This is a genomic window from Streptomyces sp. AF1A, assembly GCF_047340315.1.
In the GTDB taxonomy this organism is placed as follows: Bacteria; Actinomycetota; Actinomycetes; order Streptomycetales; family Streptomycetaceae; genus Streptomyces.
The window spans coordinates 1-41,273 of record NZ_JBLEBI010000045.1 but is presented as its reverse complement, the minus strand read 5'-3'; the positions used below and the strand labels follow the sequence as shown (position 1 = coordinate 41,273).

Annotated in this window: 35 protein-coding genes, 1 tRNA gene and 1 pseudogene; 13 read left to right on the top strand and 24 right to left on the bottom strand. The window is 69.6% G+C overall.

Annotation, left to right across the window (positions count from 1 at the left end):
• A partial coding sequence (locus ACLU3S_RS15800) for a transglycosylase domain-containing protein (protein WP_413952474.1) occupies window positions 1-2,369 on the top strand: 2,369 nt, incomplete at its 5' end.
• 81 nt (window positions 2,370-2,450) lie between these two features.
• Here ACLU3S_RS15800 and ACLU3S_RS15795 read toward each other — a convergent pair.
• Window positions 2,451-2,753 carry a GroES family chaperonin gene (locus ACLU3S_RS15795; RefSeq protein ID WP_413952478.1) on the bottom strand — a complete coding sequence of 101 codons (303 nt, stop codon included), beginning with the start codon at window positions 2,751-2,753 and terminating at the stop codon, window positions 2,451-2,453.
• Between the two features lie 111 nt (window positions 2,754-2,864).
• Window positions 2,865-3,194 (bottom strand): DUF3618 domain-containing protein, encoded by a 330-nt coding sequence (locus tag ACLU3S_RS15790; protein WP_413952473.1) that lies wholly within the window; start codon window positions 3,192-3,194, stop codon window positions 2,865-2,867.
• Window positions 3,195-3,294: 100 nt separating this feature from the next.
• Here ACLU3S_RS15790 and bcp point away from each other — a divergent pair, with 100 nt between their 5' ends.
• Both bcp and ACLU3S_RS15780 read left to right on the top strand, forming a co-directional pair.
• On the top strand, window positions 3,295-3,762 hold the full coding sequence (gene bcp / locus ACLU3S_RS15785) for a thioredoxin-dependent thiol peroxidase (protein ID WP_413952472.1): 468 nt from the start codon (window positions 3,295-3,297) through the stop codon (window positions 3,760-3,762).
• 244 nt (window positions 3,763-4,006) lie between these two features.
• Window positions 4,007-4,081 (top strand) — tRNA-Leu (locus tag ACLU3S_RS15780).
• A gap of 56 nt (window positions 4,082-4,137) precedes the next feature.
• Here the strand turns inward: ACLU3S_RS15780 and rdgB are convergent.
• Entirely contained in the window at window positions 4,138-4,740 is a 603-nt protein-coding gene (rdgB, locus tag ACLU3S_RS15775) for an RdgB/HAM1 family non-canonical purine NTP pyrophosphatase (RefSeq protein WP_413952471.1), read from the bottom strand.
• Between the two features lie 25 nt (window positions 4,741-4,765).
• On the bottom strand, window positions 4,766-6,130 hold the full coding sequence (locus ACLU3S_RS15770) for an SGNH/GDSL hydrolase family protein (protein WP_413952470.1): 1,365 nt from the start codon (window positions 6,128-6,130) through the stop codon (window positions 4,766-4,768).
• A gap of 196 nt (window positions 6,131-6,326) precedes the next feature.
• Here ACLU3S_RS15770 and ACLU3S_RS15765 point away from each other — a divergent pair, with 196 nt between their 5' ends.
• Together ACLU3S_RS15765 and ACLU3S_RS15760 are read left to right on the top strand one after the other, a co-directional pair.
• Window positions 6,327-7,640 (top strand): DUF445 domain-containing protein, encoded by a 1,314-nt coding sequence (locus tag ACLU3S_RS15765; RefSeq protein WP_413952469.1) that lies wholly within the window; start codon window positions 6,327-6,329, stop codon window positions 7,638-7,640.
• Window positions 7,641-7,722: 82 nt separating this feature from the next.
• Window positions 7,723-9,336: an MFS transporter gene (locus tag ACLU3S_RS15760; RefSeq protein ID WP_413952468.1), complete on the top strand. Its 1,614-nt coding sequence runs from the start codon at window positions 7,723-7,725 to the stop codon at window positions 9,334-9,336.
• Window positions 9,337-9,345: 9 nt separating this feature from the next.
• Here the strand turns inward: ACLU3S_RS15760 and ACLU3S_RS15755 are convergent, their stop codons facing one another.
• Window positions 9,346-9,927, bottom strand: coding sequence for a protease (locus ACLU3S_RS15755; protein ID WP_413952467.1), 582 nt, complete (start codon window positions 9,925-9,927; stop codon window positions 9,346-9,348).
• A gap of 144 nt (window positions 9,928-10,071) precedes the next feature.
• On the opposite strand from ACLU3S_RS15755, the gene ACLU3S_RS15750 reads away from it, so the two are divergent.
• Window positions 10,072-11,043: a GlxA family transcriptional regulator gene (locus ACLU3S_RS15750; protein WP_413952466.1), complete on the top strand. Its 972-nt coding sequence runs from the start codon at window positions 10,072-10,074 to the stop codon at window positions 11,041-11,043.
• 134 nt (window positions 11,044-11,177) lie between these two features.
• On the opposite strand, the gene ACLU3S_RS15745 is transcribed toward ACLU3S_RS15750, so the two are convergent.
• Entirely contained in the window at window positions 11,178-11,480 is a 303-nt protein-coding gene (locus ACLU3S_RS15745; protein WP_413952465.1) for a hypothetical protein, read from the bottom strand.
• Window positions 11,481-11,637: 157 nt separating this feature from the next.
• Between ACLU3S_RS15745 and ACLU3S_RS15740 the strand changes: the two genes are divergently transcribed.
• Both ACLU3S_RS15740 and ACLU3S_RS15735 read left to right on the top strand, forming a co-directional pair.
• Window positions 11,638-12,063 carry an Hsp20/alpha crystallin family protein gene (locus ACLU3S_RS15740; protein ID WP_413952477.1) on the top strand — a complete coding sequence of 142 codons (426 nt, stop codon included), beginning with the start codon at window positions 11,638-11,640 and terminating at the stop codon, window positions 12,061-12,063.
• Window positions 12,064-12,286: 223 nt separating this feature from the next.
• The gene (locus tag ACLU3S_RS15735; protein WP_413952464.1) at window positions 12,287-12,772 is read left to right on the top strand and encodes a DUF2267 domain-containing protein; all 486 of its coding nucleotides are present in this window, start codon (window positions 12,287-12,289) and stop codon (window positions 12,770-12,772) included.
• Between the two features lie 67 nt (window positions 12,773-12,839).
• Here the strand turns inward: ACLU3S_RS15735 and ACLU3S_RS15730 are convergent, their stop codons facing one another.
• From ACLU3S_RS15730 to ACLU3S_RS15690, 9 genes are all read right to left on the bottom strand, one after another.
• Entirely contained in the window at window positions 12,840-13,382 is a 543-nt protein-coding gene (locus ACLU3S_RS15730) for an MOSC domain-containing protein (RefSeq protein ID WP_413952463.1), read from the bottom strand.
• A 238-nt stretch (window positions 13,383-13,620) separates the two neighbouring features.
• Window positions 13,621-14,817, bottom strand: coding sequence for an ATP-grasp peptide maturase system methyltransferase (gene tgmC / locus ACLU3S_RS15725; protein WP_413952462.1), 1,197 nt, complete (start codon window positions 14,815-14,817; stop codon window positions 13,621-13,623).
• The gene (gene tgmB, locus ACLU3S_RS15720) at window positions 14,798-15,796 is read right to left on the bottom strand and encodes an ATP-grasp ribosomal peptide maturase (RefSeq protein WP_413952461.1); all 999 of its coding nucleotides are present in this window, start codon (window positions 15,794-15,796) and stop codon (window positions 14,798-14,800) included. The genes tgmC and tgmB overlap by 20 nt, the downstream gene beginning before the upstream one ends.
• A gap of 3 nt (window positions 15,797-15,799) precedes the next feature.
• Window positions 15,800-16,033, bottom strand: coding sequence for a putative ATP-grasp-modified RiPP (locus ACLU3S_RS15715; RefSeq protein WP_413952460.1), 234 nt, complete (start codon window positions 16,031-16,033; stop codon window positions 15,800-15,802).
• A 206-nt stretch (window positions 16,034-16,239) separates the two neighbouring features.
• Window positions 16,240-17,085, bottom strand: a complete 846-nt coding sequence (locus ACLU3S_RS15710; RefSeq protein WP_413952459.1) for a helix-turn-helix domain-containing protein — start codon at window positions 17,083-17,085, stop codon at window positions 16,240-16,242.
• 20 nt (window positions 17,086-17,105) lie between these two features.
• The gene (locus tag ACLU3S_RS15705) at window positions 17,106-17,549 is read right to left on the bottom strand and encodes a DUF6879 family protein (RefSeq protein ID WP_413952476.1); all 444 of its coding nucleotides are present in this window, start codon (window positions 17,547-17,549) and stop codon (window positions 17,106-17,108) included.
• A 43-nt stretch (window positions 17,550-17,592) separates the two neighbouring features.
• Window positions 17,593-17,820, bottom strand: coding sequence for a hypothetical protein (locus ACLU3S_RS15700; RefSeq protein ID WP_413952458.1), 228 nt, complete (start codon window positions 17,818-17,820; stop codon window positions 17,593-17,595).
• A 153-nt stretch (window positions 17,821-17,973) separates the two neighbouring features.
• Entirely contained in the window at window positions 17,974-18,168 is a 195-nt protein-coding gene (locus ACLU3S_RS15695; protein WP_413952457.1) for a hypothetical protein, read from the bottom strand.
• Between the two features lie 10 nt (window positions 18,169-18,178).
• Window positions 18,179-19,027, bottom strand: coding sequence for a helix-turn-helix domain-containing protein (locus ACLU3S_RS15690; protein WP_413952456.1), 849 nt, complete (start codon window positions 19,025-19,027; stop codon window positions 18,179-18,181).
• A 112-nt stretch (window positions 19,028-19,139) separates the two neighbouring features.
• Between ACLU3S_RS15690 and ACLU3S_RS15685 the strand changes: the two genes are divergently transcribed.
• Entirely contained in the window at window positions 19,140-19,931 is a 792-nt protein-coding gene (locus tag ACLU3S_RS15685) for an ATP-binding protein (protein ID WP_413952455.1), read from the top strand.
• 93 nt (window positions 19,932-20,024) lie between these two features.
• Here ACLU3S_RS15685 and drmB read toward each other — a convergent pair whose 3' ends face one another.
• The 5 genes from drmB to ACLU3S_RS15660 all read right to left on the bottom strand — a co-directional run bounded on the left by drmB (window position 20,025) and on the right by ACLU3S_RS15660 (window position 32,183).
• Complete coding sequence (gene drmB / locus ACLU3S_RS15680; protein ID WP_413952454.1) at window positions 20,025-21,890, bottom strand: DrmB family protein; 1,866 nt, start codon at window positions 21,888-21,890, stop codon at window positions 20,025-20,027.
• Window positions 21,887-25,126, bottom strand: a complete 3,240-nt coding sequence (locus ACLU3S_RS15675; RefSeq protein WP_413952453.1) for a helicase-related protein — start codon at window positions 25,124-25,126, stop codon at window positions 21,887-21,889. Before ACLU3S_RS15675 ends, drmB begins: the two co-directional genes overlap by 4 nt.
• Entirely contained in the window at window positions 25,123-27,027 is a 1,905-nt protein-coding gene (locus ACLU3S_RS15670; RefSeq protein WP_413952452.1) for a UvrD-helicase domain-containing protein, read from the bottom strand. The genes ACLU3S_RS15675 and ACLU3S_RS15670 overlap by 4 nt, the downstream gene beginning before the upstream one ends.
• Window positions 27,024-31,790 carry a DEAD/DEAH box helicase gene (locus ACLU3S_RS15665; RefSeq protein ID WP_413952451.1) on the bottom strand — a complete coding sequence of 1,589 codons (4,767 nt, stop codon included), beginning with the start codon at window positions 31,788-31,790 and terminating at the stop codon, window positions 27,024-27,026. The genes ACLU3S_RS15670 and ACLU3S_RS15665 overlap by 4 nt, the downstream gene beginning before the upstream one ends.
• A gap of 204 nt (window positions 31,791-31,994) precedes the next feature.
• Window positions 31,995-32,183, bottom strand: coding sequence for a hypothetical protein (locus ACLU3S_RS15660; RefSeq protein WP_413952450.1), 189 nt, complete (start codon window positions 32,181-32,183; stop codon window positions 31,995-31,997).
• A gap of 527 nt (window positions 32,184-32,710) precedes the next feature.
• On the opposite strand from ACLU3S_RS15660, the gene ACLU3S_RS15655 reads away from it, so the two are divergent.
• The 3 genes from ACLU3S_RS15655 to ACLU3S_RS15645 are packed head-to-tail and all read left to right on the top strand — an operon-like array spanning window position 32,711 to window position 36,735.
• Window positions 32,711-34,861: a helix-turn-helix domain-containing protein gene (locus ACLU3S_RS15655; RefSeq protein ID WP_413952449.1), complete on the top strand. Its 2,151-nt coding sequence runs from the start codon at window positions 32,711-32,713 to the stop codon at window positions 34,859-34,861.
• 3 nt (window positions 34,862-34,864) lie between these two features.
• Window positions 34,865-35,860, top strand: a complete 996-nt coding sequence (locus ACLU3S_RS15650) for a hypothetical protein (protein ID WP_413952448.1) — start codon at window positions 34,865-34,867, stop codon at window positions 35,858-35,860.
• Entirely contained in the window at window positions 35,857-36,735 is an 879-nt protein-coding gene (locus tag ACLU3S_RS15645; RefSeq protein WP_413952447.1) for a DUF6339 family protein, read from the top strand. The genes ACLU3S_RS15650 and ACLU3S_RS15645 overlap by 4 nt, the downstream gene beginning before the upstream one ends.
• A gap of 15 nt (window positions 36,736-36,750) precedes the next feature.
• Here ACLU3S_RS15645 and ACLU3S_RS15640 read toward each other — a convergent pair whose 3' ends face one another.
• The 4 genes from ACLU3S_RS15640 to ACLU3S_RS15625 form a co-directional block, all read right to left on the bottom strand.
• Window positions 36,751-38,106: a DNA cytosine methyltransferase gene (locus ACLU3S_RS15640; protein WP_413952446.1), complete on the bottom strand. Its 1,356-nt coding sequence runs from the start codon at window positions 38,104-38,106 to the stop codon at window positions 36,751-36,753.
• A gap of 11 nt (window positions 38,107-38,117) precedes the next feature.
• On the bottom strand, window positions 38,118-39,113 hold the full coding sequence (locus ACLU3S_RS15635; RefSeq protein ID WP_413952445.1) for a DNA cytosine methyltransferase: 996 nt from the start codon (window positions 39,111-39,113) through the stop codon (window positions 38,118-38,120).
• Window positions 39,110-39,511, bottom strand: coding sequence for a very short patch repair endonuclease (locus tag ACLU3S_RS15630; RefSeq protein WP_413952475.1), 402 nt, complete (start codon window positions 39,509-39,511; stop codon window positions 39,110-39,112). The genes ACLU3S_RS15635 and ACLU3S_RS15630 overlap by 4 nt, the downstream gene beginning before the upstream one ends.
• Before the next feature lie 177 nt (window positions 39,512-39,688).
• Window positions 39,689-40,708 carry a hypothetical protein gene (locus ACLU3S_RS15625; protein ID WP_413952444.1) on the bottom strand — a complete coding sequence of 340 codons (1,020 nt, stop codon included), beginning with the start codon at window positions 40,706-40,708 and terminating at the stop codon, window positions 39,689-39,691.
• 354 nt (window positions 40,709-41,062) lie between these two features.
• Here ACLU3S_RS15625 and ACLU3S_RS15620 point away from each other — a divergent pair.
• Window positions 41,063-41,273 (top strand): annotated as a pseudogene (locus ACLU3S_RS15620) (class E sortase); the annotation flags it as partial.

Genomic DNA, 41,273 nt, shown 5'->3' with positions numbered 1-41,273 from the left:
ACGGCACCGCGTCCGCCGCCGCCCCCGCCGGACCGCCCCCGGGCGGCACCGCCAAGAAGCCGAAGCGGGCCAAGCGCACCGGATGGCGGCGCGCCATCCCCACCTGGCGCATGCTGCTCGGCACCTTCGTGATGGGCGTGCTCCTGGTCATCGGCCTGTTCTTCCTCGGCTACTCCCTGGTCAAGATCCCGCCCGCCAACGCCCTCGCCACCAAGCAGAGCAACGTCTACCTCTACGCCGACGGCTCCCAGCTGGCCCACGACGGGCAGATCAACCGCGAGAACGTCAACCTCGCCCAGGTCTCCAAGGCCGCCCAGCACGCCGTCCTGGCCGCCGAGGACCGCGACTTCTACACCGAGTCCGCCGTCGACCCCGCCGCCATGCTCCGCGCCGCCTGGAACACCGCGACCGGCAAGGGCAAGCAGTCCGGCTCCACGATCACCCAGCAGTACGTGAAGAACTACTACCTGGCGCAGGAGCAGACGGTCACGCGCAAGGCCAAGGAGTTCTTCATCTCCATCAAGCTCGACCGCAACAAGTCCAAGGACGACATCCTCGAGGGCTACCTCAACACCAGCTACTTCGGCCGCAACGCCTACGGCATCCAGGCCGCCGCCCAGGCCTACTACGGCCGCGACGCCAAGGACCTCGACCCCGCCCGCGCCGCCTACCTCGCCGCGCTCGTCAACGCGCCCAGCGAGTACGACGTCGTCGCCCACCCCGAGAACAAGGCCGCCGCCGTCGCCCGCTGGAACTACGTGCTGGACGGCATGGTCAAGAAGGGCTGGCTCAGCGAGTCCCGGCGCGCCGGCATGAAGTTCCCCATGCCGAAGGAACAGACCGTCTCCGTCGGCCTGTCCGGCCAGCGCGGCTACCTCGTGGAGGCGGTCAAGCACTACCTGACCACCCACAACATCCTCACCGACGACCAGCTCGCCGCCGGCGGCTACCGCATCACCACCACCATCCAGAAGCACAAGCAGGACGCCTTCGTCCGGGCGGTGGACGACCAGCTGATCTCCAAGCTGGACAAGAAGCACAACAAGGTCGACACCTACGTCCGCGCCGGCGGCGCCTCCGTCGACCCCAGGACCGGCAAGGTCGTCGCCATGTACGGCGGCATCGACTACGTGAAGCAGTACACCAACGGCGCCACCCGCGGTGACTTCCAGGTCGGCTCCACCTTCAAGCCCTTCGTGTTCACCTCCGCGGTGCAGAACGGCTCCACCACCCAGGACGGCCGCACCATCACCCCGAACACCCAGTACGACGGCACCAACCAGCGCCCCGTCCAGGGCTGGAGCGGCGGCCCCTACGCCCCCCAGAACGAGGACCAGAAGTCGTACGGCCAGATCACCGTCAGCAAGGCGACCGACCTGTCCGTGAACGCCGTCTACGCGCAGATGGCCGTCGACGTCGGCCCCGCCAAGGTCAAGCAGACCGCGATCGACCTCGGCATCCCCGCCGACACCCCCGACCTCCAGCCGTACCCGTCGATCGCCCTCGGCACCGCCACCGCCAGCGTCCTCGACATGGCGGAGGCGTACGCGACGCTCGCCAACCACGGCAGGCACGGCACGTACACCCTGGTCGACAAGATCACCAAGGACAACACCGACGAGGTCAAGCTGCCCGACCAGCCCGTCAAGCAGGCCGTCACCCGCGAGGCCGCCGACACCACCACCTCCATGCTGCAGAGCGTCGTCGACAACGGCACCGCCACCGCGGCCCAGGCCGCGGGCCGCCCGGCGGCCGGCAAGACCGGCACCGCCGAGAACGACACCGCCGCCTGGTTCGCCGGCTACACCCCGAACCTGGCCACCGTCGTCTCCGTGATGGGCCAGGACCCGGTGACCGCCAAGCACATGCCGCTGTACGGCGCCCTCGGCCTGGCCCGCATCAACGGCGGCGGCGCGCCCACCCAGATCTGGGCCCAGTACACGCACGACGCGCTGCAGGGCACCTCCGCCCCCGACTTCGACCTGGAGCTGCAGCAGGGCGCCGACCAGCCCCAGCCGCCCAGCTCCGACGAGCCGAGCCAGCCCGCCACCATCGGCGGCCAGGACGACGGCGGCACCACGGGCACGCCCACCGGCGGCACCCCGACCGGCACCCCCACCGACGGCGGCGCCACCGGCACCCCCACCGACGGCGGCGTGACCACCGGAGGCGACACGACCGGAGGCGACACCACCGGAGGGGGCGCCCCCGGCGGCGGCACCACAGGCGGCACCACCGGAGGGGGCACCCCCGGCGGCGGCACGGACGGCGGCGGAGTCATCGGAGGCGGCACCCCCGGCGGCGGCACGGACGGCGGCACCACCACGGGCACGGCCGCCGGGCCGGGAGGCGGCGACCCCGCCGCCTGACGCCCCACCCGGCATCGAACCCGGCACAGGAACGACAGAAGGGCTGGTGACCACGGTCACCAGCCCTTCTCGGCCGCCGGATCAGAGGTACAGGCCGGTGGAGTCCTGCGATCCCTCGAACCGGTCCGCTGCCACGGCGTGCAGGTCGCGCTCGCGCATGAGGGCGTACGCCACGCCCCGCACCTCCACCTCGGCCCGGTCCTCCGGGTCGAACAGCACACGGTCCCCGGGCTCCACGGTCCGCACGTTCTGACCGACCGCGACGACCTCGGCCCAGGCCAGCCGCCGGCCGACCGCCGCCGTGGCGGGAATCAGAATGCCGCCCCCCGACCGCCGCTCACCCTCACCGGTCTCCTGCTTGACCAGAACCCGGTCGTGCAGCATCCGGATGGGCAGCTTGTCGTGCTGGGGGGTGCTCTGCTCGTTTCTGTTGGCGCTCACGCGTTGAACCTACCTGCCTCGCCGACGTCTGTACGCGCCCGGGTGACGGGCGTCTCAGCCTCTGCGTCGCCGGGTACCCAGGGCCAGCAGCCCCACCAGCCCGACCGCGACGAGCGCCACCGGCACGACCCGCTCCACCCGCAGCCCGCCGTCCTCGTCCACGAACTGCGCCCGGACGTCCGTGACCACCCGGTTGACCTGCACGTACGCCCGGCCCACGGTGTGGTCGAGGTTGGCGACGACCTTGGCCTTCGCATCACCGACGATCGTCTTCGGGTGCACCCGCATCCCGATCTCGTCGAGCGTCTCGGCCAGCACTTCGCGACGGCGCCTGATGTCCGCCTCGATCTGCGCCGGGGTTCTGGTGTCCGCCGTGTCCGCCACCGTACGGCCTCCGAAGTCTGCCGATGTCTGCTGATGCTCCGAACAGTCTGTCAGTTCACGCCCGCACCGCACCGCAAGGCCCCCCGGTTACGCTGGTCCGATGAGCGAGCGACTCCAGCCGGGGGACGTGGCCCCCGCCTTCACCCTCCCCGACGCCGACGGCAACGAGGTCTCCCTCTCGGACCACGAGGGCCGCAAGGTCATCGTCTACTTCTACCCCGCGGCCCTCACCCCGGGCTGCACCAAGCAGGCCTGCGACTTCACCGACAACCTCGACGTCCTGGCCTCCGCCGGCTACGACGTCATCGGCATCTCTCCCGACCCCCCGGAGAAGCTCGCCAGGTTCCGCGAGAAGGAGTCCCTCAAGGTCACCCTCCTCGCCGACCCCGACAAGAAGATCACCGAGGCCTACGGCGCCTACGGCGAGAAGAAGAACTACGGCAAGACCTACCTGGGCGTCATCCGCTCCACGATCGTCGTCGACGAACACGGCAAGGTCGAACGAGCCTTCTACAACGTCCGCGCCACGGGCCACGTGGCCAAGATCATCAAGGACCTGGGGATCTGAGAGCCCGCACCCAACGTCGGCGGCCCGCCCCGGAACGACCCGGGGGCGGGCCGCTTCTCCGTTCCCGAACGTGACGGTCCGACCACCGGTTCGTTACTCCGCACGCGCACAGCAGCCGCAAGATCAAGGCGTACGGGATCGACACCTCGCACTTCACTGCCCGAACTGTCACGCGATCACCAGCACCTGGTGCCGAGGAGGGCGGCGAGCAGCTCGCCGCGACCAGTAAAGTAGGCGAGGCTGAGGGCCCGTACCCCAGCTGGCAAGAGGGCGCCGGTTTAGATCCGGTGTGTCGTGGGTTCGAGTCCCACCGGGCCCACAGGGAAAAGAGGCCCCGCACCTTGCTTTCAAAGGTGCGGGGCCTCTCCGTAAGGCTCAGCCCAACAACTCCCGCACCACCGGCACCAACGCCCGGAACGCCTTCCCGCGGTGGCTGATCGCGTTCTTCTCGGCCGGGGTCAGTTCGGCGCAGGTGCGCGTCTCGCCCTCCGGCTGGAGGATCGGGTCGTAGCCGAAGCCGTTCGTGCCGGCCGGGGCGTGCCGCAGCACACCGGTCAGCCGGCCCTCGACCACCCGCCGGCGTCCGTCCGGCAGGGCGAGGGCCGCCGCGCAGGCGAAGTGGGCGGTGCGGTGTTCCTCGGCGATGTCGGAGAGCTGGGCGAGGAGGAGGTCGAGGTTGGCCTGGTCGTCGCCGTGGCGGCCGGACCAGCGGGCGGAGAAGATGCCGGGGGCGCCGCCGAGGACGTCGACGCAGAGGCCGGAGTCGTCGGCGACGGCGGGCAGGCCGGTGGCCTGGGCGAGGGCCTGCGCCTTGAGCAGGGCGTTCTCGGCGAAGGTGACGCCGGTCTCCTTGACGTCGGGGATCTCGGGGAAGGCGTCGGCGCCGACGAGTTCGTGGGGGAGGCCGGCTTCGGCCAGGATGGCCCTCAGCTCGGTGATCTTTCCGGCGTTGCGGGTGGCGAGGATCAGGCGGGTCATGCCGCCAGTATTCCTCGCGCCGCGCTCACAGCTGGGCCTGGCCCGCGCCCTCGAGGGTGTGCAGGTCGAAGACCTCGGCCATCTTGCGGAAGCCCAGGTCGCTGGGGTGGAGGTGGTCGCCGGAGTCGTAGTCCGGGCGCAGCCTGCGCGGGTCGTAGGGGTCGCGGAGGGCCGTGTCGAAGTCGGCGACGGCGTCGTAGACGGTGCCGGCGCGGATCTGGGCGTTGACCTGCCGGCGGACGGCGTCCCGGGCGGGGGTCCAGCCGGGGTGGCCCCGGAAGGGCATGAGGGTGGTGCCGACGGCCTTGAGGCCGTGGGCGTGGGCCTGGCGGACGAGGGTGCGCAGGCCGGCGGTGATGCGGTCGGGGTCGGCGAGCCGGGGGTTGCGCAGGATGTCGTTGATGCCGAGGTCGATGACGACGACCTTGACGTTGGTGCGGGAGAGCGCGTCGCGGCCGAAGCGGCCGAGCCCGCTCTGGTTCTCGGCGGGCCGGCCGAGTCCGTCGGCGAGGACCTGGTTGCCGCTGATGCCCTCGTTGACGACGCTGTAGCGGGGCAGGCGCTGCCCGTTCTCGAGGGCGGTGCGCAGCCGGTCGCCGAGGATGTCGGGCCAGCGGTGGTTGGCGCCGGTGGTGGAGGTGATGCCGTCGGTGATGGAGTCGCCGAAGGCGACGACGGTGCCGTCGGCCTCGTTGCTGAGCACGTCCAGGGCGGTCAGGTAGCGCCAGTAGGACGTCTGTTGGGTGTAGGGCGCTCCGGTGGGGTCCTGGGTGACGTCGCCGGTGGCGGCGTAGGAGATCTGCTGGGCGTGGGGGTGGTAGGTGACCGGTCCCGAGGGGGTGGGGGAGTAGGTGGTGACGAGGACGTCGCTGTCGTGGGGTACGGCGAGGTGTACGGCGTCGCTGACGATCTGTTCGCCGGCGGGTATGACGACGGTGGTGCCGCTGTTGAAGGTGAGGCGGCGCATGGTGGCCGCGTCGGCCGCGGCGGTGCCGTCGCCGGCGGAGAGCGCGATGGTGGCGTCGGTGATGGTCAGCGGTGTCTGGCCGTAGAGGTTGGACAGGGTGATCCGGGCGCTGGTGCCGCCGGTGTCCGCGTGGACGACGTTGCGGACGGAGCGGCCCGCCATGCCGGTGGTCTCGGTGCCGGGTTCGCCGCCGACGGGTGCGGTGGACCAGGCGCCGACCCAGGTGCCGGTGGAGGCCGGGGCGGCGGAGGAGTCGCGAGGGGCGCGGTTGCCGGTGAGGGTGCTGCCGGGGGTGCCGCGGTCGGCCGCCACGGTGAGGTAGATGGCCGCGCAGACGGCCACGACCAGCGCGACGAGTGCGCTCAGCAGGGCGCGGTACTTCGCGGGGCGTATGCCCGCACCGCCGTCATGACGCTCGGTCACTCTTGTGTTGTTCTCCTCGGGCGACGGGAGCCCGGGGCTCCGATCTTGGTGTGCCCATGATGCGTCATGGGCCGGGGAGCCCTGACAGGGCCCTGCCCAGTTCTCCGTTCGGACAGACGCCGGGAACTCCTGTTCCGTTCCGGGAGTCGCTCAGGAAGGGACAATTGTGTGCGGGATCACCGAACGGGTGGAGCTGATGGAACCTACCGAGACGGGAACAGCGGGGCGGCCGGTGTCGTACCGCACCATGACGGCGTTCACCCCGGCCGACGAGGAGCGCCGGCGCGGTGTGCGGCGGATGAAGCTCACCGCGGCGGGGCTGCTGCTGTTCGTGGCGGTGGTGTACGTCCTGGCCAAGCTGGCCGCGCACGCGGGTGCCGGGCCGTGGGCGGAGTATGTGGCCGCCGCCTCGGAGGCGGGCATGGTGGGTGCGCTGGCGGACTGGTTCGCGGTGACCGCGCTGTTCCGGCACCCGCTGGGCCTGCCGATTCCGCACACGGCGATCATCCCGACGAAGAAGGACCAGCTGGGCATCTCGCTGGGCGAGTTCGTGGGGGAGAACTTCCTCTCCCAGGACGTCGTGCGGCAGCGGTTGCGCGCGGTGGGCATCGGCAGCCGGCTGGGTGCCTGGCTGGCCGAGCCGGAGCACGCGGACCGGGTGACGGCGGAGCTGGCGACGGCGCTGCGTGGTGCGCTGACGGTGCTGCGGGACTCCGATGTGCAGGCGGTGGTGGGTGAGGCGATCACCCGGCGGGCGAATGCGCAGGAGATCGCGCCCGGCATAGGCAAGATGCTGGAGAAGATCGTCGCGGACGGCGGGCACAAGCGGGCGGTCGATCTGGTGGTCTCTCGTGCGCACGACTGGCTGGTGCTGCACGGTGACAGCGTGATGGACGCGGTGCAGGGCGGTGCGCCGGGCTGGACTCCGCGGTTCGTGGACCGGAAGGTCGGCGAGCGCGTGTACAAGGAGCTGCTGCGGTTCTGCGCGGAGATGCGGGACATGCCTTCGCATCCGGCGCGCGGCGCGCTCGACCGGTTCCTCACGGACTTCGCCTCGGATCTGCAGTCCGACACGGAGACGCGGGCGCGGGTGGAGCGGCTGAAGGGGGATGTGCTGGGCCGGGGCGAGGTGCAGGACCTGATCGCGTCGGCGTGGACGGCCGTACGGTCGATGATCGTGGCCGCGGCGGAGGACGAGCGCAGTGAGCTGCGGCTGCGGCTGCGGGCGGCGCTGCTGTCGCTGGGCGCGCGGATGGCGAGTGAGCCGAAGGTGCAGGAGAAGGTCGACAGCTGGGTGGAGGGCGCGGCGGTGCACGTGGTGACGACGTACCGCGGGGAGATCACCTCGCTGATCACGGACACGGTGGCGGGCTGGGACGCCGAGCACACCACCCGGAAGATCGAGGCGCACATCGGCCGCGATCTGCAGTTCATCCGGATCAATGGCACGGTGGTGGGGTCACTGGCGGGGCTGCTGATCTTTGCGGTGTCGCGGGCGCTGGGTGCCTGACACGGCGTGATTCCGCGGGACGCGGGCACCCGTCTTGCCGTCCCCGTGCGTGCGGGGACGTCCTTCGCCGAGGAGGGAGCCCATGGCCGCAGCGCAGACGCCGGCACCGGAGGCCGGAAAGCCCGGTACACCTGCCGGATCGCCCGGGGAGCCGGGCGGGGCCGGCCGGACGATCGTCACCGACATTCCCGCCCGGCTGGACCGCCTGCCCTGGTCCCGCTGGCACTGGACGATCGTGATCGGCCTGGGCACGGTGTGGATCCTGGACGGCCTGGAGGTCACGGTCGTCGGGAACATCGCCGGCCGGCTGGCCGAGCCCGGCAGCGGGCTGGCGATCACCTCCGGGCAGATCACCGGTGTGGCCGCCGCGCTGTATGTGGCGGGCGCGTGTACGGGCGCCCTGTTCTGGGGCCGGCTGACCGACCGCTTCGGCCGCAAGAACCTCTTCATGATCACCCTGATGGTGTATCTGACGGCGACGGCTTTGACGGCGTTCTCCTGGCAGGCCTGGTGGTTCTTCCTGTTCCGCTTCCTGACCGGTTTCGGCATCGGCGGTGAGTACGCGGCGATCAACTCCGCGATCGACGAGCTGATCCCCGCGAAGTACCGGGGCCGGGTCGACCTGATCATCAACGGCAGCTTCTGGCTGGGCGCGGTCGGCGGGTCGCTGCTGTCGATCGTGGCGCTGAACACCGGCCTGCTGCCCGCGAACATCGGCTGGCGCCTGACGTTCGCCCTCGGGGCCGTTCTGGCCCTGGTCATCCTGCTGGTACGGCGGCACGTCCCGGAGAGTCCGCGGTGGCTGCTGATCCACGGCAGGGACCGGGAGGCGGAGGAGATCGTCACCGGCATCGAGCGGCAGGTGGCGGCGGAGCGGGACGGGGCGCTGCCCGAGCCGGAGGGCGACGGGCTGGAGATCCACCAGCGCAAGAGCGTGAGCTTCCGGGAGATCGCCCGCACGGTCTTCGGCCGGTACCGCAGGCGGGCCGTGCTCGGATTCTCCCTCTTCATCGGCCAGGCGTTCCTGTACAACGCGATCACCTTCGGCTTCGGCGCGATCCTGACCAAGTTCTTCGACGTGCCGGCCGACCGCACCGGCTACTACTTCGCGGTGATCGCGATCGGCAACTTCTGCGGTCCGCTGCTGCTCGGCCACCTCTTCGACACGGTCGGCCGCCGGGTGATGATCTCCTCGACGTATCTGCTGTCGGGTCTGCTGCTGTTCGGTACGGCGTGGCTGTTCGACCGCGGCTCGCTGAGCGCGGTCACCCTCACGGCGTGCTGGTGCGTGGTGCTGTTCTTCGCCTCGGCGGGCGCCTCCAGCGCCTATTTGACGGTGTCGGAGATCTTCCCGATGGAGACGCGGGCGATGTCCATCGCCTTCTTCTACTCCCTCGGCACGGCGGCCGGCGGCATCAGCGGCCCGCTGCTGTTCGCCGACCTCACCGGCACGGGCAAGGTCGGCGACACCGTGCTGGCGTTCTCCATCGGCGCGGCCCTGATGTGCGCGGCCGGCCTGGTCGCGGCGGCTCTGGCGGTACGGGCGGAACGCCGCTCCCTGGAGGACATCGCCCGTCCGCTGACGGCGGTGGCCGGGCGGGCCAAGGAGGCGGCCACGGGTGCCCGCCCGTCGTCGTCCGGCCGCTCTTCGGGCACGCAGGGGCCTACGGCGCCCCCGGCGGCGAGCAGGCCGTAGGGGCGGGTGTCACGCCCCGGTGCTGGAGCCGGGGCGCACGATCATCAGGACGGTCACGGTGGCCCACAGGAGGTTGAACAGCCCGGTGGTCATGCCGAGCCGCGCGGCGAGCCGGGCGGTGCCGTCGCCGTCCCGGCGGGGGGTGGGGTCGTTCTGCGGCGGGGCGGTGCTGTCACCCCTGTTCTCGCGCGGGGCGGTGGCGTCGTTCTGCGGGGTGCTGTCACCCGTGTTCTCGCGCAGGGCGGCGGCGTCGGCGTCGTCACCGACGAGGGCGTGCTGGGCGGGCAGCACCAGCGCGGCCAGGACGAGGGCGGCGAGGGCGGTGAGCACGATCGACGCGATCAGCCAGGCGCTGCCGAGCACGTGCATCTCGCTCGCGGTGGCGAACCCGAAGACGGGGACGACGACGCCGACGAGGGCGTAGACCCGGCAGATCCGGTGCAGCAGCCGCAGTGTCCCGGCGGCGCCCTCGTCGTCCGGTGCGGCGAGCGCCCGGCGCGCGGCGGGCGGGAACATGCTGGCGGCGACGGTCACGGGCCCGACGGCGACGATCGCGGCGAGGACGTGGACGGCGAGGAGGAACTTGGTCACGGCGGCGACCGTATGCGGCCGGCCGATCATGCAGAAGCGGCGAGACTGCCAGGACCCAACGGATTCTCGCCAGCCGATGCGCCGCTTCCGTCGTACGACACCCCCACCGTTGGCGGTTTCCCGTCGTACCCCTACGCTCTCGCCATGCACACCGTGGCCGTACTGGCGCTGGACGGCGTCATCCCCTTCGATCTCTCCGCCCCCATCGACACCTTCGGCTGGGCACGGCTGCCCGACGGCCGGGCGCCGTACCGGGTGCGGGTGTGCTCCGTGCGCGAGGAGGTGAGCGCGGGCGCCTTCACCGTGCGGGCCCCCTACGGCCTCGACGCGCTCGCGGAGGCCGACACGATCATCCTGCCGGGCGTGGCGGAACCGCCGCGGACGCTGCCGGCCGGGGTGGCCGAGGCCCTGCGCGCGGCGGCGGCGAACGGTACGCGCATCGCCTCGATCTGCGTCGGCGCGTTCCTGTTCGCGGCGACGGGCCTGCTCGACGGCCTGCGCGCGACGACGCACTGGCGGGCGGCGGGGCAGCTGGCGGCGAGCTACCCGGCGGTGACGGTGGACCCGAACGTCCTCTACGTCGACAACGGCCAGTTCCTGACCTCGGCGGGCGCGGCGGCGGCCCTGGACATGTGCCTGCACATGATCCGCAGGGACTTCGGCTCCGCCGTCGCCGCGCATGCGGCCCGGATGTCCGTGATGCCGCTGGAACGGGAGGGCGGGCAGGCCCAGTTCATCGTCCACGACCTGCCTCCGGCCCCGGCGGGCGCGACGCTGGAGCCGCTCCTTCAGTGGCTGGAGGACCACTGCGCCCGCGATCTCACGCTGGACGAGATCGCGGCCAAGGCGGGGATGAGCACCCGCACCCTCAACCGCCGCTTCCGCGAGCAGACGGGTACGACACCGCTGCAGTGGCTGCACCGGGCGCGGGTGCGGCGCGCCCAGTACCTGCTGGAGACGACGCCGTACCCGGTGGAACGCATCGCCGCCCAGGCGGGCTTCGGCTCCCCGACCGCCTTCCGCGAGCGCTTCCGCCGGGTGGTGGGCACGAGTCCGCAGGCATACCGCAAGGCGTTCCGGGAGGAGACCCCGGCCGGGGGCCGGGCCGCCTCGTGACGCGGAGTTCCGGCCGGGGCGTCCTGGCCGGGGGTCCACCGTGATCGCCGCAGGCTCATGCCGCCGTCAGTCCGGGAATCCGCGGCCGGCGCTCACTTCTCGCGTCTCGCGGTGAGGCACAGCCCGGGCCCGGCTCACGCCTTGCGGTCGGCGACGGCCCAGGAGGCGAGGGCGACGGCGCCGGCGACGCCGAACACGGACGGCCAGGCGCCGACCTTCTTGGCCAGCGGGTGGGATCCGGCGAACGCGGCGACGTACGCGGCGGTCAGCGCGCCCGCGGCCTTCCCGCCGGCCTGCCGGCGCCACTGCTGGGCCGCGGCGGCCCCCGCGACGGCCAGGACGGCCCCGCCGAGCTGCCGCTTCTTCGTCCAGCGGGCGACGCCGTAACCCCCGACGAGCCCGCTCGCGGCGACGACCGCGCTGGGAACCCTGGCCATGTGTGCCTCCTCGTATCCCTTATGTCTGCCCTGAGGCTAACCACGGGCCGCCGGGCATCCAGAACCTGAGTCGAGGCTTGTCAAGTTTCCGGACCGGAGTTATATAAGAAGTCGTAGGGCATCGCACAACCACCCTGGACGAAAGGAGTGACCCGTGATGCTCATGCGCACCGACCCCTTCCTCGAGCTGGACCGACTCGCGCAGCAGGTCTTCGGCAACGCCGCCCGTCCGTCCGCGATGCCGATGGACGCCTACCGCTCCGGGGACGACTTCCTCGTCCACTTCGATCTCCCCGGAGTCGACCCCGAGTCCATCGAGCTGGACGTCGAGCGCAACGTCCTCAACGTGCGCGCCGAGCGCCGCAGCCCGGCCCCCGAGGGCACCGACATGGTCGTCGCCGAGCGGCCCACGGGCACCTTCACCCGCCAGCTCTTCCTCGGCGACACCCTCGACGTGGACCGGATCGACGCCTCGTACGAGGCCGGCGTCCTGACCCTGCGCATCCCGGTGGCCGAACAGGCCAAGCCGCGCCGCATCCAGATCACCGGCGGAGACGCCGGCCGCAAGGAGATCAGCGGCTGACGCGGCCCCGACCACGGGTGTCCGCCCGCCGTCGCATCCGCGCGTCCCGAGGCCCGAGCGGGGCCCGGGACGCCGCGGCGTGCCCGCCGCGGCGCGAGGCGACGACCGCCCGGCGCGCACGGAACAAGCCGCCGCACTTGGCCGAACTCCCGCTCATGCCTGCCGCATTACCGGGTACCGGGCTTCCGGTGCCCAGACGTGTCCCGGAGAAGGAGCCAGCACGATGACCGTGACGACCCCGCAGCCGAGAGCCACCGTCCCCGCCCCGTCCCCGTCCCTGCGCCCCCGCGCCCACGAAGCGGCGCAGGACACCGGCTGGCTCGAACTGACGGACGCCGTACGCGAGGCCGGCCAGTACACGACGCGGGCCGAGGCGGAACGCGTCACCCGCATCGTCCTCTCCGCCCTCGGCGGCCACGTGACCGGCGACGAACGCGTGGAGCTCGCGCAGAGCCTGCCGCGCGAGGCCGGCCGCGTGATCGCCTCCCAGATCCCCGCGACGCACCCCCTGACCGCGCGCGAGTTCGTCGAGTCGGTGGCGACCCGTATCGAGGGCTCCACCCCGGCGACGGCCCGCTGGGACGTCAGCTCCGTCCTCAGCGTCCTGTCCGACCACATCGGCGAGTCCCTGACGAACCGCCTCCTGGCTCAACTCCCGCCGGGCTACGCCCTCCTTTTCGGCCGGGCGGACCTGGCACCGACGGCGTAGGCCGTACGACGCCCCGGGCGCCGCACCTGCCCCTGCGGCGGGCGGCGCCCGGCGGAGGTCACCTCGCTCAGACCCGGTCCAGCGAGCGATGAGGCCCTGCGGGAAGCTCCACCCCGATGCCGTCTCCGGGCCGTACGACACCACCGGTCCGCACGACGCCCATGATCCCGGCCTTGCGCACCAGGCGCCCGTCCTCCGCGCGCGCCACCACCTGCTTCAGCAGTCCGTGCTGAAAGCCGTCGATCTGCGCGCAGGGATTCCGCAGCCCGGTCACCTCGACCACGGCCTCGTCCCCGATCCGCAGCAACGTCCCCGTGGGCAGCCCGAGCAGATGGATCCCCCGCGTGGTGATGTTCTCCCCGAGCTCCCCGGGCCCCACCCGGAACCCGGCCTCCCCGACCTCCTCGAACAACTCCTCGTGGATGAGGTGCACCTGCCGCAGATTCGGCTGCGTCGGATCCTGCCGCACCCGGGACCGGTGCTTGACCGTCACCCCGGCATGCACATCCCCCTCCACCCCGAGCCCCGCGAGCAGCCTGATGCTCTCCCGGTTCGGCTTGGTGAAGGAGTACACCTCGTGACGACTGACAGCCACGACCGTCGCGCTCACGCGGACCCCCGTTCTCGTTCGGCGACTGTGATCCACGGCGAGCCTAGCCGCCCCGGCACGGCCGATGAACGGTTCCGAGCCGCCTGAGTGGACGCTGCGGAACCGCGCCCCACGGGCGAACCGTGAAGGCCACGACCCGGAAGGCGGCCGGACCGCCGAACAGGGCCGGCCACCCGCCTGAGCTGCGGTGCTGTCGGAATGTTCCTCGAGGGCCGACGGCGCCCTGCGACCTGCGATCTCACGCCGGCGCAGGCGCAAGGCCGGGCATCCGTGGATGGCGCAGCAGCTGCTCCCCCTCACGGACAGACAGCCTGAACGTCTCAGGTCCAGGTCGGCCGCAGGCGTCGAAGGCCCCCAGGACGTCCTCGACCCGCTCCCACAGCCTCACCGGCCCGGCCTCGCGCACGTCCCACCCGGACTCACCCGGGGTGAGGGAGGCGGCAGAACCGCTGACGACGTCGACCAGGACGACGACGTTCTTGGCGGTGGTCATCTGCGCGTACGGGACGGCGCATTGGGCGAGGTAACGCAGGTGGAAGGCCTCCGCGGTCGAGGCTGTGATCCGCTCGGGACCGTACAGAGCCGGTCGGGCCTTCTCGGGCAGCCCGGCGATCCAGTGGGCGGGGTTCCCGAAAGCCGGAGCCGCGTGGACACGGGCGGACATGAAGGAGACCGTGCCCGGGAGCAGCGGCCCCTCGGCGGTGCCGTCCGCGGCGACGGTGAGCAGAACGCGGGCGTAGCCGTACAACCAGCCCGACAGAGTCAGCAGGATCTTCCCACCCGGCCGGGTCTGCGCGATGAGAGCGGGCGGCACGGCGCGGAAGGAGCAGGCCGCCACGACGCGGTCGAAACACGCCTCGGGCCAGTAGCCGTACAACCCGTCGGCCACGGCCAGCGTGGGCGTGTATCCGCAGCCGTACAGCGCGCCCGCCGCCGTCTCGAGCCGCTTCGGGTCCACATCGATGCTCGTGACGTCGGCGGAGCCGAGGCGCTCACAGGCCAGCGCGGTCGAGTAGCCGCTCCCGGTACCGACCTCCAGCACGGTGTGACCTTCCGCGACCTCGGCGTCGGCCCACATGCGCAGGACCAGTGAGGGCAGCGTGGACGATGAGGTGGGAGCCCCGCCATGCCGTATCCGAGGCGCCGACCAGTCGGGTTCCTGGTCGTCGAACTGCGTGATCAGCGTGCTGTCGGAATAGGCAGCCAACAGCCAACGGCCGTAGTCGACCTCGGCGGTGATGGGCTCCCACACCGTCAACCCGTGCTCGTCGGGCTCCTGCGCGGGAAGGTAGAAGCCGGGAACGAACCGGTGCCGGGGCACGGTCATGACTGCCGTCCGCCAGGCGGGATCACCCAGTACGCCGCTCTTCTCAAGCGCTTCCGTCATCGCCTCGCGCAGACGGGTCGCGTCGGCATCAGGGTCCGCAGGCATCATCCTGGGCTCCGTTCTCCTCCATGCTCAAAATGTCGGCAAACGCCTCGGCGATGGCGGGGGCGTCCGGAAGCCATCCCCACTGCCCGTTCGGGTTGCACTCGATGGCCCACCAGTTCTCCGGATCGTCCCCGGGACCGGTGAGGGCGAAGTCGAAGCACCCGAAGACGAGACCGAACGAGGCCACGTAGCTGTGAAGAGCGCTGCGGATGGAAGCCGGTACGGCCACGGGAGTGTGGACCAGCCTGTTCCAGTCCCCCCGTCGCCAGTCCAACGCGCCACCCGGCGCGGTGATCAACTGGGCGAAGACCTGCCGGCCGACGACCGTCACCCGCACGTCACCGGTCTTCGGAATCTCGGCCTGGAAGAGATGCGCGGTCACGACGACCGTCTCGTCCAGGGCGCGCGGATCGATCCGCTGGGTCCAGATCGCACCGGCCCGCCCGTCCTCGCCGGGAGGAAGCCCCCGGAAGGTCTTGTAGACGACGTGCTCCTGGCCGGCGGCGAACTTGCGTGCCTCCTCCGGGTCGTTGGTGATGAGAGTCGGCGGGACCCGCAGGCCAAGAGCCGCGAAGCGCTGAAGCTGGGCCGGCTTGAAGTCCGCACGCGCCACCGCGGCAGGGTGGTTGACATACACGACGCCGTGCAGCCCACCGAGCACTCCACCGAGACCGTGCCGCGCCTCGGCGATGACGAAGTCCCGCAACTGCTGTGTCAGATGCCCGCGACCGGCCGAGTAAGGGCTGGGACGGCGCCAGTAGACCGATGCCACGTCCGCCACCTCAACCTCGCGGGTCGAGGTGCGGAGCCGCCCACCCCAACCCGGCCGTTCCGGGCCCAGGCGAAACCCGAACACGAGACCGGGCCCGATGTCTGCGGGGTCGATGCGAACAACGCGCACGTCTCTCTCGTTCAACGCCTCGATGACCCGGTCCGCGGTCAGGTCCTCCAGCGCGGTGACGACCAGTACGGTGGAGCCCATCGCTCAGTCCGACTCGTAGTCGGTGGTGTGGTCGTCCTGCGTCTGCGTCTGCGGCTGCTGTCCGTCGCCACCGCCGGACACCGAGGCCGTACCCGTCGTCCTGGACGTTCCGTGCTTGCCCATCTCGACCACCTGACCGGTGTCGTCCGTGTACCGGGCGGTCTGCGTGACGGGGTCCAGGACCACCGAGACGTACGGGGGAGGCCCGACGGGCAGCCGGTCGGTCACGAGGCGCATGGCCCACGGTGCGTCATGAGGTGGGGTATCGGGCTCTTTGGCCACGAGTAGAGCGCCCTGGTGACCGAAGAGATCCGTTGCCCTGCTCAGCTGCGCCCTGATCTGACTTGCCATTTACCGTGCTCCTCTCGCCACCGAACTGCGTGCGGACAACGCTAGGAACGCGCAGGTAGCGTCTCCAGGGATGTGCGCGAACTTGCACGTCGTCACGCGTACGAGGCAATGGCGGAGGTGATCAACGCGCGGGCGGGTGCACCATGAGCGGCCAAGTCGGTGAGAGCCGAGAAGGTACGGGCATAGGTGCCGACTTCGTAGGGCTGGGTGATGGTCAGGAAGGCGGAGACGAGTTCCACGTTGACCTGTTCGTCATCGAAGATCCAGAAGTCTTCGACGGGCCAGAGCGCTGTGCGGTCTGCGCTCAGCGGAATCACCCCGAGGCTGACGTTGGGCAGTGTGGCGAGCGACAGCAGATGACCGAGCTGGCCGGCCATCGTCTCCGGGCCTCCGATTCGGTGCCGTAGCGTGCTCTCTTCCAGGATCACCGCGAAGCGGCGCCTTCCGTCGTGCAGCAGGCGTTGTTTGTTCACGCGTACCTGGACGGCCGCCTCCAGGTCGTCGGGCACTGCGCGTCGGTCACGAATGGATCTGAGCAATGCCTCGATGTACGCACGGGTCTGGAAGGGCCCCGGTATCAGCCACGACGAGTAGGCCCGGAAATGTCGTGTGCGCTCCCACAGAGGGATCACCGACTCCTGCGCCCGGCGCAGCCCGGAACGCTCCATGCGCTGCCACTCCACATAGGCACCGTCGATGTTCCGGGCCGTGGCGATGAGGTCTGCCGTCTGCTCGTCCGCCCCACAGTGAAGCGTGTACATCCGCACGTCGTCGTCGGACGGCGCCGTACGGCCGTTCTCGATACGGCTGCACTTGCTCTCGTGCCAACCCGCCCGAGAAGCAAGCTGCCGCGCGGTCAGGCCGGAGTCCTTCCGGATTTCCCGCAGGCGCTTTCCCAAGGCCTCTCGGGCTTGTTGGACGCTGGATGACGAAGCCACGACGACTGTCCGGTGCCCTGTCAGTGCAGTCGGTAGTGCTCGTGCGGAACCGCTCGGTCCCACACAGCGGCGAAGGCCGAGGCACACAACCGCACGACAGCGGGGTCGGTGACCAGCTCCATGCCCGTCATCGTGCCGTCACCGGCGAAGTGGTTGAACAGCACGGACGCGTCGTCGAACAGCCAGAAGTCGTTACCCGGCAGAGCCAGAGCGGAAGCCTGTCTGCGGGGCAGCCAGCGGACGTCTTCACCGGCTTTGACGTTGTGCATGCTGGTCAGGTCGTACTCGTAGCGGATGTAGGGCGAAGCGGGCTCGGAGACGATGCGAGCCCGTTGCACGGACACACCTCTGGCTACCGCGGTGGAGACCAACTCGATCCACCAGGGCCAGCGCTCTGCCGGATCGAACCGCTCACCCGCAACCCACTCCCGATAGTCCTCGTCGAGGGCGTACGCATCCCGCATCTCGAGGTGGCGGGCGCTCTGCCGGGCCGAGTGGAACAGGTCCTCAATCGCCGGCTCGGCCACCACCGTTCACCTCCAGGAAGAACTGCGTCATGCGCCGGGGGAACTCGATCACGGTTTCATGATCGGGGATGTCCAGCTCAGCCAGCCGAGCGGGGTCCGTGACACGCCAGCCCTGGAGGATGTAGTTCCCCGTCTCGTCGTCCAGGTACACGGTCGGGGAGCCGTTGTTGGGACTCTCGGGGTCCTTGCCCAGCCGGTGCAGGGTCATCTGCCCTCCGCGATGGTGAGTGACGAGCGACGTGACCAGGCTTGCGCCGACCGAGTACGGGGCGCCAGCGACTTGCACGGACTTCTACGGGCGCAGGAGTGACAAGGCGAGCTGCCTGTTGACGGGCCGGCCGCTGTCCAGCCGAGTCGTGAGTCACCGAAGCAGGTGGTCCGCCTTGCCTGCCTTGATGTCGCGAATGAGGACGCGCAACGCATCCCGGCTGTCGACGATGAAACGGTCCTCCTGACCGTGGACCGCTATGTATGCCCTGCCGGCCTGGTCGGTCCCTATACGGAAGCAGGAATTCCCTTCGCCGCAGAACGGCTCTTCCCAGTTGATCTCGGACATTGGGCCTCCCTCAGAGTTCACGTCCCATGGAGTGGATGAAGTCTCTTGACTCGGCAGGCGGCAGTGCGAGTTCCTCCATCCGGTCCAAGTGAGAACCGTATTTGGCCAACTCCCCTTCTCCGTATAGAAAGTCGGGGCCGTGAGAGTTGTCGATCTGGACGGTGTCGAGCTGCTTCGTCGGTCCCTCCGCGTAGAGCACCGTCTGTCCGGCACCGGGGAACGCGCCCTTGGTGAACGGGAGAGCGAGCACGGTCACGCCCTCCATCTCCGAGAGCTCGAGCAGGTGCTCCAGTTGCGCCCGCGCCACCTCGCGACCTCCGAACTGCATGCGAAGGGCAGCCTCGTGCACGATCCCGACGAACGGCGCCTTGGTGGCGTCGTTGAGCACCTCCTGCCGGCGGGCGCGATGAGCCAGTCGCATCGCCACCTCGTGCTCGGGCAGGCCGGGGAGCACGGCACGGAAGACTGCGAGCGCATAGTCGGTCGTCTGAAACAGACCGGGGATGTGCACGGTGCATGCTGCGCGCATGCGAGTGGCCCGTGCCTCCAATTCGGCGATGTCCAGCATGCCTTGGGGCAGAGCGCCTCGATACTGCTCCCACCAGCCCTGGGCGGGCGAAGCCATCTCGACCAAGGCCTCCACATACGTCTCGTCGTGGCAGTGGCAGTGCTGAGCCAGGGTGCGCAGGCGCTCCTCGCTGATGTTCCGGACCCCGGACTCCATGTACGAGATCTTTCCGCGATCGACGCCGAGGAGGTTGGCTGCCTGCTCTGCGGACATGCCTGCTGCCATCCGCATCCTGCGCAGCTCGTGACCGAGGCGCTTCTGCCGCTGAGTGGTGACTGCCTTCGGGGGCATGCCGATCCTTCCATGTGCGCTCGGACGGCAGTCTGCCCTGTGGAGGCGCACCAAGCCACGATCGAGCTAATTTGCCGAGATGGATGGCAAATTTACCCCACGCTCTTCTAGCTTGAGCAACGAGCACAAGCGTGGCGAGCAGAAGTGCATCGCGCATGCCTGCCTGATCCTTCCTGCCCTGGGAGAGGTGGGCCTGCGCCAGGGCGACAGGCCACTGCTTTCCGACGCGACACACGACGATCGGCCGGAGAAGGAGTCGGACATGGATTGCAGCGCGTGTACGCCGAGACGCCCCTGGGAGCTGCCATTCCTCGCCATGCCGGAGGAGGTCGCCCCACTTCGACGCGTTCTGAGGACCCACCTGAGGCTCTGGGGCTTGTCAGAGCTGATCGAGACGGCTCAACTCTGCGTCAGCGAGCTGGTTTCCAATGTGATCAGGCATGTGGGACCGGGAACGCCGGCGACTTTGGCCGTCTCGATGCACGGCACGTACCTGCGGATGGAGGTGCATGACCCCGACACGCGCGCCTTACCGACGCTGGTCGACTCAGCTGATGACGCGGAGACGGGGCGTGGCATGGCACTTGTCGCTGCCAGCGCCGAGCGCTGGGGTGTTCAGATCTCGCCTGAGAACAAGGTCACTTGGGTAGAACTCGCAACTTCTTTGAGCGCGCCAAGTGGTCACAGCAGGAACGTGCACGTCGATAGAGCTGAAGGCGTGCTTCGAGCTTATGGCGTGGTGGCAGCGCACCCAGTGGCGTCAAGAAGGATGAGGGTCGCCGCTGCGACGGCTGCCGCGATCGAGGCCATTGTTGACCTTCTGCACTGGCTCCAAGCACATGGCCATGATGCCGATGACGCCCTGGATCATGCGCAAATGCGGTTCGAGGCAGACATGGGTTGAGGGAAAGAAGCTGAGCGGGCGGGGCTTGCGGGGACCGGCAACGGAATTCTCTTCTCGTCCCGGTCCCCGCTACTTGGTTACGTCCGTCTGAGGTCAGTGGCCGAGCGCGTTCGTGAAGAAGCCGATTCGAGGGGCGTCCGGAGTGCCTATGAGCAGCGCGCGATCCAGCAGAATGTTGTTGTGCTCGCAGCTCGTCTCGGGGAGCATCACGCAGGCGTGGCAGGCCGCGAGGTTGGTCCCGGCGGTGCCGGACGCCTCGGCTTCGACGCACAGAGGGTCGGAGGAACACCATTCGGCACGGCGGACGGCCGAACGGATCGCCTGATCGAGGCGCTCTGGCTCGCCCTGCGCCACGAGTCCGCCGAGACTGCCCGCCGAGTCGCTGGTCGCCGTGTACACGAGCACGCCCGCCATGTCATCGGTGGCGTACAGCCGCTCACGCAGGGAGGCAGCTGGATAACCCGCTTCCAGGCTCCATTCGTTGATGAGGATGTGGGCCAAGGTGTGCAGCAGCACCATGCGCGGGGTCACCGGGGACGGTACGGCACGGCTCGGGTCGTCGGCGCGCTGTTCCAGCAAGCGCTGGTGGGCCACCCGCATGCGTTCGGCGCGGGCCGCCACCGCGGGCGCCTTCTCCCAGTCGTTAAGTCGCTGCTCGTCGAGACGCAGGAAGACGCCCTCGCCGCGGACCTCCATAGCCGGCAGCCAGCGCAGCGGCTTCTCGGAGAGCGGCATCTCCTTCGCGTCGGTCGTCGACTCGGCGTCGACGAGCCGGGTGAACGCCTTCAGGGCCCGCACCTCGCGAAGTTTTTTGACCAGCATGGGGCCGGTGACGCCCAGCGGTTCGAGCACGCTCCGATCACCGAGCGGCGTCTCGCAGACGAACTCCTCTTCCCGGGAGTGTTCGCTCTCGTCGTTGCCGGCGCGCAGCCGTTCGTACTCCTTGTTTCGCAGGGCGCGGTAGCGATGGTCGAAGGACGGGGCCGCGTCGCCCTCGGCCTCCTCCTCGCGTTCCGCTTCGAGCAGGGTCATCACTTCGTCCAGTGAGAAGGGCCAGGGTTCGTCGAAGACGGCGTCGAGATAGGCCTCGACGCGCGAGCGGTCGTCGTACTTCCTGAGCTTTTCCCAATGGCCGGCGAGCGGATCCACGCGACGACTGCTCCATGGCGGGATGGAGAGTGCCGACTTCAGCACCGGCTGCCAGACGGACGAGGAACCGCGCTGCAGCGTGCGCAACGGGAGTCCACACCCCTCGGCGGGGACGGAAGCGCCGAGCCAGGGGCGGGTGCCCCGGCACGTGAGTCCGAGATCCTTCAGCGCGCTTCTGCGGAAGGAACCCTCCATCGAGACCTCTGGCACCTTCCCGCAGGTGCAGGAGATGAGGATCGAGCGGAGCGAGGAGGTGCGCCCGGAGGTGCGCATCATGAGCTTGCCCCCGCAGTTCCCGGATGACCCCGAACCGCGGTCCGTCGAGCGGTGCACCCACTGTCGGTAGGGGAACTCGTCGAGGTGCCCGGCTTCGCAGGCGACGACGAAGCGGGAGGGGACGAGGTCCACGTCGCAGGTGCCACAGACGCTCCGACCGGGCGGCGGGACGAAGTCCTGATGTCTCTGCAGTTCGTTGCACTCGGGGCAGGAGTGCATCAAGGGGAAGCGGCGGACCCGCAGACCGTCCTTGCTGGCTTCATCGGAAGCCGGCGGCAACCGGAAGTGGTCGACCCCGAGCAGCCGTTCCAGACGCCGCTCATGGATGCGCCGTGCCTCGTGGTCGTTCCAGCTCCGGTCGGCGTCGTCCAGGCCCGAGACGATGAAGGACTCGTGGTCGACGGCGACGAGCGAGCCGACACCGTACGTGGTGATCGCCTGAGCCCGACGGACCGTGCCACGGCGCGGAAGGTTGTGGGCGGGTGCGGAGCCGCTCGCTCCGGTCCGGCGGCGGCGCGTGGGCGGCGGGGTCATCGGGTTCCTTCCAAGAACAGGGCGGACTCGGCATCGACGTCTCGCAGGCTCCACAACGTGGACCAACCCTCGACGTCGGATTCGTCGTCGTACGGCTTCAGGAGCGCGGGCGCACGGCCGCCCTTTTGCGGTTCGAAGAGCAGGCCGCTGTGAATCCCGGCTTCTTTGCGCCACCACTCGACGAACTCCTCGTAGCCGTCGTCGACGGCGCGGAGTTCCGTCTCGTCCACCGCACGGACGCGATCCAGCAGCAGGTGCTTGATGCGTCCGCGAAGGACGCCCTCGTAGGCCTCGACCTTGCCGGCGCCGTCGTTCGGGCGGGCCTCCGGGATCAAGATGCGGGTGAGGGCGACGATCACCGCGTGAAGGCCCCGCTCGCGGGCACGGGCGGAGAACGGGGTCACGGACGTGGACTCGACCTCGCGGTAGAGAGCCGAGTGGTAGTGCTGGAAGTTCTCGTAGTGAGAACGGTCCCGTGCCCGGGCCGAATTGAGCATGACCGCGACCAGGCCCGGATGGGCGCGCCCGACGCGGCTCGTCGCCTGGATGTATTCGGCGGTCGTCTGCGGTTGGCCCATCACGGCCATCAGACCGAGCCGGTCGACATCGACACCCACCGCGATCATGTTGGTGGCGAGTAGGACGTCCACGGTGTCCTCGTCGGGGAGTCGCTTCTCGATGCCCTTGAGCCGCGTGGGGATCTCGCTGGCGTCGATGCGGCTGGTCAGCTCCGAGTAGTTGGCGACCTGGCGCGCCGAGACGCCCTCGCGCTCGGCGAGCAGCTCCAGGTAGGCCACGATGTCGTCGTGGACCTGAAGTTCGGCTGCGGAGAGCAGCCGCAGACTGTTGAAGTAGCCGACGAGGCTCCAGTAGGCGTCACGCACCTTGTCGTCGGTGTCGGCGTGCATGGCCCGGTGCAGCAGCGTGGCGTACGTGCGGATCAACAGGGTCGACTGGCTGGTGCCGGGGGCCAGAAGTCCGACGTAGCGGCGACTCGCCTTCTGTTCGCGTGGAGTCTCCACGGCGAACCACGAATCGCGTGCGTCAAGCCCGGCGGGCGGGAACTGTCGCACCTCACGGGCGAAGAGGTGACGGCCCTGGTCGGCCGCGCGACGGATGGTCGCCGTCGAAGCGATCACCTTGGGGCGGTCGGCCAAGGCGTCCACGGCGGTCTCGTACAGGCCGGTGAGGGTGCCCAACGGGCCGGAGATCAGGTGGAGCTCGTCCTGGACGATCAGCTCCGGGGGAGGGGTGACGTCGTGCGGGTCGTCGCGGTTGAAGAGCGCGGAGGTCGCCGGGCGCCACGGCATCGAGGCGAACTTGTCGACGGTGGCGATCACCAGGGTCGGGCGCGCGTCGTACACCGCCTCGTCGATGAGGTGGACAGGCAGTCCGTCGGCGAAGTCGCAGTCCCTGCCGGTGCAGCGGATGTACATCCGCTTGGCGATCTCGTCGACCTCGTAGTTCCGTGCGTCGAGGCGGGTCCCGCACCAGGGGCAGGCGTGCAACTGCACGGGGTTCTCGGTGGCGAGCCGCTTGTCCAGGTCCGCACGCAGGTCGTCGAGCCTGGCGGCAGCCTCGGCCAGCGTGTTGGGCGTGGCCGAGCGACCCACCCACATGCCGACGGAGAACTCCTCTTCACCCAGTTCGGGCGTGCTGCGCCGCATGCGTTCCATGGCACAGAGCAGGATCGCCGCGCGCTCGAACTGCTGCAGGGTGAGCAGCCGGAGCGTGTAGCGCATGAGGACGGTGACACCGCCGCCGTCGACCCCCTTGCGGATGCGGCGCAGGAAGGAAGTGAGAGCGATCAGGCCGAGATAGGCCTCCGTCTTGCCGCCACCGGTGGGGAACCACAGAAGATCGGAGATCCTCCGGTCGTCGTGCTTCGGATCGTCGATGCCGGCCAGGCAGAGCAGCAGGAAGGCGATCTGGAAGGGCCGCCAGCGGCCGGCGGCCGGATCGGGGCTGCCGACGCGTCCGTCCTTCACCCAGGCGCTGCGCGCGCGCTGGTCGGCCATGGCGCGGTTGGCGAGCCGGAATGCCCTCATCAGCTCGGGCTTGGTACGCAGCAACCCGATGCCCTCACGGATCCGGTCGAGGGCCTCGCGACAGGCCTTCACCTGGTCCTGGGCGGGCTTCTCATGAGGACCGCCGAGCAGGGCGTCCGCGTCGACCGCCTTCCGGTCGATCCAGTCCTCGTAGCCGGTGGCCAGTGCCTCCAGTGCCGCCAGCACCTCGGCGTCGGGCTGCTCGGCCAGTCCCAGCATCGACAGGGACGAGCTGTCGATCTCCGGGTTGGAGTCGGTCAGCAGCACCTCCACGCTGGGCACGAACTCGCTGCGCACCTCGGGGACGGCGGCCTCGCGCGTCTCGGTCACTCCGATCGGTGAAGGCACCCAGTCCCAGGAGGCGGCGCATCCGTGTCCGACGGCAAAGGTCGGGGCGTGGCGGTGCAGCAGCCGACTGGTAGCGATGTCCGGGTCGTGCGCGGCGGCCGGGGCGGGGCGTTCGACGATCGCGCTGGAGCCGTCGGTGGCCCGGACCTTCAGACCGCACTGGAACAGGGCGAAGGCGTCCTGGAGGTCCCATTCGCCGACCTTTTGTTTGTTGAGCAGCGTCACCGTGATCGTGACCGTGCCGGTGGTCGGGTCGGGACGGCGGACGACGACGCGCAACTGCGCCCGGTCGTCGAGGTCCACCGGCCTGTTGCCGATGGGGGTCGTGACGTCGATCGGCACGTCGGGGAGGTCGAGTTCCTTGCGGTGCCACCGTTCCCGCTGTTCGGCGGTGGTCCGGGCCTCGGCGCGGCGCGCCGGGACGGGATTGCCCTCCGCGTCGGTGGGTTCGTAGACCGCAGCCCGCACGGATACCACGATCGTGTCGCTTATGGCCGGATCGACCGCGAAGGTCAGACCCATGGAAGAGGGGCGCTTGTCCCCCGAGACGCCGATGTCGTCGGCGCCGCCGGACTCCTCCGCGTCCCCGCGGGCGGAGACCGGAGCGGCGTCCAGGCCGTCCTGTTCGGCGGCGTTCTCGCCCCTCCGTTCCTTCGAAGCACGCGGGTACAGCACGCCTGTCAGGTAGCGGTCGATCGGTGCGTCCTGGGCGAGAACCTCGGCCCGATCCTCCGGTGCCGCGCCCTCTGCCGGACCGAACAGCTCACGGCGGAGCCCCCTGAGCAGTTCCTCGTCCCGCACCCTGTAGTGCTCGGAGTGCCGACCCGCCTCGTGTGTCATGCGCTCTGCTCCTCCTTGTTGTCAGCCCGTCGAAACATGCCGATGCCGGTGATCCGGGGCACGATCCACACTCCTCGTTCGCCGAGGCCGGCGTTGGCGCCGGCGGCGACGCCGCCCGCCACAGTCTCCAGAGTGTCGATCCGCAACCCATGGATCTCGTCGGGCCACCACGGGTCCCAGGTCCGGTTCACCTTCTGCACCCGGAACAACTCCTCCCTGAATCGCTCCGACGCCTCGCCGATCTCCCGCCCGTAGTGGACCAGGGCGTACGGCGGGCTCTGGGATTCACCCATCGGTAGGTTGTGGCGTTTGCACAGAACCACCTCGTGCCCGGGTCGGACCCGCTCCAGGAGATACGCCTGGGTCGCCACGGCGTCGGACGTGTGGCCGGGCGGGTCGTCCCGGCAGATGTCACCGGCCTCGGCGACGATTCCGTACCTGTCGTAGGACCGCCAGCCGGCGATGTACCGCCGGCCGTTCTTGCGGCCGCCCGCTCTTCGGAACAACGGCAGCTCGGGGGAGCTCATGTGGTACAGGTCGTGCCGGGCGCGCGTCATCGCCACGTACAGTGCTCGCGCCTCTGCGGGGAGGTCCAGTGCGTCCTTGTACTGCTTGTGCAGCTCGGCGACGGTCGGCGGGGTCAGCACGATCACTTGGTCGAACTCCAGGCCCTTGGCCCGGTGCACGGTGGAGACGACGATCCGCGCGGTCTCCGGGTCGGCTGCCTCGTCGGGGAACCGGCCTTCGGCGGTCAGGCGGCGCAGCCGGTCCAGATCGAGCGCGGTGCGCCCGGGTGAGCGCGTGGCGCGACGCAGCACTGTCCACAAAGCTGTCGCGTTCGGCTCGTGAGGCAGTGGGATCTCCCCGAGCAGCGAACGGAACCGGTCTTCGGTCAGGCCGCTCGCCTCGGTGCGACGCAGCAGTTCCGCCACCCAGTAGGGCACCGGCCGCTCCTCCAAGGGGCGGCGCAGCCGGTGCTCGACGCCGTGCTCGTGGAGCAGCCGTGAGACCACCAGCGCCTGCTGGTTGTCGCGGGTGAGGATCGCACAGGTGTCCTCGATGCCCCGCAGGCCCTGCACGGCGTACTCGTCAATGAGTTCACCGTACGCGTTCGCAGGGTCGAGGAGCAGATCACGCAGCTCCTCGTAGAGGGTGCCGGCCTCGTCCGCGTCCCGTATCCGCTGCAGTCGAGGACCGTGGGCGAGGGCGATCCTCGCCTCCGGAGTGACGGCCCGGAAGTTCTCCGTGAGGCGCAGCTCCACCAGGTCGTCGGGGAACGAACGCCGCAGCCACTCGAAGAACCGGCCGGTCTCGGCCTCCCGTTCGTGCGGATCTTCGATCTGGAAGCCGTAGACGGACTGGGCGACGTCGCCGACCATGGTGAAGCCACAGCTGTCCTGGTACCGGTCGAGGAGCGCCTCCACCAGTTCCCGCCGGTCGCCCAACAGGTCCTGGACCTCGTCGATCACCACGTGGGACGGTGGCGCCGAGTCGCCGGCCTCCAGCGCACCCTTCTCGATCGCTTCGGTGGCGGCGCGGATCCGCTCGTCGAAGGAGGCTCCACCCCACTCCCCGTCCGGATACGCCTGCAGGAGCACCCCGTACGCCCACGCGTCGAAGGTCTGGGCGCGGACCCGACGCGCCCGTTCCCCGTGTCGGGCGATGCGTTCGCGCAGCTCACGGGCGGCGGCCCGGGAGAAGGTGAGTACCAGGATCTCCGATGCCTCGAGCGCCTCGTCCGGATCCTCGTGTCCGCACAGCGCGTCGAGCCGGCGCACCAACGTGTGCGTCTTGCCCGCTCCGGCCCCGGCGGTCACCAGGACACGCGCGTCCCAGGGCTGCTCGACCACGGCCCGCTGCTCGTCCGTGAGCGGAGGGCTGTCGAGGTAGACGTCGGTCACTTGCGGCTCCAGAGGTGCTCGAACTGAGTGAACGCAAGCTGTGTGTCGAAGTTGGCGATATTGTCACTGACGTTGAGGATGAGGCAGGTGTCCTTGCCGCCGTTCTTGGGGCCGCGCAGACCACGACCGATCATCTGCTGGTAGACGTTGGTGCTGTAGACGGGCCGTGCGACGACCACGACACGGGTCGCGGGTGCGTCGAAGCCCTGGGTCAGAACACCGTAGTTCGTGAGGACGCGGATACGGCCGGACCGGAAGTTCTCGATGCGGGTACGACGGTCCTGGGCACTGGTCGTCGAGTCGACGGCGGCGGACGGGACGCCTCGGTCGTTGAGCATGGCCGCCAGATACTTGGCGTGGTCCACCGAGGTCGCGAAGAGGAGCGTCGGCCAGTCCTCGGGCAGCTCGGCCACCGAGTCGACGATGCGTCGGCTGCGCGCGTGGTCGTCCGCCAGTCGCTGCTCGGCGGCGCGGGACAGCATCGCCATGCGCTCGGCGTGCGTCTTCTCGTCCTGGCTCAGCTCGATCCGGCCGCCTTCCAACGTGCGGTGCTCGACCTGGGCGAGCATGCCCCACTTCTGCAGATCGCTGTAGGGATCTCCGGACGGGAAGACACCCTCGTCGAGCCGCCGGTTGCCGAAGCGGCCGATCAGTCGCCGGGTCTCCTCCTCGTTGGTGTTGCGGAACGGCGTGGCCGTCAGGCCCAGCAGGTGGCGACGCGTCTCGTACTGCGTGAGCCCCAGCAGTCCCAGGACCTCCGTGTACCGCGGTGAGATGGCGGTGTGCGCCTCGTCCACGATCACCAGAGAGGCTTCGCGCAGCCACGCGTACTGATCGGTGCCCAGGCACTTCTGCAGTTTTGCGTCGGTGGCGACCACCAGGTGGGGATGGTCGGCGACGTCACCGACCTCGTTGCTGCTCCACAGGCGGCTGATGGTGAGGGGGCGTTCCGCGCCGACCTTGCTCCACACGAACTTCCAGCTCTGCACGGCCTGCTCGCACAGTTCCTCGGTCTGCGCGATCCACAGCAGCGGCCCCTTGAGGTCGCCGACGCGCTTCACCCAGCGGATGACGGCCTCGGCGGTGACGCGGGTCTTGCCGGCGCCGGTGGGCAGCGACAGCATGCCGCGCTGCGGGGCGAGCCGGTCGAGCATGGTGGAGATGTTGCGGACCAGGTCCTCCTGGTAGGCGTGCAGGCCGGGGAAGTCCCGCGGGCCCTCGACCGTCTCGAACGGCGGCGGTGCGGGGGTGCGGGAGCCCGCGAACGTGATCGGCAGCCTCAGGTCCGAGACGAATGCGATGGCCGCCGACGAACCCCCGTACGACACGGGTGCGTTCGGGAAGCGTGCCTGGATGTCCCGGGCGTGCTGCTGCAGCACTCCGTCGCCGTGCGCGTTGAACGCCATCTGAGCGATGCGGCGCGGAGTGGGTTCCGCGCCGTCGTTCGTCTGCAGCTCGGCCTCCATCAGTCCTTCGGGCAGGCCCGCCCTGAGCGCGTCCGCGCTGATCAGCAGCTCGATCTTGGTGACCACGTCGTCGGCGTCCCGCACCGCCTGCTGCGCGGCCTTCAGTTCGCTGTCCCGCGCCATGCGCTCTTGGTGCTCCAGCACGGCACGGCAGCCGGCGGGACCGAGACCGAGGCCCAGCTCGCGATCGATGAGCCGCAGCATCGGTTCCGGTTCCAGCGGCATACGGACCTTGACGACGCCGTCCTGCCGTACGGCGTCCAGCGGAGAGGCCTGGGCACCCTTCTTGGGGGTGCGGACGACCTCCTCCAGTTCGGCGCACCGCTGCACCATGGTGTTGCGGTTGCCCGTGTTCAGGCGCTGCCGGAGGGCGGGGAACAGTTCCACGAGCGGCACGGGGTCGCCGTCCGGTACCTCTCGGGTCTCCCGGGTGATGACGTCGGCGTAGCGGAGCATGCCCCACTTCTCGGCCATCAGCTCGGCGTCCTCGACGGTGGGGACGAGCAGAGCGGGCACCTGTTCGGCGCGCAGGGCCCGGTACTCGACGTCGCCGACAGCGAGGGTGATCTCGTCGTCCGGGCGGGTGTCCCACGTGTCGCCGACTCGGCACCGGGTGAGGGAGTCTTCGGGGAAATCGGCGCCGAACCGGGTCAGCATCACGTACGTCGTGCCGACGAACACGTCGTCCTCGCTGCGGGACACCTCGTCGAGGAGGGTATTCCAACGGTCGCCGGGCACCTCGTCGACGGTGGCGGGCAGGCGCAGTCTGCGGGCCTTCTCCGGGGTGATGTCGGCGACGGGCAGTACGTCGCGGTAGGCGGCGAGTTCGGGGCCGACGGCCACAGTGAGCGGTTTGATCCCCTTCGACGTGGCGACGGTGCCGTACTTGCGCAGCATCCACCGGATCGGCGAGATCACGGCCTGCCGGGTGCTGGTCTGGGCGCCGATCTGCCGGGTCCAGTTGGTGACCACGGCGTCGTCGGGCAGGGCCTTCAGGAAGCGGGCTCGGGACTCCGGGGACAGGGACCGGAAGAGGTGGAGGGGGCCGCCGATCGGAGCACCCTCGGTCTTGATCCGGTTCGGAGAGGGCCGGGGCGCGTTGTCGGGCAGGGTGTGCAGAAGGGCGGCGTGGACGGCCGCGCGGTACTCCTCGTACCAGTCCTCGCTGTCCTCCGGCTGCACCCCGCCGGCCGGTCGGTCCGACAGGCCGATCTGGGCGAAGAAGGGGGTGTCGTCGGAGTGGAAGTCCATGTCGACCGCCACGGAGGGGTCGCGCCCGGCGTCGACCACAGTTCCGGGCAGCATGCAGTCGTGGATCGGCCGGAAGCGGTGGTCGGCGGTGCGCACGCGCAGCGTCGAGCGGGGATCGGGGACCCGCTCCACGACCTTGTGTGCCAGCCGTCGGACGCCGGCACGCCGGAACAGTTCCCAGAAGCGCAGCCAGTCGGCGTCGGTGTAGTGGGCGAAGCCCTGGTCGAGCACGCTGATGAAACGACCCTCGGCGTCAGCCTCCCGGATGCCCAGTACGTTCAGGGCGTGCGCCAGCGACGGGTCCTGGGCCAACTCGGCCACTACGTACACGGTGGACTCGCGCAGCCCGTCGTGGTCGGCCCGGCGGAACACCCTGCCGGGCACCGGGGCGACGAGACCGTATTCCTCGGTGAGCACGATGCGGGCCTTGCGGGCGTCCTCGGCGAGCGGGGATTCCCTCTCGATCATGTCGGCGACGATCCGGATCGCCGCGGCGGACGCCTGCGGGGTGCCGCTCTCGACGAGGGCCTCCAGCCACTCACGGACTTGGGCCCGTTCGTGTCCGGCCGCGCCGAGGATGTGCTCGACCTTTCCTGCTCGCAGGACGTCCACTTCGGCGCTCGGATGCAGCCAGCCGGTGGGCCGTCCTGGGCACTCGTGCCACATGCGGAGCCAACGGCTCGCCTTCCGCGGGTCCTTGTCGAGCCGGGGAGGGATGCGAAGCGTGGTCGGGACGCGCAGGACGCCGTCCTGGTCCGGCAGGGACGGGCGGCGCCCGGCATGCGCCCAGATCTCACGGGTGAGGAACTCGTCGGCCCAGCTGATGGCCTCCTTCACACGGCCGGGAAGCAGCGGCAGGTAGGCGGCAGGGTCCTCGGCGGGGGCGAGAGCGGGCAGGGAGTCGACGACCAGCTGTGCGGACCGGCGGATCATTTCCTGGTTGAAGGGCGAGGAGTCGAGCAGGTTCTGCCGGTCCTCGTTGGTCTTCCAGGCACCGTTGAGGACGCCGCTCAGCGACATCTCGTACTTGGTCGGGAAGAAGGACCAGAACTTGCCGCGGCCGCGTGAATCCCGGCTCCCGTAGAGCCCGCTGTCCGGGTCCTTCACCAGCGCGGGGACGCCCCAGGACAAGTCGAGGGCGATACGGTCGTGCAGCTCACCGGCATCGGCACGCGCCGCGGGACCGGGTTCGTGCGTGACGGTGAAGACGCGCCACTTCTCCGTGGACGCGGCCTTGTCGTTGCGCTCCTCGACCACGGTGTGCAGGTCGCCGGAGGATTGTGCCGTCAGGATCCGTCGGACAGGGGGGCTGGGCCGGCGGTCCTCCAGCACTACCTTCCCCACATGCGGGGAGAAGAGCTGGAAGCCGACCGGGAACTCCTCGCGGGGCTCGCCGTGCTCCTTGCCCCGGGTGCCGTGCATGTCACGGCCCAGCCGCTCGTCCGCCCCCTGCAGCAGAGGCAGTCGTACGACGGTGACCGCCCAGCTCAGCAGCTCGTCGAGCACGGGGTCGGCGGCGCGTTCCGCCTGTATGTCGAGCGGGCGGGCCATCCGCAGGACCGGGGCGTCGAATTCGAGGCCGTAGCGGGCCGTGACCCCGGGCACCGCCTTGATCTGCTCGTAGGACCAGGCACGGTTGAAGCCGAAACTCCCCGTGCTGCTGAAGAACTCCGGGGTGTCGGTGACCACGAGGACCGATTTCACGCCCACACCGAAACGTCCGATCTGGCCGCCGCGCTTCTTCGACATACTCATTCGAAGGATCGTCTCCGCGCCTTCCGGGGTCACCGGGTTCCCCTCATTGGCGCAGTAGAGGTGGGTCTTCGTGAGTACGGCATGGATACGGCCGCCCGGCTCGTCGGCGATTTCGTCCGCGGCGTTCTGGACCAGTTCGAAAAGCTGGCGGTCGCCGTAGCCACCCTGTGTGATGCGGCGTTCGCCGTTGGCGTGTTCCGCGATGAGCCCGGGGTCCACGGCGTACGTATGCAGGACACGGGCGGATTGTTCGAGGACTGTTTCTATCACTGCGGAGGACGAGGACGGCACGGCTTTGCGCTCCCGGGTGTCAGGTGCGGACGAGAAGTGTGAACGGCGGGTCAACCGTCCCTTGCGGGTTGCCGGCCCACGTGGCGTGCTTTCGCGGGCTTTGCTCTGTCGACGGAGCCTCGTTTGCGGGACGAGGCGCGGTTGCGGTTCGGACAGCCCCTCTTCGCCAGGGCCGACGGCTCGGCCAAGAGAGCCTGTGGTGCCTCAGTCCGGCAACAGGCGGACCGACTTCGCCAGGTCCGGGAAGGAGCCGACGAAGTCCTCATCGGACAATTCGAACGTACGGAGGATCTGCTGTACCTGTTCCCTGCTGGTTGCCGTCCGGACGGCAAAGTACAGGGAACTCAACTCCCTGCCCGAGAGCCTCAAGAAGGAGTGGTCGCTCTCGTCCATGAAACCCCCCGGTGCAGAGTGATCCGGTGACCGCACAGGGGTTTGACAACAGCAAACATCCCCCGTGGTTCTCGGAAGTCTGGTTGTCGAAAGATTCTCGCTTCCTGATTTCACGTTAGCTGGCCGTTGCTCCGGTGTGCCAGCCCTTTCGAAAAATCCCTGCGACGACGTGCTGCGGGCGTTTGGATATACCTGTTCCCTTCGGCTCGTGACGGAAGAAGGACATAAGTGTCCCCTGTCGCCCCCTGCCCGGATTTACTGGTTGCGGACCGAGGCGTCTTTCTCGCCGCCGGAAACCTAGCCGCAATTCCACGGATGCGCAACCCAACTTCCCGGATTCGGCGGGGAGTTCGGGACCCATGCCCTCTTTCGACAAGCATCAAAGAGGGCGTATGGGAATTCTTTGGGCAATTTGGACATCGATGGCAGGTCGTCGGGCCGGATGGTTTTGTTAACTACTGGTTGACGTGATCGATCCTGTCAAATTAGCCTCGCCGGGACGGTGGAGGAGAAGAGGCAGGTGGCGCGTGGAGACAGGTGAGGAGTTCGGGCCGTGGCTGGCCCGACAGCTCAAGCTCGCGGGGAAGACACAGGCAGAACTGGCCGACGAGTTGAGGCTGACCCGAGCCGCCGTCTCCGCATGGATCACCGGAAGGTCGACACCCAGGCCGACGGTGATGGCGGACATCGCCAAAGCGCTCGGCACGGACCTCGGCACGGTGCACACGCGCACCACCGACACCCAGGCCGGCCTGCCGGTGACGTGGTACCACCGACCCGGTTACCCCGACGGCGGTCGTGAGTTGGGCAACGCTGCCGCCTTCGCGTTCGACGCGGACGTACAGGTGCTCGCTCGGGAGACCTGCCAGAACAGCCTCGACGAGCGTCTGCCGGAGAACGGCCGTCCGGTGAGGGTCCGTTACACCCTGCACGAGTTGACCGGCGAGCACCTCGACGCCTTCCGGGAGGCGATCCGTTGGAACGATCTCTTCCCGCACTACCAGGCCGTCTCGGAACTCGCCGCCCAGCAGAAGGTCGGGCGGGTCGTGGACGCCGGTGTGCGCGACATGTACGAGAAGGGCCGGCTGGTCCTGCTGCGCGTCGACGACTACAACGCGTCCGGTCTCACTGGTGACGACTACGAGGACGGCAAGTTCGCCGCCGTGGTCAGACGGCAGCTCGAGAGCCTGAAGTCGGGTCCCTCGGCGGGTGGTTCGTACGGGCTCGGCAAGGCGACGCTGTGGGCCACCAGTGCTCTCGGTCTCGTGCTCATCAACTCCACTTTGTCCGTGCCCCATGAGGGGCGCACGGAACGACGGATGATCGGCCGACTCGAACTGCCCTGGCGGCGGGTGCACGGCGAGACGTTCGCGGGTCCCGCATGGTTCGGGCGCCCCGATCCCGACTCGAAGAACGGCGAGGTCGTCCGTTCGTGGTGGGCGGACGAGGAGATGGCGGCCCGCCTGCACCTGACCCGCGACAGCGACGAACCCGGCACCTCCTTCCTCATCGTCGGCGCGCACGACGTGGCCAGCCTGGAGGGCGACGGCCCGGACCTCGACGACGAGATCGTCGAGGAGGAGGGCGACGAGGACACCCACGACGTCAAGAGGATGCACAAGCGGCTCGTCGAGGCGCTGGGACGTGACTTCTGGGCCGCGATGACCGGCGGCGGCGGTCGACTGCCCCTCCTGGAGGTGTCCGTCCGCGCGCTGCGCAACGACGGAGAGGTGGTCGTCGAGGAGACGAAGGTGGACCCCTCCGTCGAACAACCGTCCCGGACCCGTGCGCTGCGGGCGTTCTACGAGGGCACCACGGTCGACCGACTCACCGAGGCCGGGCAGGTCGCCATGCGGAACGTCCCGCTGAAGCTGCCGCTGTCCGGTGGTGCTCCGGGCGGTACGTCTGGGATCCATCAGGCGGTGCTGCTGGTGACCGAGGCGGACGGCGACAAGGACAGGCCGATCAACCAGGTGCACTCGCTGCGCGGCAACCGGATGACGGTCAGGAAGGCCACCGTTCCTCGACTGCCGATCGGCACCAACCCGTTCCAGGCGGTACTCCTCGCAGGCGCGGCGGCCGGGGACACGGCGCCCTTCGCCGAGGAAGCCGAGCAGTTCCTGCGCGCGGCGGAACCGCCCGAGCACGACCGCTGGGGTCAGACGGAGGAGCTGACCCTGCGCTGGTCGCCGTCCGCCTACCGGCGGATCGAGGGACTGACCCGAGAGGTCAACAACGCCGTCAGGGAACTCGTCGCCCGCCCGAAGCGCACCTCGCGCGAAGGAGGCGAGGCCCTGCGGAAGGCTCTGACCGTCAAGAGCCGGCCCAAGGCCAAGGCGCCCACGGGACCCGTGATCCCGGTGCTGAAGAACCTCGACGCCACGATCGGTGAAGCGGGGGAGTGGCTGATCGACGCCGAAGTGAGCATCCCCCGTGGCGACGAGATCGTCCCCCTGGTGCCCGTCGCCCTGCTGGACGTGCGCTCCGGCGGCCGTCCAAGGCTGGACTGGGCGGAACTCGAAGGCGTCGAGGGCTGCGAGGTGGAGGACGGCGTCCTGCGCTTCACCCCCGGCGTACGACGTGCCGTCTTCCGGGGGGCCACCGACGTCGGCAGCCATCCGGTCAGGACCGCACTGACCCGACTGGTGGTCGAACTGCGTGCCGGCAAGGGGGAGTGACGCGTGAAGATCTACCCGTACAAGCGGCTCAGCCGTCCGATCGTCCTGCGGGTGACGTCCGTCGCCCTCAAGCTCGCCGACGGCACCCGGGACCCGCTGGACACCAGCGCCTACTCGACCCAGCAGCAGGCTGTCGCGCTCGGCGTCGCCGGGCACGACGACTGGGTGAGCGCCGTCGTCGGACTCTCGGCGACCCTGCCGCCCGGAGCGGACGCCGAGGACGCGCCCTGGTCCGACCTGCGCGTCCTCGCCGTGCTCGCGGACGGCGAGACGAACATCCGCACCTCCACCGCTCTCGCCCGTGACACGGACGACAGCCGTGACTGGTCGGGATCTCTGGAGATCTTCCGCGACGACCACCTGGGACGCGCTTCCCTCGCCGTGTACGCCGTGGCCACCGTCGACGGAGTGAAAGGACGCTCCATCGCCGAGACCGACCGGAGCTGGACCGTCGACACCGTCTCCGACGAACCGGTCGCCGGCCTCCAACTGGAGGTGCAGAAGGCGTCGTTCACCAGGAGCTCCCGAGAGTGGCTTCGTGCCTACGCCGACGCCCCCTGGATCGTCGACACGTCGGCCAGAGTGCCCACCGTGTTCGTGAACAGCGACGTCGACGGGATCGTCGAACTGCTGGACAGCCGCGCCTCCGGTGTGGAGAGTAAGGTCCGCGACCTGCTCGTCGCTCAGATGGCCACGGACGTCTGGACCGCCGTGTTCCACGGGGCCATCGGCGACCTCGAGGTGGAGCCCGGCAGCGGCCCGGTCTTCCCCACCGACTGGCAGGGCGAGGTGCTGCGGGAAATGCTTCCTGACATCGTTCCCGGGGTGCATGTCGAGGAGGCTCTGCGACAGGTGCACCACCGGCGCACTGGCGACTCGGGCTGGGCCGATCTCCAGACCCGCATCCACTACGCGGCGATCCGCCGCGCGGAAGCATCGAAGGCGCTGGGCTATGCCATACGCAGTCTCGAACAAGCGAACCGGGAGAGCGAGAAGTGATCACCCAGCCCGAATATGTACCGGAGCGCTTGGCACTGCTCCCCGCATCGGCCGCCGACGGGTTCCTGACCGAGCAACTGCTGAAGGCTGAACAGGTCCACGGCGGCATCGATCTCAACAAGTTCGTCGAACCGCTTCCCGAGGACGACGCCAGATGGGCTGTCGAGCCGATCCGCAGTCTGGTGGAAGACGCCATGTTCGAGTTTCGCGATGACCGCACCCGCGCCGACGCCTGGCTCGCCCCGAGGCTCCATGCCACGCTGCGCCTCACACGGCGGGAGGCGGCGGACAAGCGCCTGTGGACACATTTGGCGTTGGCGGTTGCCCCCGACTATGTGGCCTGGCGACACCTTTCCGAGCCGACCGCGAAGAATCCCGAACGACGCATCGCCCCGGAGCGCTTCCGAGGTCCCGCGGACCGGCAGTGCTTCTCCCGCCTGTGGTGGGCCGCTGAGATCTTCCGCAACGGGCCGGACTACGGGCCGGTCGAGGTGGCCTGCGGCAAGCAGGACGTCATCCACACCTTGCTCCGGCAAGGCCTGCTCGACCATCGGCCCACAGCGCAGGCCTTGGTCCGACTCCTGAAAAGCGGAAAGATCACCGGCGGGCGGGAGTTCAACGGCTTGGCCGTAGCCATCAACGCGGCCGGTGCGACCCTGGTCTACGACGTCCTCGCACCGGACGTGCCCAAGGACCCGACCCGTCTGCGGGACTGGATCGCGGAGGCGGAGACGGCGCCGCCGGTCTCGCGCCACATGCTCCCGGAGGGACCGGACGAGGACCCTGCCCCCGAAGAGTCCGTCTCTGCGCTCTCCGACTACTTCTTGGAGCTGTTCGAGACCGCGCCGGTCAGGGGCAGGAAGACCGAGGTCTGATCCATGGCCATCCAGCTACTCGGCCGGCACCCTCTTCTTGCGGGAGGTGGAACGCGGCGGCGCCTGATCCTCGGGTCGCGGGCAGCGGGCGGTGCAGTCGTCCGCGGCTCCGCAGCCGTGGCTGCGGAGCTTGGCCCGCTGCTCCTCCGTGGCCGGCACCCACGGCTCCCGTAGAAGGTTCGGATCCGGGGCCGGGAGCCCGAGCGCGGCGGTCAGCAGATGCGCGCCGAACAGGGGCGGCACGGCATTGCCCACCTGTTGGGCCTGCGCCGTACCGGACCACGGGTAGTCCGGTGGGAATGTCTGCAACATCCCGGCCTCGTTCATGCTGAACCGCGCGCCCTCGCGCACGACGCTCTCGTTGAGGTGCTCGAAGACGACGAAGCGGGAGATACGACCGGTCACGGTTGCGGCAGGCTGCCGGTCGGTCCGCACGCCGCGCCGGCCCGGATGGCCGGAGCTGCCGTAGTTCGAGCGGACCAGGAACGGGGTGCGGCGACCTGGATGTGTGCCCACTGGCTCGGAGAGCACATCACCCATCGACCGCCAGTGTTCCCGCTTCTCGTCGCCCTCGGTGCGTTGTTCCGCCTTCGGAGCAGCTTCCTCGTGGAGGGTGGGCTGATAGGCCTGGGCCACGACCTGATCGGTCCTCCGGTTCCACTCTCTCGCCTCGTACGCGTGGTGCGTCGCCTTCGGGAGCGAGGGCTCACCGAGCCCTTCTCGTCGAGCGATCAGCACGGCGCGAGACCGCGTCTGCGGAACGCCGTACGTCTCGGTGTCCAGGACGTCCACGACGACCTTGTACTTGGTGCCGTCGGGCAGGCCTTCGTTCTCTAGCACCATGGCGTAGTGGTGCCAGAGCGCCTCGACGGCAGGCACCTGCTCCAGGACGATGACGTCGTACGGACGATTGCCCCGGTTCGGGCTTCTGGTCGCTTGAATGGCGTACCGGAGTGGTTCCAGGACCAACGCGGTGCGCGGGTCCTCGCCCAAGCCCCCCAATGCCTTGTCGATCGCCCCGTCGGAGTCGCCGGACATCAGGCGCTCGATGTACTCCTTGACCTTGTCCAAGGCCTTGCGTCCGACGCCGTTGCCGGCCACCGAGTACGTCTGGCACGGCGGGCCGCCGGCGAGCACGTTGATCTCCGGTGGCAGCGACTCGAAGGACTCCTTCCGGATCGCGCTCACGTCGGCGTGGAGGGTTTCGAGCCCGGCCGCGTAGCGCGTCAGACAAGCGCTCTTGTCCCACTCGATGCCGAGACTCGGGATGCCGAGGGCGCGTCCGGCGACGTCCAGCCCGCCCGGACCTGCAAAGAGGTCCAGGACAAAGGGCTTGTCGAGGATGGACTGGTGTGGCGCCGTGCTGGTCATGTGGCGGAAGTCTAGCCGGCAGCGCTGACAGCCGGATCCCGGCTCAGTGCTTCGGCGACGGCCCGTCCCAGGGCCTCAGCGACGGGTGGTGGCGTCGCGTGCCCGATCTGGCGGTAGCGGGCCGTCTTCAGTCCTGCAATCTCCCATGATTCGGGGAAGCCTTGGAGGAGAGCCGTCTGGTCCACCGTTATCCGCACCAGTCCGTCGTCCCCGAGTGACGGATCCCACTTGAAGTCCCGGCCGGGTGGCTCGTTCCCGAAGGACTTCGTGTAGACCCCCATACGCCGCCACTTGGCCTTCGTGCCGGTCGGCCCGAAGTCTGGGCCCCCATGCGCCTTGGATCCACCCACCAAGGTCGGTGCCACGCTCGTTGCCTGAGCTGCCCAACGGTCAGCGTCCGGCCAGCCGCGAGAACGCATCGAGGCCACCAGTGCCTCTCCGACCGACACGCACTCCTGGACGGTGGGGCGAGGTGGCCGGAAAGTCTTCGCCCACTGGCGCTTGACGGCTGTAAGGATGCCCAGCGAGCGGTCCTGGGGGACCCCGAAGTCGGAAGAATTCAGGGCGAACCAGAACAATACGTACTCAAGGTGTGTCAACTCCTCGCGGAGGAAGTCCCGAATCGGCTCGAAGGAGTCCTCGTCGACCAAGGTGGGCACGTTCTCGATGATCAGGGCTCGTGGCTGGATTGCGTGGACCAGATAGGCCGTCGCTCGGATGAGCCTGATCTCGGTGTCGAACGACGTGCGCGTCACCGTCGCGCTCGACTTCACCCGAGGCAGGCCGGCCGCCATCAGATCGACGTCGTACACCTCCGGGTGGTCCACGGGATCGAAGTCGAGGAGGTCTTTCTTCAGCACGTTCCAGTGCGGACGATTGACCCGCAGAGTCCGGCAGGCGTCGTCGTCCTCGTCGAGCAGAAGGCGCGGCTCGAAACCGGCCCGCTCCAGGCCCGACGCAAGGCCACCCGCCCCCGCGCACACGTCGACAAAGGTCAGCTTCCTCAACGATTCCTCCCCCGCCCCTGGAGGGCTCTCCGCTGCTCGACTGCCGCAGCAATACGCAACGCCACGTCCTGCGGTGCCTCATGCTCCCAGAACCGCAGCACTTCCCAGCCTGCCGCCACGAGATGTGCCGTGGTCTCGGCGTCTCGTGCCATGTTGCGGTCCAGCTTGTGCCGCCACCACTCAGCGTTCGACTTCGGCTGCGTGGCGTGTTCGGGGCACCCGTGCCAGAAGCAGCCGTCGATCAGGACAGCCACCTTGACCGAGGTGAAGGCCACGTCGATCCGGCGGCGGGCCATGCCCGGCACCGGATACTCCACGCGATAGCGCAGCCCGGCAGCGTGCAGTAGACGTCGCACCATCAGCTCGGCAGCCGTGTCCTTGCTGGCTTGGCTGCGCATGCGAGCCGAAACGGCGGGTGATGACGGCTTCATGATGCTCAAGAAGGCTGTGCCTCACGATCGTGACAGAGCCCGAAGGGCCTCCGAGGTCCCCGGCCCGAACACCGGGCTATGGCTGCAATAGTGATTGCATCACGAGACCGTTCGGCCCCGCCACGCTCGCCGTTTCTCCGGCCTTCAGGGCTCGGAACGGCCGTGACAGTCCGTGTAGACCTCCTCCGACCCGCACCAGCACCCCGCCCCCCGCTGTGGCGGCCAGGCCACCGCGCGACCCCGGGCGGCCAGGACCGTCGCGTACTGCGGGAGCAGGGTGGTGTCCGCCGGAGAGGACCCCTCCGAGGCCGCGAACGCCTCGTAGGACGGGACCGTGCCCGTCACGATGCCGAGGTTGCCCGTGCCGGAGGCGGCGAGTTCGCGCAGGGAGGACTCTATGGTCGAGAGGTGCTCCTCGTGGGAGGGGTATTCCGAGGTCAGCGCCGGGTAGGCCGAGAGGAGTTCGGAGAGTTCGGGGGCCGGCCAGTGGAGGATCGCCACGGGGAAGGGGCGGGAGAGGGCCTCACGGTAGGCGCCGAGTTCGGCTCGCAGGCGGGAGATCTCCGCGGCCAGTTCCGCGGGGTTGTCGGAGCCGAGGGACCACACGCGCTTGGGGTCGTGGAGTTCGTCCAGGGAGACCGGGGCGGTGTGGAGGGTGTCGGCCAGGGTGTCCCAGTCGTCGTGGGGCACGCCCCGCATGCGGCGGACGCGGTGGCGGCCGTAGAGGACGGGGTGGACGGAGCGCGGGGGCTCCGCGGAGTCCGGCAGCAGCAGCCGCGCCGCCTCGGTGAACGTGTCCTCCGCCGCCTCCAGCTCGTCGTGGGACTCCAGGGACTCGGCGATGATCACCCAGGGGGCCGGGTCGCGTGGCGCGGTCAGCCGGATGCCGTCGATGATCGCCCTCGCCTCGGCCTCGTGGTCGTACTCCCACAGGTTCGAGGCCTTGAGGGCGCGGACCAGGGCGGGGTTCTCCAGGCCGTCCGAGGCGGACAGCAGGCGGTCGTAGAGCGCGGTGGCCGCGGGGCGGTCGCCGGACAGTTCCAGGTGGGCCGCCGCCGTCAGGAGCAGGGCCTCGGCGTCCTCCGGGTACAGTCCGGCGGTCCGCTCCAGGCGTGCGGCTTCGGCGGTGTGGTCGACGTTCTCGGCAGGCGTGTCGGGGCGCATGGGGGACACCGTACTGCCGGGCGATGACAAACGTGAGGCGCGGTGGGGGCGCACGGATCGGGCCGCTGTCCTCGAAACGGGCGGCTCGGGTGGGGGAGTTGTGCGGGGCAGGAGTGGCCTGGTCCGGAGCCGGGGGCCCGGTGTCCGAGCCGGGCGGTGGGTCCGCGCCGGTCGCGCTCGACGCCCTGAGGGTCGGGAGGGTGGCCCAGGCCGGTTTACGGCCACGAGTTCCCACGTCTGTCACCCGCTGATCCCGGCCGCCTGGGCGCGGCCCTCTGTCATCGGCGGCGCGGCTATGGCCAGTTGCGGGCGGCACGCCTATCGTGCGGGCGGCTCCGGTTGAGGTGAGTGCGGATGCGGGCGGTGTCGGGCGTGCGGGTCGTGGGGCACGGCGAGCGGCGCAGGCGTGCCCGGCGCAGGCGGGTGCTGTGGGGCGGGGGCGAGGTGCTCGTCACCGTGGGGGTGCTGCTCATGCTGCTCGTGGTGCACCAGTTGTGGTGGACCAACCTGGAGGCGCGGCGCGGGGCCGAGCGGAAGGTGGAGGCCCTGGAGCGGGAGTGGGGGA

Coding starts and splice junctions, on each gene's coding strand:
- ACLU3S_RS15705 (WP_413952476.1), bottom strand. CDS start 17,549: ATGCGGGATGCGTACGCCCTCGACGAGGACTATCGGGAGTGGGTTGCG.
- ACLU3S_RS15765 (WP_413952469.1), top strand. CDS start 6,327: ATGGAACCTACCGAGACGGGAACAGCGGGGCGGCCGGTGTCGTACCGC.
- ACLU3S_RS15750 (WP_413952466.1), top strand. CDS start 10,072: ATGCACACCGTGGCCGTACTGGCGCTGGACGGCGTCATCCCCTTCGAT.
- ACLU3S_RS15745 (WP_413952465.1), bottom strand. CDS start 11,480: ATGGCCAGGGTTCCCAGCGCGGTCGTCGCCGCGAGCGGGCTCGTCGGG.
- ACLU3S_RS15715 (WP_413952460.1), bottom strand. CDS start 16,033: ATGCGCCTCGTGACCGACCGGCTGCCCGTCGGGCCTCCCCCGTACGTC.
- ACLU3S_RS15735 (WP_413952464.1), top strand. CDS start 12,287: ATGACCGTGACGACCCCGCAGCCGAGAGCCACCGTCCCCGCCCCGTCC.
- ACLU3S_RS15795 (WP_413952478.1), bottom strand. CDS start 2,753: ATGCTGCACGACCGGGTTCTGGTCAAGCAGGAGACCGGTGAGGGTGAG.
- ACLU3S_RS15700 (WP_413952458.1), bottom strand. CDS start 17,820: ATGACCCTGCACCGGCTGGGCAAGGACCCCGAGAGTCCCAACAACGGC.
- ACLU3S_RS15690 (WP_413952456.1), bottom strand. CDS start 19,027: ATGCCCCCGAAGGCAGTCACCACTCAGCGGCAGAAGCGCCTCGGTCAC.
- ACLU3S_RS15640 (WP_413952446.1), bottom strand. CDS start 38,106: ATGACCAGCACGGCGCCACACCAGTCCATCCTCGACAAGCCCTTTGTC.
- tgmC (WP_413952462.1), bottom strand. CDS start 14,817: ATGATGCCTGCGGACCCTGATGCCGACGCGACCCGTCTGCGCGAGGCG.
- tgmB (WP_413952461.1), bottom strand. CDS start 15,796: ATGGGCTCCACCGTACTGGTCGTCACCGCGCTGGAGGACCTGACCGCG.
- ACLU3S_RS15675 (WP_413952453.1), bottom strand. CDS start 25,126: ATGACACACGAGGCGGGTCGGCACTCCGAGCACTACAGGGTGCGGGAC.
- ACLU3S_RS15695 (WP_413952457.1), bottom strand. CDS start 18,168: ATGTCCGAGATCAACTGGGAAGAGCCGTTCTGCGGCGAAGGGAATTCC.
- bcp (WP_413952472.1), top strand. CDS start 3,295: ATGAGCGAGCGACTCCAGCCGGGGGACGTGGCCCCCGCCTTCACCCTC.
- ACLU3S_RS15630 (WP_413952475.1), bottom strand. CDS start 39,511: ATGCGCAGCCAAGCCAGCAAGGACACGGCTGCCGAGCTGATGGTGCGA.
- ACLU3S_RS15740 (WP_413952477.1), top strand. CDS start 11,638: ATGCTCATGCGCACCGACCCCTTCCTCGAGCTGGACCGACTCGCGCAG.
- rdgB (WP_413952471.1), bottom strand. CDS start 4,740: ATGACCCGCCTGATCCTCGCCACCCGCAACGCCGGAAAGATCACCGAG.
- ACLU3S_RS15660 (WP_413952450.1), bottom strand. CDS start 32,183: ATGGACGAGAGCGACCACTCCTTCTTGAGGCTCTCGGGCAGGGAGTTG.
- drmB (WP_413952454.1), bottom strand. CDS start 21,890: ATGACCCCGCCGCCCACGCGCCGCCGCCGGACCGGAGCGAGCGGCTCC.
- ACLU3S_RS15760 (WP_413952468.1), top strand. CDS start 7,723: ATGGCCGCAGCGCAGACGCCGGCACCGGAGGCCGGAAAGCCCGGTACA.
- ACLU3S_RS15625 (WP_413952444.1), bottom strand. CDS start 40,708: ATGCGCCCCGACACGCCTGCCGAGAACGTCGACCACACCGCCGAAGCC.